The following is a 57,671-nucleotide window of genomic DNA, read 5'->3' as shown; positions in this document are numbered from 1 at the left end:
AAATTTATTTAGACTTTCCACTCTTCCCAAGGTCTTAAGCTCATCCTTTAACCAAAATTGTTGACCTCTCCTAAAGCTTTTAATACCATTAGAGATACCAGTTACTTCAAACCAGAGACCATCATTTATTCCACGAGTATCAATAGTTAAATAGTCCCCTTCTTCGATATTGACTTTAAGGTATCCTTTACTAAAATCCCCAATCACTTGACCATTCATAATGACTTTGACCTCAGGATAGGATACCTTATTCTGTAAAGAGATTACTATATAGTCTTCTTGCTCTACTGTAGTAAATACCGCTTGGGCCTTCTCTTTAAAATCTTCCCTTTGTCCAAAAGCCAAAATATCTTCAACCTTTGGTAGCTTAGCTATTAAGCTATCCTTAAAGTTAGGATTAGTTAAGACCATCTGTACCCCTACTACTATAATAAAACCGATAATTATCGTAGTCAATACCAATCTCTCTACAAAATTTTTGAAATTATCAAATCTCCTTGGCATAATTCTCCTCCTAAACATACTTTTATAGTATAATTATAGTATAATAATATGTTTAAGAAGATAAGATATAACTACTATATACTACTTCCTACTAAATATCCCATTGAAAAAGCACCTTGAAGGTTAAAACCACCAGTATAAGCATCTACATCGATGACCTCTCCTGCAAAATAGAGTCCCTGAATCAATTTAGATTCCATGGTGCTTGGATTGATCTGCTCAGTAGCTATCCCACCTTTGGTTACAATAGATAGGTTAAAACCCATAGTTCCTATCACAGTCACTTCTAAATTGCTTAACAGTTCAAGCAACTCTTGCCGCTCCTCTTTAGTAATCTGATTGACCTCTTTATCCTCTGGAATAGATGATAGGGAAATGATGACAGGTATTAGCTTACTTGGCAAGAGGTCTCCTAAACTATTCTTAAACTGCTTACGAGAATACTCTTCAAAATCTCTTTGTAACCTATTATCAAGCTGTTCATAGGATAGAGCAGGCTTAAGGTTAATGCTTAGCTTAATCTGAGCCTTACCCAAATAGTCAACTACATCACGGCTTAAAGTTAAGATAATAGGTCCACTGACTCCAAAATGGGTAAATAACATCTCCCCAAACTCTTCTTTCTTCCTCTTACCATCAATTATCAAAGTAGCACTAACATTTCTTAGATTCAACCCTTGTAATTCTTTAACCCACTCCTCCTTAGTCTTTAAAGGAACTAGAGATGGTTTAATCATACTTATATCATGTCCTAGTTCTTCTGCCATAGTATAACCATCACCAGATGAACCTGTTGTTGGATATGACTTCCCACCAACGGCAATTAGTACATTAGAGCTATAATATTCTTTTTCATCAGAATCTTTAACTCCCTTTACCTCTTTACCCTCAGCAATGACTTTATCTACAGAAGTCTTTAATTTGATTTCAACACCTGCATCTGTAATAAATCTTTTAAGAGCTTCCACAACATCTCTAGCAGAATCAGAAATAGGAAAGATCCTATCTCCCCTCTCTACTTTGGTTTTAACCCCTAATTTATTAAAGAAATCTTTTAATTGCCAATTGGAGAAGGTATATAGGGCACTATATAAAAACTTACCGTTATCTGGAAAGTTTTTGATAATCTCCTCTATCTCACAGTCATTGGTCAAATTACATCGACCCTTACCAGTAATCAATATCTTCTTACCTAGCTGTTCATTCTTCTCTAATAATAAGACCTTTTTACCACGATTAGCGGCTATGCCTGAAGCCATCATTCCTGCTGCACCACCACCTACTACAATTAAATCATACATTTATCTAGCCTCCTATTATATACTCATTCAACTTTAAGATGAAATTTAAATCTAAATCTGAGTTTGAAAACCATAAAATATTGTTTTTATAATTTACTTATACTTATGCTTAATCTTAAAGTATCACAATTTCCCGATTAAATTTCATTTTATAATTGGTTATCTATACCATACTTAATTACTCGCCCCTTGCTTTCTCAAATTTAATCTCTTCACCTTGAGCATCTATTCTTAGCAAATAACCGTCGATCTCGTGGCGATCTTGTATCCATCCTCCTAAGATAAAATCACCATCTTCAGTCTTAGCAATAGCATTAAATCCCCCATCCTGATAAGATGACCTAAAGGATTTTGCCCATTCTTCTTGGCCATTTTGATTGAATTTAACGGCATAAGCTACATGACGATAATCATTATCCTCTTCAATAAATATTAATTTATACCCCACAGCTATAAAGTAGCCACGCTCTGCTTCTTTAACATCAGTAAATAGATAATAGTCCTCTTTCTCTAGGTTCTGATAGACCTTAGTCCATAAAGTATCTCCTTTAGCATTTAGTTTAACTATATAAGCACCATAGGATTCACCTTCTTTGCCTTGCACCTCACCTACCAGGATCAGCTCTCCTGCTTGATTTTCTAGAACAGAGTTAAAACTACTATTATATCCATCTTTTTCAATAAGCTTAGACCACTGTTGATTGCCTCCCGAATCCAGCTTGATGATGTAGGCACTTCTACTATAGCTATATCTATTAGTACCATAATAACCTACTAAAATAATACCACCATCACTGCTCTCCATAATGGAGTTAATTCCATCATAATATTCTCCACCAAAACCCTTTATCCACTCTTGCTTGCCCTTCTTATCTAATTTGACTAGATAAGCTTGCTGATTAAAAGAGTCTTCTCCCTTAGCTATTTTGACCTTTCCCCCTATAAGTAAAGACTTATCATTTAATTCCTTAGCTACCTTAAAAGAAGCTCCATATTTACTTCCAAATCTTCTAGACCACTCTTTATTACCTTTCTTATCCACCTTAATTAGATAAGCATCTGTTTTATTATTGTTAGATGAAGAGCTTTCACCTACTAATACAACTCCACCATCTGCTACTTCTTCAATTCCATTGAATTTGATATTACCCTCTTCCTTAAAATTGCTAACCCACTTCTGAGTGCCATTTAAAGCCACCTTTAGAAGATAAGCAGTTTTGTTTTGATCATTAGAAGCCTTACTGCTATAACCAGCAGCTAAAACAGAAGAATCATTTAGTTGGGTTATAGCAGTAAAGTTCTCTATTCTACCATCCTCTCCATAATCTCTTCCACTGATATCATAGAGGAATCCTTCAGGAATAACCACAAAAAAGAAGGCGATCAATATTCCCACTACTGAAGCTATAACAAGCCACTTAAATTGATAAAGATAAAAATTCATATAACCCCCCCAAATAACAATCATTTTATACTAGTCAAAACTAATATAATTTAGAGATATTAAGGCACTTTAGTAATCAGTGACGAGTGACGGGTAACGAGTAAAAATTTCCTCTCGTTACTGTCTTAATATAGCCATAATACGATCTTAAATATATTAAAATACAACTAGCACAATCTATAATATAAATACAGTTTATAGCAGCAAAATTAATTTAAAAACCAAAAGAATAAATTAATAGTTAAAGAAAAAGTAGCTCCCCAGGGAGCTACTTTACACTTTATTAATAGCATCTTCAGCTGCTTTTTGTTCTGCTTCTTTTTTACTGCTTCCTGCACCCACACCTAAAACCCGCTCTTCAAGATTTACTTGAATAGTAAACCTCTTATTGTGGTCTGGTCCTTCTTCCTTAACAACTTCATATTCTGGTCTCAAATTAGAGTTCTTCTGAACCAACTCTTGTAATAAGGTCTTATAATCTTGAATATGCTCCCCCCGCTCTACTAACTTAATATCAGGGATTAATAATTCCAAAATAAAGCCCTTAATTATCTCTAATCCTTGATCTAAGTAAATACTACCAACTAAGGCTTCAAAGGCATCAGCTAAGATAGAGTCTCTGTCTCTACCACCAGTCATCTCTTCCCCTTTTCCCAAAAGTAGATATTTACCTAGATTAATTTCTTTGGCTTTTTCTGCTAATACTGGAGCACTGACAACAACAGATCTAATCTTAGCCAACTCTCCTTCGGGATGATTGGGATACTCAATAAACATATACTCACTGACAACCAAATCTTGAATCGAATCTCCCAAAAACTCCAAGCGTTCATTATCTTTTAATCCCAAATGTCTATTTTCATTAGCATAAGATTTATGGGTAACAGCTCTTTGTAATAACTCTAGATCATTAAAGAAGATACCAAGTTGCTGTTGTAATTCTTCTAAACCTTTATTATAACCTGTCATCTTGCCCACATCCTAAATTATTCATTATATTCTTTAAATACAACAGTAGCATTATGACCACCAAATCCTAAAGAATTAGATAAAGCTACCTTTACCTCACACTCTCTAGCTTTGTTTGGAACATAATCTAGGTCACATGTTGGATCTTCATTTTTATAATTGATTGTTGGAGGCACTATATTATTTTTGATAGCCAATATTGAAGCAATAGCTTCAACACCTCCAGCAGCTCCTAATAAATGCCCTGTCATTGATTTGGTAGAACTGATAGCTATCTTACTAGCATAATCACCAAATACTTGTTTAATTGCTGCAGTCTCTAATTCATCATTAGCCGGTGTAGAAGTTCCATGGGCATTGATATAATCCATCTGTTCAGGAGAGATTCCTGCTTTATCTATAGCCATTTTAATTGCCTTTGCTGCCCCAATACCTCCTGGCGCTGGAGCTGTAATATGATGAGCATCAGCAGATGCACCATAGCCTACCATTTCAGCATAGATTTTAGCCCCTCTTGCTTGAGCACTCTCTAAAGATTCTAAGATTAAGATACCAGAACCTTCTCCCATAACAAAACCATCACGTTTAGCATCAAATGGTCTACTAGCACCTTCTGGATCATCATTATTAGTACTCATTGCCTTCATAGAACAAAATCCAGCAAAAGCTAGTGGAGTAATACACGCTTCAGCTCCTCCAGCAATCATTGCATCAGCATCACCACGACGAATAGTTTCAAAAGCATCACCAAGGGAATTTGTAGCACTAGCACATGCTGTTACAACAGAAGTATTAGGTCCTTTAGCACCAGTATAAATTGAAACTTGCCCTGCTGCCATATTAGCAATCATCATAGGAATTAAAAATGGTGTTACTCGATTAGGTCCTTTGTCCAATAGTCTTTTATGTTGCTCTTCTAGAACCTCAATTCCACCAATCCCAGAACCGATAATAGTTCCTATCCTCTCAGCATTCTCTTCATTAATTTCCAATCCAGCATCCTTCATTGCCATCTGAGCTGCTACAACAGCAAATTGAGTATAACGATCCATCCTCTTAGCTTCTTTACGATCAAGACCATATTCTTGAGCTTTAAAACCTTTGATTTCACCAGCAATTTGTGTCTTATATTCTTCTGCATCAAAGTGGCTAATCTTTGTAATTCCAGATTTACCTTCAACTAAAGCATTCCAATACTCTTCCAAACCTATCCCTATAGGAGATAAAACTCCCATTCCAGTTACTACAACACGCTTACTCATCTTCCTCTTCCCCTCCCAGATACTTTCTAGCTTCACTTACTAAGTTATTTATTATCTCCTTTACAGGTAAGACCTTATCAATTAAATGTGCTCTCTCTCCTGCAAAGACCAATCCATGGGTCATATTACCTTCTTGAGCTTTGATTAAAGAGTCCATAATACAAAAACTATGGGAGCACTTCTTTAAGCAGATATAATCACAGCTCTTACCAGTATCAACTTCATTACTACTTAACCTATCAAAAAACTCATTCTTTAATGCTCTACCTGGTAGACCTACTGGACTATTAATTAGAACACTATCCTCTTTACTGGCATTTATGTAGGTCTGTTTAAAGCTATCATCTACCTCACACTCTGTACTTGCTACAAATCTTGAGCCCATCTGCACACCACTAGCACCTAGCTTTAACACTTCAGCAATATCCTTACCATCAATGATTCCACCTGCTGCAATTACAGGTATTTTAACCGCCTTAACAATCTTTTCAACTAAGGTCTTCATCGGCTGATCTGTACCTAAATGACCTCCTGCCTCTTTACCTTCCACAACGATAGCAGAAGCCCCTAGTTTCTCAGATATTTTAGCAAGTTTTACAGAAGAGACAATAGGAACTATCTCTACTCCAGTCTCTTTTCCTACTGTGAACAGATCTCGAGAGAAACCTGCTCCAGCTACAATAAGATCAATTCCTTCACTAACGGCTGCATCTACTAACTCTTTGAACTCTCTAACAGCAACCATAATATTAACACCTATAATCCCTTGGGATAATTCTCTAGCCTTACGAATCTCTTCTTTCAACTCTTCTACCTTAAGACCTGAACCAGCTATTAAACCAATCCCACCTTCATTTGCCACAGCAGCTGCTAAAGGAGCAGTGGATACCCTAACAGCCATTCCACCTTGTACAATCGGAACCTTAGCAATCAAATTTCCTATTCTTAAATCAGATAATTTCAAATCGATTCCCCCATCATTATTTATTTGAGCAATCAGTAATCAACATTAAATCTTCTTAGAGAAGAATTATATCTATATAAAAACATTTAAATCTAGGAATCGCAAAGTACTTATCTTTTAAAATTCAGTTAATTTCATAAAGTAAAACCAAGCAATTAGATATATTTATTATTGAACCTATAGCTATTAGAATCTTATAATAATTATGAAATTTCCTGACTTATCAATCTCAATCAATCCTTAATACTTTGGCTCTAGTTATTAAACTTAATTTTTAAAGTTATTTATTATTTATATGTTCATAATCTATTATTAATTGTATGATTTCAAATTAAAATAAAGTTATTTGATTAAAGCCCCGCTTATAGAGATAAACGGGGTCATTAAAAATTAAAATTATAATGCATTTTCAATATAATCTACAGCATCTTGAACTGTTTCAATATCTTCAGCATCTTCATCAGGAATTTCAATATCAAACTCCTCTTCAAAGGCCATAACAACCTCTACGATATCTAAAGAATCAGCTCCTAAATCATCGATAAAAGAAGCCTCTAAAGTTACTTCTTCAGGATCTACACCTAATTCTGCAACAACAATATTCTTTACTGTTTCAAATACGTTCATACTTTCACCTCCTCTCAATGAAAACTTAATTTAAATAACGCAATGTAGTTTTCATTACTAGGGCATCGAGCCCGTCGCAATTTCAACTTAATTTAAATAACGTAATGTAGTTTTCATTATTTGGCCATCGAGGCCGGCACAATTTCAACTTAATTTACAATGTACAATTATAATTGAAAAGCTAATTTGAAATTTTATTAAAAATTTAGATAACAACTTCTATTTTAACTGTACACTGCACACCGTTAACTGTCAACTAAAAACTACATTACCATTCCACCATCGACTCTAATTACTTCACCAGTGATATATCTTGCTTCATCACTAGCTAAAAAAGATACTAAGTTAGCGATATCCTTTACTTCACCAAACTCCTTCATTGGAATCGCAGCAATCATCTCTTCTACTACATTTTCAGGTAATTCATCGGTCATAGCAGTCTTAATAAAGCCTGGAGCAATAGCATTTACAGTTATCCCTCTTGTAGCTAGCTCTTTAGCTACAGATTTAGTAAATCCGATTAAACCAGCTTTAGATGCAGCATAATTTGTTTGACCTACATTACCCATCAACCCAACTACAGAAGACATGTTAATGATCCTACCACTTTTCTGTTTCATCATTGTTCTAGTTACAGCTTTAGTAGCATTAAAAGCACCTTTAAGATTGACATTTAATACTGCATCCCAATCACTTTCTTTCATTCTCATCAATAATGTATCACGAGTAATACCCGCATTATTAACCAAAATATCAAGACTACCAAGCTCTTTAGTAATAGTCTTCACCATTGCTTTAACTTGATCCATCTCTGTTACATCAGCTTCAAGGGCAATTGCTTTACCTCCCAAGGCTTCAATTTCATCTACAACCTCTTGAGCATTCTCAGCCTCTCCTGCAAAAGGGTAATTAACAACTATTTTAGCACCCTCCTTAGCCAATTTAAGGGCAATAGCCTTTCCAATTCCTCTAGAGCTACCTGTAACCACAGCAACTTTATCCTTTAACTTCATATTTTCACCCCTTTAATCCCTATTTCAATGATATTTTTCCAATACATCTATATTTTATAAGTTAAGATTATAATTTTTTCAATGTTTTTTCTAAAGACGCTAGATCTTCTACATTCAAAGCAGTTACCTTACGGTCAATCCTTCTCATAAACCCTTTTAATACTCTCCCAGGTCCAACTTCAATGAAAGTGTCTACACCATTTTCGATCATAGCTTTAATCGATTCTTCCCAACGTACCGAACCACTGATCTGTTCAATTAAGGCTTGAGCAAAATCTCCAGATTGAGTAGTAAATTCTGCATCGACATTGGTCACTACGGGAACTTGAGCATCATTAAAACTAATCCCTTCTAATTCCTTAGACAGCTCTTTAGCAGCAGACTCCATCAAACTAGAGTGGAATGGACCACTTACATTGAGGATAATAGCCTTTTTAGCTCCGGCCTCTTGAGCCAACTCAGCAGCTTTCTCTACCCCTTCTTTCTCTCCAGAGATAACAATCTGCCCTGGACAGTTATAGTTAGCAGGCTCCACTATACCAGCAGTTGAAGCCTTCTGACAGACCGCTTCTACCTCTTTACCATTTAAACCGATAATTGCAGCCATAGTTCCTTTACCAGAAGGGTCAGATGCTTCCATTAACTGACCACGCTTTCTGACCAATTTAACTGCATCAGTAAAGTCCAATACTCCAGCTGCTACTAAAGCCGAATACTCTCCTAAGCTATGTCCAGCAACTATATCAGGCTCTATCCCTTTCTCTTTTAATACCCTATAGACTGCAATACTAGCAGTTAAGATTGCTGGTTGAGTATTAGAGGTCTGTTGCAAATCCTCTGCTGGTCCCTCAAAACATAATTTAGAAACATCTATATCTAAAGCGTTATCTGCCTCTTTAAAGGTCTCTTTGGCTACTACAAATTCTTTAACTAAATCTGCACCCATCCCAACTTGCTGAGATCCTTGTCCAGGAAAGATAAAAGCAACTTTACCCATCTTAATTCCTCCCTCTTTAAGTTCAGTAAGTAGTAATTAAACTATTAATTTACAGTTATCCTTCATTACCTTCTTAGCACCTTCGATAATATCAACAATAATATCCTTTGCTGGTTCTACCTTTGATACCATTGCAGCCACTTGACCAGCCATAACAGTTCCTTCATCTACATCACCATCAATTACAGCCCTTTGCAATCGTCCAATTCCCAATTTTTCAATCTCTTCTTTAGGTACTCCTTCTTGCTCCATAGATTCAATTTGACGAGTTAATTTATTTTTAAGGTTTCTAACTGGATGACCAGTAGAACGAGCCGTAACTATCGCATCTCTATCCCTTGCTTTTAAAATAGCCTTTTTGTAATTCTCATGGACTGTACACTCTTTAGCACAGATAAAACGAGTACCAACCTGTGCCCCTACTGCACCTAATGAAAGTACAGCTGCTAAGCCATAACCATCAGCAACTCCTCCTGCTGCAATTACTGGCAGATCAACTGACCTAGCAATTTGAGGAATTAAAGGCATTGTAGTTAACTCACCAATATGCCCCCCCGCTTCACTTCCTTCTGCAATAATCGCATCAACACCTAAACGAGCCATTCTTTTAGCAAGTGCAACTGAAGGGACAACAGGAATTATCTTAGTTCCAGCATCTTTTAAAGCATCTATATACTTTCCTGGGTTTCCAGCCCCTGTAGTAACTACAGGAACCTTCTCTTCAATTACAACTTCTATTACTTCATCTACATAAGGTGACAATAACATTACATTAACTCCAAAAGGTTTATCTGTAACCTTCTTAACCTTTTTTATCTCTTCTCTTACAATCTCAGCAGGGGCATTACCTGCTCCTATAATACCTAAGCCTCCAGCTTGAGAGACTGCTGCTGCTAATTCTCCAGTAGCAATCCAAGCCATACCACCTTGAATAATTGGATGTTCTATATCTAATAACTTACATAGTTCTGTCTTAATCATTTTAAACTACCTCCCTTTAAACCCATTCAATAACTGTAGCCCCCCAAGTTAGTCCTGCTCCAAAGCCAACAAGGACAACTATATCACCACTCTTAATCTTCCCTTCTTTTACAGCTGCATCTAGAGCAAGAGGGATTGATGCTGCTGAGGTATTACCATATTGGTCTAGATTTACATAAATCTGATCTCTATCTAACTTCAACCTCTTAGCTGCTGCATCAATGATTCTAATATTGGCCTGATGAGGAATCAAAAAGTCAATATCATCTCTAGTTAATCCAGCTTTCTTCAATGCCTGCACAGCAGCCTTGCCTAAGATTCTAACAGCAAATTTAAAGACAGGGTTGCCTTCCATCTCTAAATAATGTAGCCCTTCATCGATAATCTGTTGAGAAAATGGTCTCTTAGATCCCCCCCCACGGACTATTAAAACTTCATTCTGCTCTCCATCAGCTCCAATAACATTTGATAAGATACCACCTGATTTAGTAGGAGTTAGAACTGCTGCCCCTGCCCCATCACCAAATAAGACACAAGTACCTCTATCCTCCCAATTAACGATCTTAGATAGTGTTTCAGCACCAATGACTAAAACATTATCATAAGTACCTGTTTCAATATATTGGGTAGCAACAGATAGACCATAAACAAATCCAGAACAAGCTGCTACCATATCAAAAGCTGGGATACCCTTAACTCCTAATTTATCCTGTAATACACAAGCAGTGGAAGGAAATGCTAAATAATCAGGAGTAGCGGTAGCTACTAAGATCAAGTCTAAATCCTCTGCTTCCAACCCTGCATCTGCTAGGGCATTTTTTGCTGCTTCATAAGCCAAGTCAGAGGTTGCTATATCATCTTCAGCAATTCTTCGCTCTTTTATTCCCGTCCTAGTTGTTATCCACTCATCACTAGTATCTACCATCGCTTCTAATTGATTATTTGTTAGGACCTTCTCAGGAGCAAAAGAACCTACTCCTGCAATTTTAGCTTTTCTAAGTTCTCGTATCATAATCACTTACCAGTCCTTCCTTCAATATTAGCTTTCTATATTGGCTTTAATTAAATTTATCAAATCTGCTTTTATTCCCTTTTCAGCATTCTTTATAGCATTCTTAATTGCCTTTGCATTAGAACTACCATGGCTAATTATTGTTATCCCATCTATACCCAATAGTGGGGCACCACCATATTCAGTATAATCCATCTTCTTAGCTACTCTTTTAAAGGCTGGCTTTAATAGTAATCCACCAATCTTTCCTAAGAAGGTTGCTGTAATTTCCCGCTTAATAATCTTAAATAAAGCGGAAGCTAAGCCCTCAGTAGTCTTTAAGACAACATTTCCAACAAACCCTTCACATAAGATAACATCGTATTCTCCTGTGAAGATATCACGCCCTTCAACATTACCTACGAAATTTATATTATCCATCTCTTTTAATAGTTTATGTGTTTCAATAGTTAATTCATTTCCCTTTTTCTCTTCTTCACCAATACTTAATAAACCGACTGTAGGATTTTGTTTGTCTAATAAGTTTTTAGCATAGATTTGACCCATTAGAGCATGTTGCACTAAATGCTCTGGCTTACTATCAACATTAGCCCCCATATCTAAAAGAAGAGTCTCCTCCTCTAATGTAGGGAAGACTGTAGCAATCGCTGGTCTTTTTATCCCTTTGATGCGCCCAGTTTTAAGCAAACTACTTGCCATAACTGCTCCTGTACTTCCTGCCGAAACAAAAGCATCACCTATACCCTCTTTGAGCATCTTAGAGCCCACAACAATTGAAGAATCCTTCTTCTGTCTTAATGCTTTAGCTGGTGATTCATTCATGCCAATAACTTCAGAAGCATGGCAAATTTCTATCTTATCTTTATCATATGTATATTTAGCAAGTTCTTTTTGAACTTCAGTTTCAATTCCCACTAAGATGAGTTTAGAGTCAATCTCTTGACTTGCTTCAACAGCCCCTTTTACAATCTCATCAGGAGCATGGTCTCCTCCCATAGCATCAATAATAATCTTCAACGGACTCAACCCTCCCTATTCATCAGGTCATCCTTAACAGAAAATATAATGAACTCTCCTTTAAAAACACTTTCCCCGTTAATCTTAGTTTCCACCTTTACATAAAATCTATTCCCTTTTATCTTCTCCACCTTAGCCTTTGCCACTAATCTTTCACCAACATAGACTGGTCGATTATATCTAACCTCTGCCGAACCTGTTAAAGCAGCATCGGCATCAATAATTGCTACAGCTAAAGAATTAGCTTGAGCAAATATATGATGGCCTCGGACTATCTTGCTCTTTTCTAACACTAGCTCCTCAGTGCTCTCTAAAATAGAGATACCACCATCATTGAGTTGAATATCGATTAACTCTCCAATAATCTCCTCACTCTGTACCGACTTAACTTTAGAGCTTGCCTGTCTAGCAACAGATTTAATCCTCTCTCTAACTTCAGGTATCCCCAATTCCAATCTATCTAAACGTATAGTTTGAATACTGACATTAAATAACTCTGCCAATTCCCGGTCGATTAAAAAAGGGTCTTCATCTAATCTTTCCTTTAAATTTTCTTGACGTTCAGCTTTAGTCAATCTCTTCATAGTTTTTACCACCTATTAAAAGCTCATTTTAAGACCTGCTACTAATTAATTTCTATAATTATTATATATAAATTTTTCTGCTATTGCAAGATTTTATTCGCCTCTTCTTTATCTTTTTTAACAAATCCTACATTTTGTATCAAAAGAATAAGAAGTCTACTATATCTAGTACTTTCATCCATCACTGGTTAACATCATTTATAATGAGATTTTAATATAATGTTATAGATAGATATTAGGACAGTAACAAGTTACGAGAGAAGATTTTTAATCATTAGCCGTCATTCATCACTGTCACAATATATCCATTAAGCTTCATCCTAAACATTTTAAGATGAAGCTAAACTTGATTAGCAGCTATAAAATCCTCTGCTTTATGTAAATATAATATCCATAATATTTTGATTATATAAAAAATATTACAATCTCTTGTTTGGTTATAAAAACAAAAAAGAGTAAAGCAGAAAAATTCTACTTTACTCTTATCTATGGTAATTATTTCACTTTTCTTCCATTGTAGTATCCACAATCAGGACATACACGGTGAGATAATTTTGGCTCATGGCATTGTGGACATTCCACAATGTTTGGAGCATTCAACTTCCAGTGCGTTCTTCTTTTTCTCTTACGAGTTTTTGAGGTTCTTCGCTTAGGTACTGCCACTACAAACACCCCCTTATATTACTGTATCCTATGTTATAAATCCTTTGACATCCCATGAAATAAACCTACATGGATTCCTCCTTTTTAGAAAGCAATCTATTCTACTTTATATTTGACATAAAACAGAAATTGGATTTTTATAACTTCTTTAAAGAGGCTTAAATTCCCGTATGCCCTACGGTATTGATATTATTAAAAATAGCACTTACATCCTGAACCTATAAATCCTATTGGACCTTTCTTGGCAAAACCTGCAAGACTATCAGGTTTGACGTGCTAAATTCTATAACTAAGTTATTACTCATCTTCCTTCAACAGCTTCTGTAATTTAGCCAATCTCGGATCAACCTTGTGCATAAAACAATCACAATCTTCTTGATTTAAATTCTTGCCACAGCTTGGGCATAAACCTTTACACTGTTCATCACAGACAGCTTGCATAGGAAAAGCCAACCTTAGCTCTTTGAGCAGGCCTTCTCCAACACTAATCTCATCATCTACCACCTCATCTTTAGAGAGTTCAAAATTAAAGTCAAACTCTAAGTTCATAGAAAACTCCTCTAAACAGCGACTACAAGGTAAAATAGCTCTTAATTTTACATGGGCCATAACTATATATTCTTCACTAGAATTAATTATAGTTACATCAAATTTAGCTGGATTTTCAAAAGATATCTCTCTACCTTGTATAAGCATATCTTCTAAAAAAACATCAAATTCTTGCTTTAAATTGGTCCCTAGATTCTCTTTAATACTTTCAACATTTACTTTTATATTCATTTAATCACCTCTAGGACAACATTAGTTATTATAATATAGGTCTTACCTTGTTGTCAAGATATTTTATTTTAATTAGCCACTAATTCCTTGGTATCACGAGCAATAACTAACTCTTCATTAGTTGGGATAATAAATATCTTCACTTTAGAGTCATCAGTACTGATCTCTATCGCCTTTCCTCTAACATTGTTCTTCTCAGCATCTAATTTGATTCCTAGATAATCTAAATCAGCACAAATATCCTCTCTTAATCCAATAGCATTCTCTCCAATTCCTGCTGTAAAGACCATAGCATCAACACCATTCATGGCTGCTACATAAGACCCAATATACTTCTTAACTCTATAAACAAACATATTATAAGCTAATTTCGCTTTATCATTATTCTCAGCACCTTCTATTATATCTCTCATATCACTACTGATGCCTGAAACTCCTAATAAACCACTCTCTTTATTCATTAAATGATCCATCTCTTGTGGAGATAAATCTTCTTTGTCCATTACAAAAGGTACAATAGCAGGATCAATATCTCCACAACGAGTTCCCATTACTAGTCCTTCTAGTGGAGTAAGCCCCATACTTGTATCATATGATTTACCATTCTTAACAGCAGTTACACTTGCTCCATTACCTAAGTGACAAGTAATAATCTTTAAATCTTCAACATCTTTACCTATCTCTTTTGCTACTTGATTTGCCACAAATTTATGGGAAGTACCATGGGCTCCATAACGTCTAATAGAGTGCTTTTCATATAATTCATATGGTAAAGCATACATATAAACCTCTTCTGGCATGCTTTGGTGGAAAGCAGAATCAAAAGTAACTACTTGAGTTGCATGAGGCATTAGCTTCTCACAAACTTCAACCCCCATCAAATTAGCTGGATTATGTAGTGGTGCTAATGAAGCCCATCTATCAATCTCTTTTTTAACCTCATCAGTAACAACTACCGATTTATCAAAAGAATCTCCACCTTGTACTACCCTATGACCAACTGCTTCAATCTCATCTACACTAGAAATAACACCTTTATCTCCATCAGTCAAAGAATTAACTACCAGCTCCATCCCAACTTCATGATCAGGAATATCTTGTACTATCTCAAATTCATTCCCATCACTATTCTCTTGCTCTAGCCGAGAACCTTCAATTCCAATTCTTTCAACTAATCCTTTAGCTAAAACACTTTCATCTTCCATATTAATTAATTGATATTTAATTGATGAACTACCACTATTAATTACTAAAATTTTCATGCTTATCTCCTCCTTAATTCTATTCAACAATCAGTAATTAAACTTAAGATACTATGTATTAATTAAAACTTAACAATTTTGTGCTTGTACTGCAGTAATCGCTACTACATTTACGATATCTTGAACATTACAGCCACGGGATAAATCATTAACTGGCTTTGCTATCCCTTGTAAAATAGGTCCAATAGCCTCTGCATGTGCTAACCTCTGTACTAATTTGTAACAGATGTTTCCTGCTTCCAAATCTGGGAAGATTAGTACATTAGCAGTTCCTGCAATCTCACTATCAGGATACTTCTTTTGAGCAACTACAGGTACAATCGCTGCATCAGATTGCATCTCTCCATCTATCTTTAACTCTGGTTGAGCTTCTTGAGCTATTTTAGTAGCCTCTTGTACTTTGTCTACAAATTCATGCTTAGCACTACCATTTGTAGAGAAAGATAACATTGCTACTTTTGGATCAATTCCTCCTAAATCCTTAGCTGTTTTTGCAGAAGAGATAGCAATTTCAGCCAATTGACTTGCATTTGGATCTGGATTTACAGCACAATCACCAAATACCATTAAACCATCTGTGCCAAAGTCTTTATCTTGTACAATCATAATAAAGGCTCCTGAGATAACTGAAATCCCTTCAGCAGTGCCAACTATCTTAATAGCTGCACGTAATACATTGCCTGTAGAGTTAGCAGCACCTGCTACCTTACCATCAGCATCCCCTTTTTTGACCATCATCGCTCCATAGTATAAAGGATCTTTTATCTGCTCTTGAGCCTCTTCTAAGGTAATTCCTTTGTGCTTTCTTAGCTCATAATAGGTCTGAGCATAATCCTCTAACCTATCCGATTCTAAAGGGTTAATAATTTCAGCACCTGTTAAATCTATACCATGCTCTAAAGCTACATCTTTAATCTCTTGTTCATCACCTAATAATACGATATCAGCAATCTCTTTTTCTAAAATAATAGGAACAGCCTTAACCATTCTTGGCTCAGTTCCCTCTGGAAGAACAATCTTCTTTCTATTACTTTTTGCCTTATCATGAATCTTTCCTATAAAACTCATCTCTTAAATCCCCCCCTATATACAACTAATAATATTGTTAGTTAACTCTTATTTACCTTATTATAATTACTATATCGACCATGTAAATCCCTTGTTTTTTGATAAAATATTTATAAGTTTAAATAATGGCAAAAGTCAATTTAATCACAATCTTGCTAATTATCTGATAATTATATGGTATAAATTTAAAATTCTATCTTTTATTCTCTTATAAAGAGATTAAATTTATACAGCAAATTGATATTTCCATTTAATATATCTATAATAGATAGTAAGCAAAGATAGATAAGGAGGAAATTTAAATGAAAGTTCTTGGGATTATTACAGAATATAACCCCTTCCATCAGGGGCATCAGTTACATATAGAACAATCATTAAAAAAGAGCCAAGCCGATGCTTGTATCTGCATTATGAGTGGAGCCTTCTTGCAACGAGGAGAACCTGCTATAGTCAACCAATGGGCTAGAACAGAGATGGCTCTAAACGCTGGAGTAGATTTGGTCATTCAGCTTCCTGTCTCCTATTCTGTAAGGAGTGCTGAATATTTTGCATTTGGAGCAATTAAATTACTTGAAGAAAGCAAAATTGTAGATTATCTCTGTTTTGGTAGTGAATTAGGTGAGATTGAACCTTTAAGTAAGATAGCAGCACTCATAGTCGATGAACCTAAACAAGTAAGCAGAAAGATTAAAACTGGACTTGCACAGGGAATCTCTTATCCCCAAGCTAGAAGTCAAGCCTTGATAGAATATATTAAAGCTAATCAAGAGGAATTCCAAGCTCCTACTGAGAAATATATTAAAATATTAAATAATCCTAATAATATTTTAGGAATTGAGTATATTAAAGCATTAATCCAATTAAAGAGCGCTATTATTCCTTTGACAATTAAAAGAGAAGGCAGTGGATATCACTCACAACAACTTAAAGAGTTCGCAAGTGCTTCGGCAATCAGAAATGATTTAGAAAACAGCTATAAAAATAACACAGAGTTGATTGATCAAAGATTAAAAAAAGCACTCCCACAAAAAAGCAGTGAGATATTGTATAGAGAGTTCAATCAAAAGAGAGGTCCCATCTTTTATGAAGACTTCTCTAATTCTATCTTAACTCTATTAAGAAGGACAAATACTTATGATTTAGAAAATTTCGAGGATATTATAGGAGGCTTAGAGAATAGAATTAAAGACGCTAGTATAGAGGCACGATCTTTAAAAGAATTGATAAATTTAATCAATACAAAGTGTTTTACACAGACTAGAATTCAAAGAATTCTAACCCAAATTCTATTGGATTTAGATCAAAGAACCCTAAAGAAATTTGATAGTAGTGGAGGTCCCCAATATCTAAGAGTACTAGGTTTTAATCATAAGGGAAGAGAATTATTAAAATTGATCAAGAATAAATCCTCATTACCACTTATCACAAAAGTAGCAAATCATTACAGAAGTAATCAAGAAGCAAAGAGCTCTTTACAAGAGATGTTGAGTTTTGATATTAAAGCAAATAATATCTATGCTTTAGCTTATCCTGATCAGAATTTTAGAAGAGGAAATATGGATTTTCGTAAACAACCTATCATAATAAAATAATAAATAAACAGTTAATAATCGCAGGCTTATGGGAGGGCGAACAGATGAAAGAGATTAAAGATATAATTATAGAATTGGCTGAGAATTTTAAAATCAAAAGTAAAGATTCTAATACAGATAATAAATATTATGATGATAAACTTAAAACATATAGATTCTTATACCATACCTTTGAGGTCTGGCATAAATACTTTAGCCAAATGGAAGTAGCTAAAAGAAGTGAAGATTATTTAATAGCCATTTCAGAGGAAAAAATTAAGAGTAATGAGATAGAAAGAGAAGTAGCAGAGGAGATTATCGATCTTGTGAAAGCAAAAAATAATTCTAACAAGACTTATGTAGTCTTTGATTTGGAAACTACAGGATTAAAGCCTTGCAGCTGGGGGAGAATCATCGAAATTGCTGCAGTTAAAGTCAAAGTAGACACTGAAAACAATAGTTTTGAAATCTATGATGAATTTCACGCACTGATAAATCCTGCTATGAAAATCCCTAAGAAGATAAGTAAAATCACAGGCATCACCACAGAAATGGTAGAAGATAAAGAGTCAATCTATGAGGTATTACCCCAATTTGTAGAGTTTATAGAAGATGGCAGCTACTTATCTGGTCATAATATTAAAGGCTTTGATATCCCTTTTTTAGATGCAGCTGTAGAAAAATTCAAGTTCAATCGCCCTGACTATAAGAATAAAGTTGAACAGATAGTAGACACTTTATATTTATCTAGAAAAAAACTGCCAAGTTTAGAGAATCATAAATTAAAAACAATAGCAGATTATTTTTCTATACCTATAGAGAACCATCATCGAGCAATCGATGATGCTAGGGCTAATGCTCAGGTCTTGATTGAACTATTGAAATTATAGAGAAATTAGGCAGTTGGGTAGTTAGGAATTTAGATTGACCTTAACTTTTAATCCCTAACCATCTAACACCTAAGCGCTACTATAAATCTAAGTGTTCTTCTTTAAGATAAGCAATTATCTCCTTTATGTTCTCTACTACTACAAGCTTTATCCCTGATACCTTCATCTCTTGAGCCTTATCAGCATTACCTTTAGGAACAAAAAATATCTTAGCCCCTTCCTTCTTAGCCGCCGCTATCTTTTGTTGAATGCCATCAATCTTACCGATACGACCATCTAAATCAATTGTTCCAGTTCCAGCAATCTTTAATCCATGGGTAATATCTTCTGGTACTAAGCGATTATATATCTCTAAAGTAAACATCCCTCCTGCCGAAGGACCACCAATCTTGCCTGCATTAATCTCTATATCAATAGGTAGCTTATACTCTCTATTATAAGGGGTGATTAAGACACCAATTGATGGATTCTCTGATTCTTCCTGCAAAGGTAGTGTTTTTAAGTTATAAGTTTTCTTAGTATCACCCCTTTTAACGGTCACCTCAACCCCTTGCCCCATCTCTCTATTTCGGATCTTATCTACAGTCTCAGTCACCAGATGAACTGGCTTATCATCAACTGCAACTATAATATCACCTTCTTGTAACTTTCCATAAGCATCCCCTTCTTCTAAGACCTTAACAACCTTAACCCCTTCTCCAGTTATCTTAGGATCATAACCTGCTTGCTTTAAGGCTACTGCTTTGGCCTTAAGTTGACTCTCTTTCATCATCTCTAGCATAACCTCAGCATATTCTTTCATATCTATACCTTCAGGTTTAGGTCTTAACTCGATCAATTGAGGGTTGAATAATTTTATATATAAATAATCAAATAATCTAGCCTCTCGCATGGAGACGGCAGTTAACATTATCTCACCTTTTATAGGATAAGACTTAGCTTTAACCTCTACCATTGGTTCTAAGTTCTTAGCAATTCCAGGTGAGATTCTATAATAATCTGTAGGCCAAAAAACTAAAAAACCTACTATCAATACAGTAATTATTCCTAGCAGTAAATGTCTATCTTCTCTATTGAGACGCCTCATCTACACTCCACTCCTCTATTAACTTTTTAATCTTTGGTATAGATTCTTTAGTAGCTTGATATCCTAATTCTATACACTCTCCTGCCTTATCTAAACCAGTAGTAGGGATATGACCAACCTCAGGAATAACCAATATATCAGCACCAGTATTCTTATGTTCAGCAATCTCTTGCTGCATAATATCGATAGAATTAATAATTACATCAAAGATATTATTGATCTTAGTTCCATGAATTATATTGTGACTAACCTCTATACCTACCACAATATCAGCTCCCATTTCTCTTACAGGAGTTACGGGAACTCTATTTAAAACAGCTCCATCAACCAATACCCTACCATTTAATTCATAAGGCACATAGACTCCTGGTATAGACATACTAGCTCGAATAGCATCAGCTACTAAGCCTTGCTTAATCACTACCTCCTCCCCCTTCTCTATATCTGCCGCTACTGCAACAAAGGGAAGGTTTAATTGCTCAAAGGTCTTTCCATGAGTCAGTAACTCAAAAAGCTCCTTAACCTTCTTTCCAGCAATCAATCCCTTTCTTGGTATAGTGATATCTGTTAAATGCTCCCATTTTAAATGGATAGCTAATCGCTCTAGTCTATTTAATGATAATCCAGCAGCATAAAAGGCACCAATTACACTTCCCATACTAGTGCCACCTAAATAATCAATCTCTATATTTTCTTCTTCAAAAGCTTTTAAAACCCCTAAATGAGCTAATCCTCTTGCTGATCCAGCACCTAAAGCTACACCAAGAGTAGGTTTCATCCTTTTATCACCCCAATGTATTTAATTAACTACAAATATTTATTCTTAGCATTATTTTGTATATTATTCAATAAAAATATAAAATTACCTCTTATATTTTGAAGATTAAGCTAATCAATCTTTAGCTTTACAATCATCTTTATAGAGCAATATATATTAAATCCCTTTCAAGTAATGATTAGCTACTACAGTAATCCTGCTCTGCTAAAATATTATGTATTGATTTTTCTAGAAATGCCTAGATCTATAAATTAGACTGTATAAATTGAAACAAGAGTAACTATGGTTTAAACCATAGTTACTCTATAAAAAGCCATAAAATAAAAAATCCTAGAGGATATCCTCTAGGATTTTATGTATTTATTACTCTTCGATTGCCTCTACTGGACAAGATCCTGCACAAGCACCACAATCGATACAAGCATCAGCATCGATTTCAAATTGAGTATCACCTTCAAAAATAGCTTCTACTGGGCAAGTGCTTTCGCATACACCACAAGAAATACAAGCATCAGTAATTGTATAAGCCATTCTATTCACCTCCACATAAGTTTATGTAATTACTAAATCTAAGATATTAATTATTAATTCAAAAAATGACTAACTTATAGAAAATTAATCAAACTTGATTATATAAGTAATTCTCTTACGATAATAGGATAGCATATGTAATATTGCTTGTCAATAAAGGAGAACAAACATGAATGATAATCATTCTCTGTTGATTATGTGCTAAATATTTTTACTAAAATTATGTAAATTTATTTTATAAGCAAATTCGGCCCTTCCACAACTTTTATGAAAATCTATTTTTGAACTTATAAATAACCTTTTATCCACAGGTTCTAAACTGTGGTATTATCATAATTTGAAAATCTGTAACTAACTAGCAACTCAAATTTAACCAATTACTACTTTTAATCACAAAGTTTGTTGTTGAACTTATTGGTTCAACTTATATAAGTTAGGGGTTTAAAATTCCATTTTAACACCGGAATATACTTTTGTTTCATCATCAGTCATGGAAATACCCACTACAGGAATAATATAAAGGTAATTTGCCATGCCTGCTTCATCAACATCTAAGTCATCATCATTAAAGTAATCCACAAAGATACTACCATAAATATCTCCAATAAATACATTTGGATTCCATAAGCCATCTCTTACTTCAAATAATTTATGGATATATTCAGCATTGAGCTGATATCCATTATCTATATCATCAAAGGAGAATCCTCTTATATTATCGTCTTTTTCAAAATCTTTAAATTTACTTCCTTTAAGAACTATACTGCTATTATCCATTAAGTAGCTATAACTTACTTCACTATTAACTCCATTATTATTTACATTATTCTGCAAGTAAAATGATAGATTATTTTTAGCCGTAGCTAAATTAAAAGCCACTCCTGGTATAACATTTTCACTAAAGTTAGTATTGTAATCTAACATAATATCTGTTCTTAACTCTGTTCCTTTAGAATAGACTGGTAAAAGAAGATTCAAGCAGGTCTCCCTATCCTCATCCTCATCATCATCCTGCTTTATACTACTTATCGAAATTGGTACTAGTAACATCTGTGTATTAAAATAGAAATCCAATCCTCCATATTCAGAATAATCTATAGAATAAGAATTTAAGCCTAAAGCATCCTCCCCAGCTAGTAAAGATGGGAATAACCTCTTAGTTGGTTTAAATAAATGACTTAAACTCTTACTAAAACCTTTCCCCTCTTTTGCTTGAATATCCAAATCAGAAAGATCTAATTTTATATTATCCTCAATAACTTTTTCTTCAGCCAAGGAAACTTCTTCATAATTCAATGGAACTTCATATATGTTTGTTCCTTCTGCATCAACTGAAACAAAATAAAATTTATCCTTGTATGAAAGACCTTTAATACCTTTACACTCCAATATACCATCAGTTATTTTAGCCAACTTCTTAGTCTCCAAATTATATTCATAATTTGTTAGTAAACCATCATAATTACTAATGAAATAAATCTTATCAGCTATAACATTTATATTAGTTTCTGGATATTGGGTGTCTATAATTTCTTCTAAGGATACGTCATTAATATCTAAAAATTTAATCCCATTAGATCCCAAAACTTCTTTAGAAACTACAATAAGTCTATCCTGATAACTTTCAATTTCTCCTATAAATTCTTCTGTAATTCCTAACTTCTTCTCATCACCATTTGCGTATTTCCAAATTTCCGAACCGAATTTTTCATTATTTTGCCTTGCATAGATTATAGTTCCATTCTCCAAAACTGAATAATCATTGAACTCATCTTCTAATATTTCTTCCTTTCTTGCTGTCTTTAAGTCATAACTATACAAAATAGCTGTTTCTCCTACCCCAATAGCATAATACAACTTGTTATTCACCACCTTAATCGAAGCCACATTGGGCATTAAAGAAGTTAATAAAATACTTTCCCCTTTATTTTCTAAATCATATTCGATCAAATTATAAACAGATCTATTATTAAGAACCGCTGGTTTGGTGGTTTTTTCTTTAAAATAATATAATTTATTATCTGCAAAAGTTAACCCCTTAATCGAGCCCGATTTACTACTTGCAATCACCTTACCTGGAATCTGCCAACCTTTATTCTTTTCTTTCTCATAACTTTTCCATTCTTCAAATAAATCCGGAAACCTCTTTCCATATATCTTCTTAGCTGCTTTGTCAATCCCTATAGCTGGAAAAACATCTCCTAAAGCTAATATAGGGGTCCAATAATAGGAACCATACTCATTAAAAAATTCAGTAAACTTATCTTCACCATAAGTTTCTGCTAAATATCTAAAGAAGACCCCACCATAAAGATAAAATTGGCCCTTTGGAAAATAGTCCAGCCTATAATTAGCTTCTAATAAAGATGGTAATTTGTCAGCTGCTGCTTTACTGGATATAAGAGTATCAAAATAACCCGCATTTAACCTTCCTTCATAAGGACTAGTTTGTGATTCATTATAGACCGTTATTCCTTCAAGCACCCAAATTGGGCTATGACGATTTGGTGAAAAGAAGTTACCAAAAATTTTAGTCAAAACAGATGCTGTTCCTTTAGTATTAGTCATTTGAGATATATGAGTATATTCATGAACACTCACCATCCTTAACCAACTATCATATGATAGAAGTGGACCCATTTGTGGATTATTTGTAACAATACTGATTTTGACAGGTAGAGGGTCTGCCTCACCATCTACTTCTAACCCCATATCTTGGAGTACAATACATGTTTTAAAATTCTTATCGTTTCCTGTAACTGAATCAATTTTGGAATGATATTTCTCTAGATAATATAAGGTCTGCTCAGCTTGATACTCGTATCCTTCTTGATAAAATACAATAAAGTCATCGGTTTCATAAGTTTTCCAATCAAAAATTGATGCTGCAAATGCTGTCATCGATATATTGATCAAAACTAAGATTAATAATAAAAATAAAAAAATTTTTTCCATTAATATCTCCTCCTTATATGGATATATTTAAAATATCTATTTCTTATAGTATAGAGAAACCGATAAAGATTTCATATTATGTCTCTAGACTTTAAATTTTCATAATTATTTAAGAACTCAAAGCCAAAAGAATTATTAGATGCAGATTTACGCAGACAAAAGCGGACTAAAACATAAAATTATTAAATGTTTTAAATCAGAAGTTAATCAGATTTTAGTCTGCGTCAAAACAGATTTAGACTTTAATTCATTGATAGGTGAATTTAAATTCTTTTTCGTGTTCTATATAGATTTAATTAAAGTTTTTCATTAATCTTTTATCAATGTATATAGTGTTAATCACTCCAAAAATAATTCTTCGTGCGAAACTCTTTGAGATAAAAAATAACCCTTCGCAGAATTTTAATTTTTATTCTCCCACTTATATATATGGCATTAAAGATTTAACATTTCAATTAGCTACGGGTTTTAACTCGTAGCTTCTGTACAACTCATAATATCGCCACAGGTTAAAACACTGTGGCTAATGATTCTTTTTCGCTGTATATATAGGATGCCGCTGCAAAAAAGATTTTTTATATTTTTTATGAAAATAATTATTTGAATCTACACATTTTGTTTTTTTACAGGTATTTGGATTTCTACTAGATAATTATCTGGATTAGATTCATTCCATGCTCCTTTAATAGATACTTGACGTACTTCTCCATAAGGTTCACATTCACTATCTTCAATCCAATTTGCAAGAAAGAAAAAGGCTTTATCAATGTTTTCATAACGCCCTTTATATAAAAGTGTTGCCACACATGGCACAGGCTCAACTTCTCTAAAAACAAATTTTCCTTCGTTTTCTTGTAACTCTGCCACAGGCATCGCAACCTCAATATCTACATTACTTTCTTTATACTCGCCGTCATGGTATATTGCAAAAGGATTACCATTAGGTTGTAATTTACTATTTTGAGCAAAATTACCTAGCATAGCCCATAAGTCAACTTCTTTATTATAATTCTTCACCTTCTCTCTTATCGATACTACTTTACAACTTGGTATTTCCTTGAATTCAACTTTATAATCCATTATAATCATCTCCTCTCCTAATGTGGAAATAATCTTATTAATATCAGATATAGTTTTCCTTTGATTATTGATATCTTCTTCAATTTCAATTTTTTTGCTTTCTAATTCCTTTAAAATATCTTCATTATCTTTCATTTTAACTAATCTAGATATTTCTGCTATGTTAAATCCAACATCTCTAAATGTAATTATTTTGATAAGTTCTGGCATTTGTTTTGCTGAATAGTAGCGATATCCTGTCAATTCGTCAATTTTTGCAGGCTTAAATAATCCGACTTTGTCATAATACCTTAACATTCTGGTAGATACTTTTGTAAACTTTGAGAATTCTCCTATTTTAAACAAACTTTCTCCTCCCTTCTGTAAAACAAATCTGATTATACTATTATTATAAACCTTATCATTATGATAAGGTCAAGACTAATTTATATATAATTTCCCAGTTTCTAAGTATAATTTAGATCAAAGTTATCAGTAGATAAAATTGTTAATAGATCAGCTTATAAAACTTATAGTATTCCAAAGGTCTATATTGACAATTAAAAAGACCAGTAACACTAAATTTTAATTATTTGATAATTTATATTATCCCAACAATCTTTCTAATCGAATATTTTAAATTTAAGTATTTCTTAAATAAAGAACGAGTATATTAATTAATATACTCGTTCTTTATTTATACCTATTTAATCTCTATCTTACTTGCCTCAATCACTACTTTAAGTTCTAAGTCACCATTATTATACTCCCACTGATCACTTTCAACTCCATCTACCACCACTATACTTGGTTCTAAATCTAGATTCCTAAACTTAATTAAGTAACTACTATACTCTAATTGATAATCATCTGCTAGGCTATCTATGTTAACCTCTAATCTATCAGTGTAATAGAGATAACTAAACTCTCTTATATTATATCCCCCTTGCTGATAAGCAAAGCTGCTCCCATCGTCTTCATAGAGGCGATAACTACCTTCTTTAACATCACCACTTAAATATATATTTAACTCAAGTTCCTCTATCTTCTCTTCCCCTACATAATTCATCACTGGGGATAAAGGTAGAATAGCACCTGCTTTAATAAAGATCGGTATCGTATCTAAAGGTGCCTTAGCTATAATATGCTTTTGACCTTGATAGCTCTGCCCAGTCCAGAAATCCTGCCATTCTCCCTTAGGTAGATAGACCATCCGTTCACTTCTATCTGGTTGATATACTGGAGCTACTAGGACACTATCACCGACCATAAATTGGTCTGAAAGATTATAGGTCTTCTCATCTTCAGGATACTCTAAAACTAAAGGTCTCATTACAGGCAATCCACTTTGGTGAGCTTGATAGAAGAGGTTATAAAGATGGGTTAAGAACCTATAACGTAACTTAATATACTTTCTAATTATCTCTTCATACTCCTCACCAAAAGACCAAGGCTCTTGGTTGATATTATTAATAGCACAATGGTTTCTCAAAAAAGGCATAAATAGACCTAACTGTATCCAACGGGTCAACAGCTCCCCATCACTGTTATCGGCAAATCCCCCTACATCAGTTCCACAGAAGGTGATTCCAGAAAGCCCCATATTCATCAACATTGGTATTGCCAACTCTAAATGAATCCAAAAGCTCCTATTATCCCCTGTCCAGACAGCTGAATAACGTTGAATTCCTGAAAAGCCTGCTCTTGTTAAGACAAAGGGACGTTCCTCAAAATTATATCTCTTTAAGCCTTCATAGGTAGCCTGCCCCTCTAGTAACCCATATAGATTATGAAAACGGCGATGGGTTCCCATATCCCCATCATTGTCATGGACTACTTCAAGATCCATAGTACTGGTCTTACTGAAGATACCTGGCTCATTCATATCATTCCAAATCCCCTTAACACCTTGGTCTAACAATAGATGGTGCTGATCTCCCCACCATCTTCTAACCTCTGCCTTTGTAAAGTCTGGAAAGGCACACTCACCAGGCCAGACCTTAGCAATATAATATTCTCCGTCTAGGTATTTGCAGAAGTAATCATGCTTGATACCCTCTTGATATAGCTTATAACTGGGGTCCTTCTTTACCCCAGGATCAATAATCGTTACCACTTTAAAGCCATCCTTACTCAAATCACTTAGCATCTGCTTAGGTTGAGGAAACTCCTTCTCATCCCAAGTAAAGACCTTGTATTCATCCATATAATGAATATCAAGATGGATTACATCACAGGGAATCTCCTTCTCTCTAAACTTCTGGGCTATTTCTCTAACCTCTGCTTCAGGATGATAACTATAACGGGATTGATGATAGCCTAAAGACCATTTTGGTGGTAGTGGCATCCTGCCTGTTAGATCGGTATAGGATTTAATTATCTCTTTGATATTAGAACCATTGATAAAGTAATAGTCTAATTTCCCACCTTCAGACCAGAAGGAATAATACTCCTTAGAGTTTAGACCTAAATCAAAGTAAGTCTGATAGCTATTATCAAAGTAAATCCCATAGCTTCTTCCTTGATTAAATCCAATTAAAAAAGGAATCGATTGATATAATGGATCAGTACTTGGCACATGGGGATTGAAGGTATCGGTATTCCACATAGTATACTTTCGTCCCCGTTTATCTAAATAGCCTGTCTTCTCTCCAAGCCCATAGAACCTCTCTTGCTCCTCTAACTTCTTCCATGCTCTAACCTGATCTCCACTCCAACCAAGAGCATGATCATTATAATCTTGATGTATTAGCTTATCCTCTAAGTCATAAAAACTTAAAGAGAAATTCTTCTTATTGATTAAGATCTTTAAGGACTCTGTTTTAACCTCTAATAGTTCTGTTCTATCTAAGATACTAAAATTATTATAATTCAAAGTATGGTCAACTACTGCTGGGGTACTACTAAAATCAACTTGATTATCACCTTTAGCCATCACTACCCTAAGGATATCACTAGTCAAAAACTCTAAGGCTATACTCCCCTCTGTTAGCCTTAAAAATAATACGTTCCCTTCCTTTTGATACTCTACAAGCTCACTAAAGATAAAATAACTATTATCTCCAGTTAAACTACCACTATCTATAATCTCTGAGCTATTCATCATATCAACTCCTATCTTTAATAATAAATCAGCTTTAGCAATACTCTGCCATCATAACCTTTTAACTGAATCCCTTTTAATTAGTTTTATGGGGAGAGTCAAGGTCTGCTTATCCACTCTATCTCCAGCAATTAAATCAATCAATAACTCTGTAGCTCTCCTTCCCTTTAAGAAAACTGATTGACTTACTGTACTAAGGGAAGGATGGAGAAATTCAGTATAAGGAAAGTTATCAAAACTAACAATTGAAATATCCTCTGGTATCTTGTACTTAAGCTCATTTAATTTCTTATAAATTCCCATACTCATAATATCAGCAGTTGAAAAAATTGCTGTTAACTGCTGATTCTGCTTTAATAACTTTTCAATACCATAATAACCACCTTCCATCGAAACACCTACATTACATATATTCTCCTCTTTGATAGGAAGATTTCTTTCAAGCAATGCTTTTTTATATCCTTTAAAGCGTTCCATATCAACACCATCTTCTATTAACTCACCACTAATTAAGCCAATCTCCTTATGCCCTAAATCCAAGAGGTGCTTGGTAGCAATATAACCTCCATACTCATCATCAATGCCTACCTTATAAAACTCTTCCTGCTTAGTATAGCTATCAATCAAGACTATTGGAATCTTAATTTCACTCAAATTATCTATCAGCTTAGGAAGTGCTCCAATAATAATCAAACCATCTAAATCTCTCTGTAAAATTACATTTTTAACTTTATCAGCAGTAATAGTAGAACCGATAAGTAATATACTGTAGCCTTCCTTTGTACTTAGTGTTTCTATACTATTGAGTATATTACCATAAAAGGGGTTATCAAAGTTGAAGTTATCGTGACTACTCTCACTTAATCTATCAGCATTACCCCAATTAGGTATTAATACACCGATTAGATTACTCTTTTGCCCAACCAAATTACGAGCAGAGAGATTAGGTTGATAGCCTAACTTTTTAACAGCCTTTAACACCTTCTCTTGGGTTTCATCAGTTACATTTCCTTTATTATTAATTACATAAGATACCGTTGCAATAGAGACCTTAGCCTCTTTAGCAACATCTTTGATTGTCACACCCACAGTAACTTCCTCCTTAACCTAAGATTAAAATAATATTATATTCCAAAAATCCATGATAAACATTATCAATTATCTTGTTAGAATAATGTCTTTAGCATATACAACTCATTAAAACTTACACCTTCCTACCTTCCATTCGAATTCAATCTTAATTTTCAATGTAACACTTATAACATTTATAACATAATATATAATATTTAAACAAATTCAATATATGGAGGTGCTTAAAATTCCTACTGAAAGAGATGAAAATAATAGTCAAATTATTCAACCAGTCTATGAGTATATTATCAAACCCGGAGATACTTTATTTTACATTTCTCAAAGAAATAACATACCTCTTGGAACATTAATTGCTGCCAATCCTCAAATAAAGAATCCAGACCTTATCTATCCTGGTGAGAAAATTTATATTCCTAAACCCAAAGAAATTCATAAGGGAAAAACTACTCATTATAAACACGAAGAATGGCATTGTTATGAAGTTCCTCCGCAAGGATACTATATAGCAGCAGTCAATATCTCTGATTATAATAAAGGACTAATGTGTGGTGCTTATCTAGAAGTCACTAACTGGCTAAATACTATAAAAGTATTAGTTGTTGATAGTATGGGTAAAGATAAAGACTATATTGATTTAGAAGAAAAGGCTTTTCAAAAGATAACTAGACTCTCAAGGGGTATTATCGGTACCACATGGAGAATAATCCCCTTAGAATTCACCGACCCTAATGATAATAAAATAAAATATCATTTTGGTTCAGATAGTACTGAATATTATATAAGTTTGCAATTAAGAAACCACCTCTATCCAGTTAAAAAACTAGAGTACTTTGATAAGAAAACAGAAAAATATATAGAACTGAAAAGAAGAACAGATGGTATCTTTACTAAAGTTAACCCAAGACAAAAATCCTTCAATTTTAGAATAACTAGTATCTACAATCAAGTAATTATAGATAAAGATATTAAATTAACTCCTGGAAAAACTGTGGTTGGAAATACTCAATTCAAGAATTTACACTACCCGGAATCATTAAATTAAACCCTTCAATCAGATTAATTCTTTTCTTCTGTTTTTTAACACTCAAATTACAACTACTACCCCCATCTGCCCCTTATGAACTTAGAAATAAAAAGTTCCAGTAGAAAATTTCATTTTAAACTTAAGGGGCTAAATATCTAAGTCAATCTATAAGCTCGTGCTTCATAAGGTTTAAGCTCAACCTTATCAATACTCTCATCTTCATCTACCTCATAATTACTTATCAATAGTTCTTTATTGTCAAAGCTAATATCCTCTGGTAGGATAAATTCTGCCTCTGCTTTAAAGAAGTTAACGATAACCAATATCTGCTCATCAGCTAAGTTTCTAGTATAAACAAAGATTGAATCATCATCTTCTAGCAATAATTGATAATCACCATAAACAATGACATCATTCTCTTTTCTTAATCGGATTAACTTCTGATAATAGTAAAAGATAGAATCATGGTTATTTAATGCTTCTTGTACATTTACTTCTGTATAATTTGGATTGACCTTTAACCAAGGTGTCCCTACTGTAAAACCTGCATTCTCACTATCATCCCACTGTATCGGAGTTCTAGCATTATCCCGCCCATTCTGCCAAATTGCCTCCATCATCTGTTGATGAGTATACCCCCTTTTAAGGTTATCACGATAGAAGTTTAAGATTTCAATATCATTATAATCATCAATTGATTCATATTTGACATTGGTCATTCCAATCTCTTCACCTTGATAGATATATGGGGTTCCTTGCATAAAGTGTAATAGTGTAGCCAACATCTTGGCTGACTCCACTCGATACTCTTGATCATTACCCCAACGGGAAACAATCCGTGGCAAGTCATGATTATTCCAGAACAATGAATTCCAACCTTGACCTTTTAATTCAGTCTGCCACTTACTTAGAACCTTCTTTAATTTCTTAAAATCTAGTGGCTTAGGACTCCATTTCCCTTCCTCATCATCCCAATCAAGGGTCATATGTTCAAATTGAAAGATCATGGATAGCTCATTACGCTCAGGGTCAGAGTATAGTTTAGCAATTTCTGGTGTTGCACCCCAAGTCTCACCAACTGTCAAGACATCATAATTACCAAAGGTTGCTTGGTTCATCTCTTGTAATAAAGGATGTAGCCTTGGTCCATTGCTAGTAATCTTCTGATCAACCTCTTTGCCAATAAGATCAATCACATCCATTCTAAAGCCACCAATCCCCTTCTCTAGCCAGAAGTTCATCATCTGATGTATCTCTTTTTGAACCTGAGGATTCTCCCAATTCAAATCAGGCTGACGCTTACTGAACAGATGGAAATAATACTGTTCAGTTTCTTCATCATACTCCCAAGCCGGTCCACTGAAGATGGAAGGTATATTATTGGGAACTCCTCCATCTTTAGGATCACGCCAGATATAATAATCACGATAGGGATTATCCTTAGACTTACTTGCCTCAATAAACCAAGGGTGCTCATCAGAGGTGTGGTTAACGACTAAGTCCATAATAATTTTGATACCACGCTCTTTGGCTTGAGCTATCAATTCATCCATATCCTCCATAGTCCCAAACTCAGCAGCAATATCTCGATAATCAGAGATATCATAACCATTATCATCCATTGGTGATTTATAGACTGGCGATAACCAAATCACATCAACTCCTAACTTCTCTAAATAGTCTAATTTTTCAATAATTCCCCGTAAATCTCCAACACCATTTCCTGTCGTATCCTTAAAGCTCCGTGGATAGATTTGATATACTACTGCTTCATGCCACCACTTTCTTTCCATCTTTATCCCTCCTAAATAAGTTAATTAGATCTTATAAATACTTAAATTTAAAGTAAAGCTTAATGAGTATAGTGCGACACTTTTCACTTTGGTAGTTAGGGGTTAGGTGGTTAGGTAGTTGGATTTTCCTAACCACTACCCACCTACCTCCTAAATGTTGCTTTTTCACTATATACCCTAGATTTAAGTTTAATTATAAACAATAGAGATTATAGAAAATAAACTAGTTTAAACGTTTAAACTACTGCTAAAAATAAACTACTCTTAACTAGAGCAGCTTTTAGATTTACTAATATTCTTATGTCAGATTATAACATTAGGTAATTCTATTGTAAAGAAGATTTTTAAAATTTCAATGCAGATATGGGATTTCTAATATTAAAATCTTCCCACATCCACACTGATATTTAGACCTCTTTAATAATCTCTATTTACAACTATATCAGCTAAATCTGTTAATATCTGATGATATGGATTACCTTCTAACCCCTTAATCCTATCTTTAGCCTTATTGATATAATCTTTAGCTATTTTCATAGTATAGTCTAAAGCACTATTATTAGTTATAATCTCTTTAATCTCTTGACTATTATCTACTGGATCATCTAATAGCTCTGCTAGCTTCTTGCCTGAGCTACTCTCATAAAGTGTATATAAGATTGGTAAGGTATAGACACCTTGAGTAAAATCATTTCCTTCTGGCTTACCAATACTACTACTACTTTTGCTAAAGTCAAAAAGATCATCGACCAATTGGAAGGCCATCCCTATATAACGTCCATAATGGGCAAGATCTCTAATTTGTGCTTTAGATAAGCCTGCACTACCTGCCCCTAAAGCACAGCTTCCCTCAAATAACAAAGCAGTCTTACTCTTAATCCTTTTAAAATAACCCTTATAGGTTACATCTAAATTATATCTATCTTGATGCTGTTGAATCTCACCTTCACAGATCTGCCTAATCACCTTAGATACCTGCTTTAGCTGTTGCTGTGTAGCCTCTCCAGCTAAGATATCAAAGGTCAAAGTAAAGAGATAATCACCAGCAAAGACAGCTACATCCTTACCATATTTTGCTTGTACTGTTTGGGAACCACGCCGTAAGTTGGCATCATCTATAATATCATCATGGATTAGGGTTGCCATATGGAGAACCTCTAAAGCAGCAGCCAATGACCATACCTCTTTTTTCTTATATTCACCAAACTTGGCTGTTATCATCAGTAAAGCAGGTCTAACTCTCTTCCCACCTGATTTAGCCAAATCACAAATAGCCTCTTGAATCAAAGGCTGCCTACTGACTAAAGAACTCTGTAAATAATCTTCAAATTCTATTATCTCTTCTTTAATAAGGGGAAATCTATCCCAAAACACCCTCTATCACCTACTTTAAATAATTTATATATCAATTTGCCAAGGTATATTTATTCTTTTTAGTAAGTTTGAACTTATCCTTTAAATTAGCTGTAACATAGATTTGATTCTCTTCAGTAATCAAAATTGCCTCTATACCATCCAATTGATTAACCAGCTCTAGACCATGCTTTATTCCTAGAATATAGACTGCTGTAGATAGGGCATCAGCATCAAAGGAGCTTTCAGCTATAATTGTAGCACTGATAACTCCATTTTTAGCTGGATAACCAGTCTTTGGATTTAAGATATGATGATATCTAACACCATCCTCAATGAAATAACGCTCATAATTACCTGATGTTACTACCGTTTTATCTTTCAAACTGACAACACCAACTACTTCACCACGGCTTTTGGCCTTAGGATCTTGAATTCCTACCTTCCAATTAGAACCATCAGGTTTAGTTCCTAGAACAGATACATTGCCACCAAGACTGACATAAGCACTCTTGACCCCCTGACTCTTTAGAAATTCAATCACCTTATCAGCTGCATACCCTTTAGCAATTCCACCTACATCCAAAATCATGCCCTCTGTTGTTAGGCTAATACTTTTATTATCAGGATTTAACTGTATCTGCCGATAATCTACTAGTTTCAATTTAGCTGCTAATTCTTCCTTAGAAGGAACCCTCTGCTTCTCACTACCTATCCCCCATAATTTAACGACTGGACCGATGCTAGGGTCAAAAGACCCTTGGCTTAGTTTAGCATAATTTAAAGCCTTATCGATCACTAGATAGGTATCATCACTTGCCTGAAAACCTTTTTGACCAGCTAAGTTATTAACTTGGTTAATCTCGCTACCTTCAATGTTTAAACTCATCTTCTGCTCTAAGTGGTCTATTAAAGTAAAAGCTTCTTTAACTGTACCCTCTAAATTCTTGCCATAAGCCTTTAGTTGAACTATCGTTCCCATCTTATAATCACTTTTTAAAGTAAAATCTTCACTATTATTGGCGGAGCATCCTAATAAAGTTATGCTTATCAATAGGATCAAATAAAAAAATTTAAAGTATCTTTCTTTATTTAATTTCACTTTTATCACCACATATCCTTTTTAAAATTTTATCAATAAAACCTAGAAATTAGTGATTCTAACCAAAAACTCGACCTTGTTCTTGTTAAGCGTTATTTATCCAAAATTTAACTAGTAGAAAAAGCTAGTTTACCACTACATCTAAATCTAATAATATCATTAAATCAATTCTATCCTCAACCCCTTTTATCCTGCAAAAGATCATAATCTTTTATAAAACTATAAAGGAATTAGAAAATTATCAGCGAAATATATTAAATAGAGAATTAATCTATTCTCTTAAAATTTATATTTTTTCAAAGGAGGGAAGAGATGAGTAAAAAGATTGTTATTCTAGGAGCTGGTTATGCTGGGATTAAGGCTGCTAAAACCCTTAATAAGAAGTTTAAAAAGGACAACTCTGTTGAAATTACTCTAATCGATCAACATCAACATCATATCTTATTAACTGAACTACATGAGGTTGCTGGTAATAGAATCGATAGTAATGGAGTAAAAGTCTCCTTAGCTGAGGTCTTTGATAATACTAAAGTCAACCTAGTCCAAGATAAAGTTACTGGTATTGATACTGATAAACAACAGTTATTATCTGAAAATTCTATATATAACTATGATTATTTGGTCTTAGCAGTAGGTAGTGAGCCAACATACTTTAACATACCTGGAATGGAAGAACATGCTTTTGATCTCTGGTCTTTAGAGGATGCTAAAGAAATCAATGGACAGATTCGTACTATGTTCAGTTTGGCCTCTCAAGAGAAGGATATCAACAAGCGTAAAGAGCTATTAACCTTTACTGTTGGTGGTGGTGGCTTCACTGGAATAGAGGTAGTTGGAGAGATTGCTCAATGGACAGATGATTTATGTAAATTATATAATATTCCAAAAGAAGAAGTCAGCATTAAAGTTATTGAAGCTATGGATAAGATTCTTCCTGTATTAAGCAAAAAAAGAATTGCTAAAGCAGAGAGATATCTTAGAAAAGAACTTGGAGTAGAGCTTCTTTTAAATTCTACTATCTGCAAAGTAGAAGAAGATGGTGTAATTATTAACAGTTGTCAGTTAGAAGGAAATCATATTGTTGATACACCTCAACAAGAAGATACAAAGATCAGAACTCAAACTCTAATCTGGACTGGTGGAGTTAAGGCTAAAGAGTTTGTAAAAAAATTAGGATTAAACTTAAATCATCGTGATAGAATCGAAGTAAATAACTATCTACAGACATCTATAGAAAATATCTATGCCATTGGAGATAATACTTACTTTGAAACTGACGATAACTGGGTTATGCCCCAATTGGTTGAGGCTGCTGTACAGGCAGGCAAATCTGTTGCTAATAATATCTATGCAGAGATTAGTGGCAAAGAGTTAAAGGAATTTAAACCACAATTACATGGAGTAATGGTCTCTATAGGGGCTAATTATGCCGTAGCAGAGCTTAAACCTACTCCAAAAATAACTCTGCCAATATCAGGATTTTTGGCAATGATGACCAAGCATCTGATCAATATGCATTATCTATTTGAAGTTAATGGTTTGAGTTTGATTTGGGAATATATTGAACATCAATTTGCTGATGTTAAAGGAGGTATTGGAATGCTAGTAAGACACTTATCTAAAAAGTCAGGTACTTATTGGTTGGCTATCTTAAGAATCTTTCTAGGATTGAGGTTCTTAATCGAAGGTATTCATAAAGTACAAGAGGGTTGGTTGACTGGATCTGAAGGGCAACTGGTTTCTGGAGCCTCTTCAGTCTTATGGAGTGATGGTACACCCCAAATCTATATTGATTTAATGAAGACCTTTGTTGCCCCAAATCAAGTACTATTCCAAAAAGTACTTGTGCTTACTGAACTAGGTGTAGGTCTTAGTTTAATCTTTGGCTGCTTAACAGTCTTAGGAGGACTTGCAGCAATGGGAATGAGTGCTAACTTTATCATCGGTGCTTTAGGATCAGAGGCAGGAATCTGGGAGCCAGTCTGGTTATTCTTAATCTCTTTAACCATGCTTTCTGGTGCTGGTAAAGCCTTTGGGCTGGATTATTATTTAATCCCTTGGCTATTTAATCTATCTAAAAAGAAAGTAAATTATGATAAAGACATTGCAGTTTAGCCTTTGCTCTTTAATTTTTCTAGGCTAATTCCAACTATTTTTGGTGGTTTACTAGGATGAGTAGTAGTAATTCTGTAGACAAGGATTAATCTGATAAATTATTAGCTCATTAATTATTTACAAATCTATCAATAATTATTAAAGCTTATAAGATAATATGTATTTGCAAATACATATTATCTTACTATATCTTAATTATTGGACAAGATGACTAGTTATTTACATAGAATCTTGTTTGATAATAACTATTATTTTTTAGGAGGAAGATAAATATGAGGAAATTTTTTAGTTTAAGTCTAATATTCTTATTATCACTGGTAGTATTAGCAGGGTGTGGTGGAAATCAAACTGCTACAACTGAACAAGAGCCTAAAGAAGAGATTGATACTGTAACAACAGCATCGATAGTAAGTGATGAGGCTGCTTTTGTAAAAGCTATCAGCAAAGATGGAACTTGGATTATTGCTACTTTAAATAACTTATCTTTTGATAAAGAGTTAGTTGTAGAAGGTACTTTCCATAATAAAGGTAAGGCTAGTAATGATGTATACCGTAAATTAGCCCCTTATACTCAAGATGAGAACCACAATATCACTGAAAGTTTTACTATCACTGCTCCAAAGATGATTATTAAAAGTCCTAACACTCGATTCCAAGGTGGTATCTTTGTTGGTGACATTTATGTTGAGGCTAATGGCTTTAATGTAAATAAAGCTACAGTTAAAGGTAATATCTACTTTGCTAAAGAGGAGTATAAAGACAGCTTTTCAGTATCTAAAGGCGAAGTAACTGGTGTTAGTGAAGTGAAAGGTGAAGCAGATGTAGTAACAGCAGCTTCAATTGTAAGTGATGGAGAAGTATTCAAAAAAGCTATAGGTAAAGATGGTAAGTGGATTATTGCTACTTTAAATGACTTAACCTTTGATGAAGAGTTAGTTGTAGAAGGTACCTTCCATGATAAAGGTAAGTCTAGCAATAAAGTATATCGTAAATTAGCTCCTTATGCTCAAGATGAAAGTCACAATATCACTGAAAAATATACTATCACTGCTCCAAAGATGATTATTAAAAGTCCTAACACTCGATTCCAAGGTGGTATCTTTATTGGTGACATTTATGTAGAGGCTAATGGCTTTAATGTAAATAAAGCTACAGTTAAAGGTAATATCTACTTTGCTAAAGAAGAATATAAAGATAGCTTTACAGTATCTAAAGGTGAAGTAACTGGTGTTACTGAAGTAAAATAATATAACTATAGAGTATCCAAAGATAAAACCATAACAAAGACCCCAGGTATATACCTGGGGTCTTTTATATTTACACCCTATCAATAACTATCTCATCTAAGGATAGTCGTGGTCTTGGTGCTGGGTTATCTGCTGCATAGCCTATCGGCAATAATGCCACTGCTTCTATATTATCATCTAAATTTAATAATTCTGATAATTTCTGCTGATTAAACATCATCACCCAGCAACTACCTATGCCCAGCTCTGTTGCTTGTAAAGTCATATTCTCGATAGCAATAGACAAGTTTAAATGTAAGTACCTTTTAGCATCTTCTTCACTCATTTTACGTCCTTTATATCCAGAACTACCAACCTTTTCTAAAGCAGTTCCCTTAAAAGCACCTGCCTTACTCAATTCCTGAAGCCTATCTGGTACCTTCTCTAAAGAATTGTTATCAACACAACAGACTATTGTAACAGGTGCACCTCCTACAAAATCTAAAGTACACCCCTTTAATTCTTCTCTCATCTTATCAGACTCTACTACAATAAACCTCCAGGGCTGTACATTAGTCCCTGATGGTGCCAATCTCGCGGCTTCTAAAATCAACTCTACATCCTCTTCTTTTAACTTATCTGATTTAAAATTTCTAATACTTCTTCTCTGCCTAATTGCTTCTTTAATATCCACTTCTTATCACCCCTATTTAGTCCTAGTAATTACTCATTATGTATCTCTTTCAATTCACTATTATTTTTAACTTATTAAAGCTTTATTATCAAATTAGCTAAACCACCTCCACCTTAGTCTAGATATGTAATATTTTTTATTACATTTGTGACAAAAATATTATCCTACTACTTTTAAAAATGTATTGATAGTAGGATAATTCTAATGTAATTATAATTGTTACAGTTACTTTTGTCAAGACCGGTTTTCTTTACATCTCTTTTTCAATATGTTAAAGATATCCTGAATAGTATACTCTTCTAAAAACTCCCCTACCCTCTCTTCAGCCTTGTAAAATATAACATCTAATACATCCTCAATATTTGCCCCAATCTCACAATTACAGCTATGGCACTTAGGCTTTAGTGTGTTCTTAGATGTTAATCTATAGATATCCTTTAAAGAGATTTTATCTGCAGATATTTTTAAGATAAAACCACCTTTAGCACCCTCTTTAGATTCAATATATCCATTCTTTCTTAATAGACTCAATATCTTTCTAACTCTTACTGGATGAACCTTCATACTCTCTGCCATAGACTTACTAGTTTCCATCCTTTCAGGACTATAAATTAATAAGACTAAACTATGCACAGCAAGAGCAAAATCACTATTCATCATAATCATATAACCCCTTTTAGATTTCTTATTTTCTCCATTGCCTAGTATAAAACTTACAAATAAATATGTCAAGGGATTTAAAGGATTCTTGATATATTATCTTAAGAATCTAATCTATTTGATTAAATTTCATAAAACCTCAAAAAAATTTATACAGTTCAAAAATAACAGAAGGTAAGCAGTTGCTTACCTTCTACTTTATTTTAAAGATCAATGATGATATTTATAGGGTTTTTTTGATCGTGGCTTATCAATGATCTCCTTAAATACTATCCCTCTAAGAATACTCTCTTCAACAGAATCTAAATCAATCACTTGAAATCCTTTGCTATCTTTAATTTCATCTTGCTTCTTCTTATTCTTTTTATCTTTAATCTTCTTCTTTTTAACAGAATCTCTTTCTTTCTTTTTACTTATCTTGCTATGATATTCTTTTTCTATCTCTTCTTGAATCTTATCTTTTTGCTGGCTAATAGAACTATTATTGATCTCTAAAGGAGTCTCTATTTTTTTATTATCAACACTAGTTTTTGGAGAGATTTTCTCCTGAGATTTACCCTTCTGCTGATTCTGATTAGCTTCCTCTGTGGAAGTCTTGATTAATCTACCAATTCCTGCAATTATTATCCACACTAGAAAGGGCATAATATCTTCTATAAAATCCATTTATATCAGCCCCTACTCTTTATCTTTTTTCAAAGGCTTCTCAGGTTTATTTCCAGAACCTAAGCTAGAGATATTCTCTCTCATCTGAGTATCTGCTTTAAGATTCTGTAAATTCATATAGTCCATTACTCCTATCTTGCCAGTTCGTAAGGCCTCTGCCATAGCTTTAGGAACTTCTGCTTCTGCCTCAACTACCTTAGCTCTCATCTCTTGTACTCTAGCTCTCATTTCTTGCTCTTCTGCTACAGCCATAGCTCTTCTCTCTTCAGCCTTGGCTTGAGCAATCTCTTTATCTGCTTCTGCCTGATCAGTCTGTAATTGAGCACCAATATTCTTTCCTACATCAACATCGGCAATATCAATCGATAGAATCTGGAATGCTGTACCAGAATCTAGCCCCTTTCCTAATACAGTCTTAGAAATAGAGTCTGGATTCTCCAAGACTTTAGTATGGGCTTCAGCAGAACCAACAGTAGTTACAATACCTTCTCCAACCCTTGCTAATATAGTCTCTTCTCCTGCTCCACCAACTAAGCGATCAATATCAGCTCTAACTGTAACTCTTGCAGTTGCCATCACCTGAATTCCATCCATAGCTACTGCAGTTACAACTGGTGTTTGAATTACCTTAGGGTTAACACTCATTTGTACTGCTTCTAATACATCCCTACCAGCTAAATCAATAGCTGTAGCTTGTTTAAAACTTAAATCAATCTCAGCTCTTTGGGCAGCAATTAGAGCATCTACTACTCTATCAACATTACCTCCTGCCAAATAATGTGTCTCTAGCTGTTCTGTTGTTACATCTAATCCAGCCTTATGAGACTTGATCATTGGACTAATGATATGGGTTGGTATAACTCGACGTAATCTCATTCCAACAAGATTTAATAGACTAATTTTAACACCTGCTGCAATAGCGGAAATCCACAATCCTACTGGGATAAAATAAAAGAATACAGAGAGGAACAAAATACCAAATACAATAATAAAAATCGCTAAGCCTCCAGTCAACTTTATCACTCCTTGTCATTTTTTACTTCTTACTCCTTACTCTTCACTGCCCTAACAACTACTCTACTTCCTTCAACCTTAATTATCTCTACCTCTTCACCTTTAGCGATAAATCCACCTTCACTGACCACATCAAATCTATCACCATCAACCTCCACAATTCCTGCTGGTCTTAAAGTTGTTAGAGTATATCCAGCTTTACCCAAGATAGCAATATCTTTTGGAGCAGCTATATAGCCCAAATCTTTAGTCTGGCTCTCCTCTAAGGAAATTCTATGCCATAACTTGCTTGTTCCAAAGACTCTCACAATAATTACTGTTCCAATTACCGATAGAATAAATACGGTAGCTAAGACCATTAAAGCAATATCTGGTGTTGGGAATAAGAAATAAAGGCTAGCAAAGATAGCCAGCAGTCCACCAATGCCTGTTACTCCAAATCCAGGTACTACAAATATCTCTAAGACCATCAAGATTATACCTACTAAAAATAATATGACTAATCCCCAGCTTGCTACACCATTGATAATATATCCACTAAAGAAGATTCCTAAACTGACTAGGCCTATTGTACCACCTACTCCAAAACCAGGTGCTAAAGCTTCAAAAACTAAAGCTATAAATCCTATAGTTAATAATAAGATGCTAACATTGGGGTTGGTAACAACTCTTGCCAACTTTTCAGCAGTAGTAGCTTCAACCTTTACTACCTTGGCTTCTGATAGATCTAATTTCTTTAATAGACCCTTAAAATCATCAACTAGCAAATCAGCCATCCCATGCTCTAATGCCTCCTGAGCAGTCAAGGTTAATAGTTTATCCTTGGCTATAATACCTTCAACCTTTATATCCTTATCAACCATAGCTGCTGCTAAATCAGAATTCTTAGCTCTTCTTTCTGCTGTTGCTTTAAACTCTTTACGCAAAGCTGAAATATATTTTTCTTCATTGGGTCTAGTCTCAGCAGCTCCCATACTACTACCAGGAAGCATCACCAGCTTCTCACCTGAAAGTGCAATCAAAGCACCTGCTGACCAAGCTCTATTTGCTACATATGTAACTGTAGGAATCTTAGTAGCAAAGATTGCATCTTTAACCTTAATTCCTGAGTCTACTAATCCACCATAGGTATCAATCTTAAAGATAATAACATCTGCTCCCGCCGCTTCTGCTTCTGCTATCCCTTTTTTTACTAGTTTTAACATTCCAGGATTTACAGTCCCCTGAATTGGTATCTGATATACCAAATCTGAAGGTCTAGCCTCAGCTTTAAGAAGTAATAGAGAACTTAGAAATATCATTACAGAAAATAAAATAGTCATTCTCTTTTTCATCTACTCACCCCCTTTCTAGAATTATTATTAATCTATTAGATTTATTTATTACATAATTATCTAAAAAGATAAAATCACCTTTAAATTAGATCATAAATAATTAATATTATTAAAATTTTATACTAATATAGAATTAATAGAGTATAGATATATTAAAAACTTAACTTTACTAATTTGCTCAATAATAAAAATCATCCCCAAATATTTGAAGATGATAATTTTATAAATAAGACTTATCTGTTTCATCAACTTTACTCTGCTAACTTTAAAATATAATCATAGGCTACTAAAGCAGCTTTAGAACCTTCACCTGCTGCTATAATAATCTGCTTAAAGGGAACAGAGGTTACATCTCCAGCTGCAAAAACCCCTTCAACACTGGCTTTACATTCACAATCGATTACTATCTCGTTATAGGGATTTAATTCTAGCTTATTATCGATAAACTCTGTATTTGGCACAAGACCAATCTCCACAAATACTCCATTGATCTCCATCTCTCTTTGCTGATTATTCTTCTTGTCTCTGATTACAACACTATTAACCAGTTGCTCACCTTTAATCTCTACTAACTCATGTTCAGTTAAGATATTCACATTGTTGAATTTATCCAACTTATCAATTAAGATTTGATCTGCTGTCAATCTATCTTGGTCTTGAATTAGAGTTACTTGCTCAGCCAATTTAGCCAAGTCAATACTCGCCTCTACTCCTGAGTTACCACCTCCTACAACTATTACCTTTTTCCCTCTATACAAAGGGGCATCACAGGTAGCACAATAAGAGACTCCTCTACCAGTTAACTCTTCTTCTCCAGCTATACCCAAAGTTCTTGAAACCTTTCCTGTGGCAATAATCAGAGCACGAGCTTGATAAGTCTTCCCTGCAGCTGTACTTACCTTCTTAATCTTATCATTAATATCTATAGCTGTTACTTTTGAGCCCTGTTCAAATCCTATCTCAAACTGTTCTACCTGAGCTCTAAATTTCTCAACTAGCTGTGCCCCTTCAATATATCTATAACCGATATAATTCTCTATATCTATAGTGTATAACAGTTGTCCACCTATATCTTCAGTAATTAAACCTGTCTCAATTCCCTTTCTCATACAATAAATTGCTGCAGAAAGTCCAGCTGGGCCTCCTCCTATAATCAATATCTCATAAACCTTTTCACTATCTAGGGCAATAGCCTTATTCTTACTATGTAGCTGATCAGACTGCTTTAAATTTAATTTAGATTCCATCTATTTATCTGCCTCCTAATGATCTAATACAAGATTTATTCTATGATTAAATACTCTAAGCTACTACTATTTTTCTCGATTCTTCTGTATTTTATTTATTAACAGAGATTTTAGTAAGCATAAAGCCTTGTAGTAGTATAAGAACTTACACAATATAGAGAAAAAGCGACATTTAGGCGGCAGGTGGGTAGGGATTAGGAAAATCCAACTGCCTAACCATTCAGCCACCTATCTACCGAACACCTAAAAATATCGCAATATCTCCATAAAAAATACTATTAACATCTAAATTCAACTAGCACAATAGGACAATATAGATATGCAATTTATATTTGCTTGAAAGTACTATCAAATAAAAAAGCAACAGTACTATTCAAATAATACTGTTGCCCTTTGATTCAATAGATATTATTCAATTTTAGGAGGTAATTCATGGCAAGTTCTTTAGTACTGATTCTTATTATCATTATAATACTAGATATATCTTTTGTCAATAATTTAAATATAGTTTATTGTCTGTTAAAAACAAACTCGCTTATATTTACAAATTAATAACATTATTATAATATTTATAAATTTTTTAATAAATATCATTGATAACCAGTATCACTTATGTTATAATTGTTAATTGTTGTATAAATAAAACTCTTCCATTAATTAAATTTATAATTCTAATATTTTATTTAGGAAGTTATGAAAGTTTTAGCTATAGTTGTCAGTCATCTAATAACCACTAAAATTAAGAATAAAAAGGAGAGATTTGCTAATGAAATCAACAGGTATTGTTAGAAAAATTGATGATTTAGGAAGAATTGTTATCCCAATCGAACTAAGAAGAACTCTAGGAATTGATGTTAAAGACCCTCTAGAAATTTATGTGGATAGCAATATGATTATCTTCAGAAAGTATGAGCCAGCCTGCACTTTCTGTGGTAATGCTGGAGATACTATAGATTTTAAAGGAAAGATTGTTTGTACTGAATGCCTAGATGAAATATCTAATGAAGGTAAAGGTGCTTAATTCTATAAGATGATAAAAAGTAAAAGTAGTAGGGAATTCCCTACTACTTTTTGATATTCAATCAAAATTAATCTAATTTTGCTAATTTATAAGCAAAGTAGTTATCTATTGTACTATCATAGGATCTAATCCTCTGCTGATAATAGTTATATCTTCCTAACACCTTAAATAGATAATTATTATATAATTGATCTAAATCTTTAGAACTAGCCTTAGCAAATCCCTGATTATAAGATACAATAATTTTATCAATATCCCCATTGTACTTATTGTAAGCCAAACCTAAATAATAAACAGCAAATCTAATTCCTAGACCAGTTGGATCTAAAACATCCCACTTATTATAATTAATATTAATTCTTTTAGCAATCCATTTAGCTGTATCGATTCTCATGCTAGCAATTCCAATACTAGCCCCTGAGTCATAATCCTCCCTTGAAACAAAATTAGTCTCTGTCTCCAAAATGGCCGTTACTAACAAGGGATCTATATTTACTTGCAACTCCCTAGAATAATAATCTGACCAATAGATAATATCTTTAGCATACTCTCTAACCCTAACTTTAGACAAAGTAATATTCCCATTATGAGCTATATTGTGGATATACTTAATTCGATAACTGATATAATTCTCTAAAGACTGATAATTATAAGCATAAAGGTTTGCATTGAAACCCAAAACCATGATTAACACCAACAAGATACTTAACCTAACCTTCACTTTTAATACCTCCTATACTTATAAACTGATCTACCTTATATGTAATTAACCAATAAAATCCAACTTTCTAATCACTATTAAATACTTATAGAAATCAAGCAAATAATATTACATATAATTTATTTTATGTAAAAAATAACTATTAATAGATTTTATATTATCATATTATTCTATCTACTGTCAATTGTGAATAATCTTTATTTATATAGAAAGATTCAGCTAGTAAATAGTGATAACTTGACTTTTCATTCTTCCCTCTTGACCCTCCTCGGTGCAAGCACACGAAGATTCCTACTTCATAGAAGCGATACTTCGCCATCTCCATAGGCTTAAATTCCTGTCAGTCCGTGGGTATTATTATAATTATATTTAAGCTAGACTAGAAAAATAATCTAATTATAGTATATTAATATATTTAATCTATTATTCACTACCACCAATACTGATACAAACCTACTTGTAAGTTGCTTATTTCTTCAAGATTGAGATTAAATTTACTAGCTAATTTATAAGATTATCTACTTTATTATTTTGATTTATTAAAGTAAGTCTTAAAATCCCTCGATTCTTTAATTTTAATTTTTGCAGGTAAATTACTAATCTATGTAGAACTAATTATTCAAAGCGATTTAATATAAAATGCAGAAACTTTTTATTAATATCTAACATAAGAACTATAACCCTTTAATTAGACCAAGAAAGGAGACTATAATGATATCCTTTAAAAAGAGATTATTTATTATAGCCACAATTATATTAACCCTATCCTTAGCCTTTGTATATAATCATAACATTTCAAATCAGAATAAATCAATTGAAGAAGAGACTATTCTTATTCTAAATTCCCATAACACTTCCCCTCTCTCTTTCTTGAATGAATATAAAAATTTAATCGTTTTCATTATTATCTTAATCTTATTGGTATTATTCTTAATAATAAACAATATTAGAATAAATAATGTTAAAAATAAACTCTATAAAGAAAAAGAATTTAAAGAAAATATAATCAATACAGCCAATACTCTAATCTTTACCTTAAATGGAGAGGGTAAAATTATCAATTTTAATCAATATGCTGAAAGAGAGACTGGTTTTAAGGCTGAAGATGTTTTAAATAAGAGTATTTACGAAATACTCATTCCCTCTAATCTAATAAAAAAAGCCAAAGAAGTATTTAATCCTATCTTTACTGAAGAGAAGATTCGCAATAGAGAATTATCTATACTATGTAAGGATAATAAACAGAAACTTATCTCTTGGAGTATCTCACAGATTGTAAACTTTAATCAAGAGGTTGATGGTATCTTAGCTATAGGGATAGATATTACTAAGCATAAGCAGGCTGAAGAGGCTTTAAAATATCAATCACTTCACGATTCATTGACTGGATTAGCAAACCGAGAGAGAGGGCTTTAGCAAACAGTTGCAGATTGAAATTGAAATTGCCAAGCATAACAATGAAAAGCTTGCAGTATTCTTTTTAGATATAGATAGATTTAAATTAATTAATGATATTCATGGTCATCAAACAGGGGATCTAATATTATTAGAATTGACTAAGCGTTTAAAGAATATTTTAAATAACAGAGAGATGATTGCTAGAATGGGTGGTGATGACTTCATTGGAATTTTACCACAAATCCAGAATCATAAACATGATATTCCAGAAATCACCCAACGCTTAACCAAAATCTTTGATAAACCTTTTATTATAAAGGATAATAGGTTCATTCTAACTGCTAGTATAGGAATCTCCTTTTATCCTGATGATAGTATCCATGAAGAAACCCTACTTAGAAATGCTGATACAGCAATGTATAAAGCTAAGGAAGAAGCAGGAACTTCCTTTCAATTATACAACAATAATATGAATTTACAAGTCAATAAAAAGCTATATATGGAACAGAATCTAAGAAGAGCTATCCAAAATAAAGAACTTAGAGTCTACTATCAACCAATTGTAGATATTAAGACAGGAAAGATAAAAAAAGCAGAAGCTTTAGTAAGATGGGAACATCCTACTGAAGGTTTAATATCTCCTGGAAAGTTTATTCCTTTAGCTGAGGAGACTGGTTTAATCGTTCCTTTAGGAGAGTATGTACTAAAAGAGGCCTGCCTTCAAGCTCAAGCATGGATAGATCAAGACTATCAACCAATAGAGATTTCAGTTAACCTATCTGCTCAACAATTTCATAAGTCAAATTTAACAGAGACTGTTAAAGATATCTTAGCAGAAACAGGGTTAGACCCTAAACTATTGGGGCTAGAGATTACCGAAAGCTTGGCTATGGAGAATATAGAGTTGACTTGCTCTATTTTAGAAGATTTTAAAAAAATGAATGTCAAGATATTATTAGATGATTTTGGAACTGGTTATTCATCTTTAAGTTACCTTACTAAGTTTGCTGTAGATATCATTAAAATCGATCGTTCCTTTATCAGTAACTTCCACAATAATAGTAAACGGAGTGCTATTGTATCTGCTATTATAGCTATGGCTAATAAATTGACGATGAAGACTGTGGCTGAAGGTGTCGAGAATTGGGAAGAGATTAAATTTCTAAATGATTATAAGTGTGATGAAGCCCAAGGCTATCTCTTCAGTAAGCCTGTACCTGCCAAGGACTTTGAGGATTTATTGAAACAGAAGATAGAATTTAAAGCACAAGCCTAATAAACTAATAAGAGCCATAAATATGGCTCTTATTAGTTTATTATCTGATCCTCAAATAGAAAGCTAAGTGATTTTTCATCTCTACTGAATCTAAACGGTTTTCTGAAGAAATCAGATAATGACCTCCCTCTAAAGTGGCTTTAAAGTCTTTAAAGCCTGCATCTCTTAAATATCCTTCTAGATCAGATATACGATTATTTTCAGTTAAGAGCACCTTATCTCCTACAAACTCATCATTGACATAAACATGATACCTGTCATGGTACAACTTCTGCCCATTATCTAGCATCTCTCCATTTTGATAATAGTTAGTAGAGAAAAGTCCACCAAAACTCCAATGGTTATTAAATAGTACCATCTTTCACAGCCCCTTTCTGAGCTTAATTTACTCACTTAACTTTAATTTAAGTATATCCTTATTTTCTTTATTCAATAAGTTGACTAAAGAAAAAGAAAAGAGTAACTCTTGTGAAGAAGAGTTACTCTTTTTAAATAAAATTAAGTTATCTCTATCCTTTTTGAGCAATAACTCCATAATGATTCTCACTTAGCTCTATCTCTTTTAGCAGTTTGATATTATGGACAGTTAATAATTTAGATAACTCCTCTAAGCCTATTCGATGCTTCAGAGGTGGTCCACTTTCAGTCTCAACCTTCTTCCACTCAATAATCGCCAATTTCCCTCCACTTTTTAACTTCTGCAAATAGTTCTCTAAAAATTTATCTTTATCCTCTATCTCATGAATCACATAGGAGATTAAAATAAAATCAAGGCTATTATCTTTTAATTTAGCACCATATTCATCAGCTTTGATCAGCTCAATATTTTTAAGCTGATTAGCTTCAATCTTATCTTGTAAGTAATCTAACATCTCCAAGGAAGTATCGATAGCATAAACTTCTCCCTTTTCACCTACTATCTCACTGGCGACAATAGTAAAATAACCTGTTCCACAACCAATATCAGCTACCTTGTCACCCTCTAATAACATCAGTCTCTCCAAAGTCTCTTTAGGAGGCATTGCCTTTCTTCTCTCTGGATTATCTAATTTATGCTTATTTTTAGGATTAAACTTGTGTACCATCAAATCTACCCCTTTACTATATAGTCATTATAAATCTTAAATTATACAATTAATATTCTAGAAGTTTATTAAAATACCTTCTCCAGAATCATTCTCATCTCCTCTGCTGTCGGCTCTTTAGGATTATTTCTCATATCTTCATGATCACAGGCTGCTTGTCCCAACTCTAATAACAAATCCTCTGCTACTCCAAAATCTCTAAGTTTAGCCTTTACACCCAATCTCTGATTTAGCTCTTTTAAATCTTCCACTAAAGCAGTTATTGCCTCTTGCTCAGTCAACTCATTAACCTTAATCCCAAAAGCTTCTGCTATATCTAAATAAGCCTCTTGAAAATCCTTAGCATTATATTCAACAACATAAGGTAATACCATAGCAATCCCTAATCCATGGGGAAGCTTATACCTTCCGCCTAAAACCATCGCTAAGGCGTGTGCTGCACCTACCCCTGCTTGAGAGATGACCATTCCACTTAAGGTAGCTCCTAAAGCAAGTTTAGTTCTTGCCTGAAGATTACCTTCATCATTAACAGCATCATAAATAGCAGCTCTAATCAATTCAATAGACTCTAAGGATAATAAGTCTGAAATAATATTCCCTTCTGGTGATAGATAGGCCTCCATAGCTTGGCATAATGCATCTATTGCAGTATAGACTGTCATCTCTTTAGGAAGGGTAAAGGTCAATTCAGGGTCTACTATGGCTACTTGGGGAAAGAGATAAGGTGAGAATAATACCCTCTTACTCTCTTCTTCTTTATCACTAATCACTGCCACAGGGGTTACTTCACTTCCTGTTCCCGAGGTTGTAGGAATAGTGACTATTGGAAGTACATCAGAAGTAATCCCTTCAGCCCCTATCTTAGCACCAACTAAATAATCTCTGATCTTAGCAGGATGGGTTCTAGCTACAGCAATTGCCTTAGCAGCATCTATACTACTGCCTCCACCCACTCCAATAATAAACTCACTGTCATTATCTTCAGCAAATTTAGCACCTCTTTCTACCAATTCTGCTGAAGGATCTTCCTCTACCTCAGCAAACACATCATAATCTATTTCTGCTTCATCTAAATATTCCTCTAGCATTGCCAATATGCCAACCTTCTCTATATTGGAATCTGTTACCACTAAAGCCTTATTCCCATATTCACCAATTAATTGCCCTATCTCCCCTAACTTACCAGGACCAAAAGCCACCTTAGTAGGTGAATAGTATTCAAAATCAAACATAACTCATCACTCCAGTTTCTAAATTTTATTTTATTAATAGTATTGCATTATTTACTATTTCTAATCTTAAAATTTAGCATATATCTAGAGTAACTAATAAATAACCCTAAAAGAAATAAAAAATTCTATCTACTGAGATAGTAGATAGAACCTTAGAAATGCTATTTAATCTTTAAAAGGAGTAAATAATAACTTCTCTTGATTCCAAAGATAAACTTCTTGACTATCTGAAGAACTAAGCTCTTGACCCTTACTCTGCTCTAAATCTTCTACCTTTAGTTCTTGCTTCCTTCCTCTAGCTATAATCTTTTCTTTAGAAGCAAAGGATAGATCTACTTCTTCAACCTTAATTAGCCACCCTTGCTCTAAAGGCTCAGCTACTTTTAAATAGGTCACTCTTTCCCAAACTTTTTTTATAGCTAAGTCTTTATCTATAAAATAAATAGATTTAGTCTTGCTTTCAAAAAAGGCACCAAAACGCTCATCTAGATATTCTTCTACTACTATTGCTTTATACTCAAGGTCAGGAAGTTCAATAAAGTTAAGACTAGTGATAGGCAGCAGATCCTCTATAAGCAATTTAAGATGATATCCAGAGTTTGATTTGATAAAAATTGCTAATAGCCCATTATCTTTAGGAAGAGATAGAGCAACTATCAGTTCTTCTTCCTCATTTCCATAAATATTAGCAAACTTTATATCACTTCTAAGCATAGAATCATCTAACCAATTATCTAGTCTTAAACTCTTTAATATACTCTGACTTAACTCTCTTTTTACCTGTCTATCATCTCCGTCAACTTCACCTTTTAGGATCAATATAGCATCCTCTTTTACTATCAAGCCTTTATCAGATACAGACTCTAAAATTTCTTCTGCAAATACTGGTTTTAAATTGCCTAGCAAAGCCACTAAAATCAAGACAGTAACTAAAACCAGTGATTGTTTGTTAACTATCACCTCCTTATATATAGTCTGTAGTTAAAGTAATAAATTCATACTTCAATTTTAAAGAGATGATAATAAATAAAATCAGAAATACTTGTGTTTAGCTAAATTATAGATTAAAATTATATAATAATTATTTTTCTTATTATTTTTTTGATTCTTTATAGGTAATATAATAAAATTATTATATTAATTTACTCAGTTAAAGCATTGCAATTCGCAATGATATTTAATAAAAAGAGCTATGTCAAACAAAATCATCATAGGAGATTAAAGATGAATAACTATACTATTAGATATAATCCTTTAAAAAATAGAATATATATTACTTTTAGCAAAGCATTAGACCTTAAAGAGGCTAAAAAATATGCTCAGGAGATCAATCAGCTTATTAACAAAGCTAAACCAAATTTTACAACTTATCTTGATATCTCTTGTGACCCTATCCACTCTAAAAAAGTAAATGATCTCTTTGATAACCTTAGAAAAAATATTATAGATAAAGAGGTTAAAGGAGTAGCTACTATAATGTCCAAATCCAAAGTAGCTGAACTTCAAATTAGAAGAACACTACAAATCTTTAAGCACCATCGTATATTCTCAAATGGAATTGAAGCTGAAGGCTACCTTGATTCATTATAATTTGGAAATCTTTTCCATAAACTTTATAAATATATAAATTACTTATTCTTCCTTAGTAATCTTATCTCTTGATAAAAGACTTCTGACTAGATTTCTAAAGTAAGATACTCCTCTTCTCTTTAAATATATATATCCCATTATTGAGGAAAATAATGCACCTAAAGAATCTACTATCAAATCCCACATGGTATCCACTAACCCTGATTTCTGCATATTCAAACCAAAAACCCAATCCATAGTAAACTCAAAAATCTCCCATAATACACCTACACTGACTGCAAAGGTAAAGGAGAATATAGCTATAAAGAGAGAACTTAAAGCTAAATTAACTTTAGTATCTTTATTTAATATATAGATTAAGGCAAATCCAATAAAGCCTAATATTACCCCTGATAAGGTATGGAGCATAATATCCCACCACCAAAATTTTAAATAATACTCATTCAATTCACCTAAATATAATGAAGCAAAGATAAAAGCTAAAATTATTAATTGAAAACTGGGAGGGATGTAGATATAATTTTTATCCTTTAAAAAGATCGGCAAATAGGTCAAAGCCAATGTCAATAGTGATGTAAAGAGATTTAACCAATTATCGGTCAATACATTTCCAATAATTGCTCCTAATAAGAGTAACCTAAATAGATTAGCAAGAATAATATATATTCGATGCCTATTATTTAACACTTTTACTTCCTCCTTTCTTTATAATAGAGGTTGAATTAATTTTATAAAAAATCAATATAATCAAAATAAAATGAATTATATAAGTTATTGATAAGAGAAAATAAGAAGATTATTTTGGCTATAATATCTATAATATTTGTTAATAGTGATTAATGTTACTTTAAACTAAAGATTAAGAGTGTATAGGATAAGTTTCTTTAAAATAATAAGATAGTCCTTGGAAAATATTCTCCAAGGACTATCTTATTAAACAATTCTTATGCTGTTGCTTGATTATTAAGCTTGCTTCTATCTAAAAATTTAACATTCTTAGCTACAATTCCCGTCTTATAACGCATCTCTCCACTCTCTTGGTCCTTCCAACTATCAATCTGTATTCTTCCTTCAATTGCTACCAATCTACCCTTCTCTAAATTATCTGCACATTGCTCAGCCAGCTTTCGCCAAACCTCTACATAAATAAAGTCTGTCTTCTGCTCCCCATCTTTGCTCTTATATTCCCTCTCAACAGCAACTACCAGGGTTGCTTTTTTGATCCCACTTGAAAAAACCTTCAACTCAGGATTACAAGCCAATCTACCGATTAAATTAACTTGGTTCAACATTCAAACTCACTCCTCTTCTTTTATTTCCACTTATAATAACCACAATTTACATATTTATGCATTATTATTTTGTTTTTTTAAGTATGGAGTTTTAGAATGAAGCTTAATGGGGATATTGTATCAATTCTCCTATTAACATAAAATTTTATTGTAAATTTAAAATCTCCTTGGCATAATCTAGTCCCCCAGCCAAATCTGAGAACTTCCCATCTAGCTGTGCTCGATAAATTTCCTTCAATAAAACCCCTATTCTTTTACCAGGCTCTACTCCTAAATCTATCAAATGTCTACCCATTATTATTGGCTTAACTTCATCTTTTACCTTATCATAAATCTCTAAAATCTTATCTATATAGCTTAAATCAACTTCAATTCCTCTTCCTAAAGCATCTGCTTGGTGCAGCTTCAATAATTGGGGAATATTAACTTGAGTTACTAACTTTCTAACAGCTTTCTTAGATAAGTGCTCTCTTAGATTTAAAGGACGCATATGATACTTAACTAACTTTTTAACCTCTTCTATTAATTGCTTATTATCGGTAATCTTAGTAAGAAAACCTTCAACCCTCTCTGCACCTGCTTGTTCATGACCATAGAAATGAATCCTATCTTTTGAGCGTTTAACCTTAATATAAGCCTTACCTACATCATGGTAAAGTATTGCTAACATCAGAGCAACATTTCTCTCTGCTATTGGCAATACATCTAAAGCTAGCATAATATGTTCAAAGGCATCACCTTCAGGATGATACTTCTCCCCCTGCTCAACTTCTGCTAATTGATCTATCTCAGGAAATAACTCAGCCAAGACTCCAATTTTCTTCATCCATCTAAAAGCAAGAGAAGGCTTTTCAGCCTTTAAGAGTATCTTCTCTAGCTCAATAAAGACTCTCTCTTTTGCTAGTTCAGCTAACTGTGGAATTAACTCTTTACATAACTTCTCAGTCTCTTGAGCAACTTCAAAGTCAAATCTGGCCTTAAATTGTGCTACTCTTAATACTCTTAGAGGATCTTGCTGGAAGGTAGCCCTATTAACATAGGCGATCATTCCTCTCTTCAAATCCTCTCTTCCACCATAGATATCTATAATCTGCTCCTCTAAAGGGTCATATAACATCGAATTAATAGTTAAATCCCTTCTTAATGTAGCATCTTCTATACTCATTGTAGGCTTTACTATCAACCTTTTTTTCTGTCTATTCTCTATAATTTGTTGGGGAAAAGAGAATTCATACTCCCCTAATAAATAGATAGGATATGATTTTCCTACCAATCTAAACTCCCCATAATCCTCTAATATCCCTTCTAACTCTTGAGGACTGATTTGATAGATCTCTACATCAATATCCTTACTCTCTATCCCTAAAAGCTTATCTCTAACATAACCACCAACAATATAAGCTTTACCACCGATAGCTCTGATATCTTTAAAAATTGATCTTAGCATAATTATTACCCCTTTTCCAATCTATGTAGCTATAATTATATTGACTTATTCAATTAAATATTGATATCAAAGAACGATAATGCGACACTTTAGTAATCAGTGACGAGTGACGGGTAACGGATAAAATCTCCACTCGTTACTGTCTTAATATACCCATATTATTCAACTTACTTCTAATTCACTCCTGCTCTCTAGGTTGAGTAGGATCACACTTTGGAATGTTCAATTCAGTAACTTGGGCTAGTTTAGTCAAGTAATAGCATTCTTCTCGATACATATGATCAGTCAATAAAACAGTCACATTACCTAGTAGCTCTTCATCATACTCCATTCTCTTTAGCCTTTGTAAAAACTCTTGGAATAATTCCATCTCTGCTTTGACCTGACGATTAAAACGGCTTAATGCTGGAAAAGTATCTAGACCAGTCCTTAAATAACCAGAAAACTCTATTGCCTTCAGATGAAGATCTCTGAAGTTTTTAGTAAAAGATCCACTCTTCTCCTGTAGGCTCTGCTCTACGAAATCCAATGCTGCTTGAATAGAAGCTGAATGTCCGTAAGCATCCTGCAACCATAATAGATGACTTTCTATAGGATGCTTAACTGGAGCTGCTTCTCCTCTGATTAAATATTCCAATATAGAAAGATACCTCTCTAATTCATTGACCATGTGATTGATAAAAGTTGGAGTCATATTAATTGAAACATCACTTATTAAATCACTTTCTAAAATATCTAACTTAAATCCTCTAAGCTCTATTGCTTGCTGATAAGCAGTTTCATTCAACCGCTTGACTTCAGCCATTGATAATGATTCTCTGGCCTTATTAAGTAATGAATCAAAACTATCAATAAAATTCTTTGCTATCTCTATGGTATTATACTCCTTTGGACTTAAAGAATTATAAATAAACCTAGAGTGGTCTCCTAAAATCTGTAACCAAAAACGATGTTCAAACAAGGCATTATACAGGTACTCCCTTTGCAAAACTATCCCCTCCTTTTTAAATAATTATATGTTAAATAAAAGGAAAGATGTTTAGCTTGCTTGATTAGTTCACTTTAAGTTTTATTCTTGCATTATTTAAATTTAATCAAAAATAGAAAACACCTCTTAAGGCAGAAAACCCACAGTAACTTTTTACTGTATCTACTTTAAGAGGTGCTAGGATATAATCATCCACTTTAAATCTATATATTATAACAAATATTTATTGTTTTTCTATTAAGCAACATTAATTTAAGCACTTCTTACAGGCATGATTACACAGATATAATCTCCTGATTGACTTTTAACTACACCTGGAGCTAAAGGACCTGATAGCTCTAAAGTAACCTCTTCATTGTCAACAGCCTTTAAAGCATCGATTAAATAATTAGCGTTGAAGGCTATCTCGGTCTCATCACCACTTAAAGAGATTCCTACTCTTTCAAAAGCCTGTCCTACTTCTGGAGCATTTGCAGTAATTACCAGCTCATCTTGAGCAAAGTTAAGCTTGATGATATTGGCATCTTGCCTTGCTAGTAAAGCAGCCCGCTTGATTGCTCTTAATAAGTTCTCTTTGTCAGCCTTTGCTTGAATACTACTCTTATTAGGAATCACATATTTATAGTTTGGGAATTGACCTTCAATCAAACGAGATATCATTATAATCCCTGAAAAGCTGAATAAGATTTGATTGTCAGTAATAATAATCTCTAACTCTTCCTCAGAATGATCAAGTAGCCTACTTAATTCCTTAATAGTCTTAGCAGGAATAATAGACTCAAGCTTCACTTCTTGGTCTTCAAGAGGGCTATGACAATAAGATAATCTATAAGTATCTGTAGCTACTAACTTAATCTCTCCTTCTTCTAATAATAGCAGTCCTCCATTTAAGAAAGGCTTACTCTCATCCTGAGAGATAGCAAACTCGACTTGGTTGATTATATCTTTAAATTTACTTTGAGCAATACTAAAGCTATACCCAGACTCTATCTCTGGCAATGTTGGAAATTCATCAGCTGCAAAACCATTAATATTGAATTTAGAATGACCACATTTGATAAAAGCCGTATTATTAGACTGATTAACCTCCATTCTGACCATATCATTTGGTAGCTCTTTGATAATATTACCAAAATAATTGGCTGGTAAGACAATTTCTCCACTTTCTATGATATTTGCATCTACAAAAGACTCAATCCCTATCTCTAAATCAGTCCCAATTAACTTTAGCTGATCTCCCTCTGTCTTTAATAAGATCCCCGACAGAATCGGTAAGGTTGTCTTAGTAGATACCCCTTTTCTAACTGTATTTATACATTGATGAAATTCTTTTTGATTTACTTCTATCTTCATAAGTACCTCCTAATAAAATTTATAATATTTTATATTAAGTAAGCCATCTAATTTAGTTAAGTATGAATAACGATATCTTGATTCTTATAATATTGTAACTTTAGTATATCCTAAATCCCCTATCATATCTTATCATCTTTAGTACCTATTTTTCAATTATTTAATAGAATAAAATGATATTTTATATACCCATAATGATTATATTAACATAATTTTTAAGCTTCATCAATGAACTTTGTGATTATTAATTTTAAAGTTGTGGTTTTAGCTGATTTTTAAGCTTTTAACAGGAAGTTATTATAACAAAATCTAATTTAAAATATAATAAAAAGATGTGATAAATTAATTTATCACATCTTTTTATTATATCAATCTATCCTTAAACTATAATATCATCAAAAACTCATAAAATATATATTTTATAATATTACCCTTGTGCTTTTTCCCAATCTGCTAAGAAGCTTTCGATTCCTTTATCAGTTAATGGATGATTTGACATCTTTTCAATTACTCCATAAGGAATTGT

52 protein-coding genes and 1 pseudogene (1 of these 53 running past the window's edge) are annotated in these 57,671 nt (G+C 33.5%); 9 read left to right on the top strand and 44 right to left on the bottom strand.

Annotation, left to right across the window (positions count from 1 at the left end):
* From BX659_RS11515 to pta, 17 genes are all read right to left on the bottom strand, one after another.
* Nucleotides 1-504, bottom strand: the 5' portion of a protein-coding gene (locus BX659_RS11515) for a hypothetical protein (RefSeq protein WP_097018432.1). 3 nt of this gene lie to the left of the window's left edge; the window shows 504 of its 507 coding nt (coding positions 1-504); it begins with the start codon at nucleotides 502-504; its stop codon lies off the left edge, out of view.
* 74 nt (nucleotides 505-578) lie between these two features.
* The gene (locus tag BX659_RS11510) at nucleotides 579-1,805 is read right to left on the bottom strand and encodes a BaiN/RdsA family NAD(P)/FAD-dependent oxidoreductase (protein WP_097018431.1); all 1,227 of its coding nucleotides are present in this window, start codon (nucleotides 1,803-1,805) and stop codon (nucleotides 579-581) included.
* A 178-nt stretch (nucleotides 1,806-1,983) separates the two neighbouring features.
* Complete coding sequence (locus tag BX659_RS11505; protein ID WP_097018430.1) at nucleotides 1,984-3,249, bottom strand: hypothetical protein; 1,266 nt, start codon at nucleotides 3,247-3,249, stop codon at nucleotides 1,984-1,986.
* Between the two features lie 273 nt (nucleotides 3,250-3,522).
* The gene (gene rnc / locus BX659_RS11500; RefSeq protein ID WP_097018429.1) at nucleotides 3,523-4,218 is read right to left on the bottom strand and encodes a ribonuclease III; all 696 of its coding nucleotides are present in this window, start codon (nucleotides 4,216-4,218) and stop codon (nucleotides 3,523-3,525) included.
* Nucleotides 4,219-4,235: 17 nt separating this feature from the next.
* A complete protein-coding gene (gene fabF, locus BX659_RS11495) occupies nucleotides 4,236-5,480 on the bottom strand; it encodes a beta-ketoacyl-ACP synthase II (RefSeq protein WP_097018428.1) in 1,245 nt (414 codons plus the stop codon).
* Nucleotides 5,473-6,444 carry an NAD(P)H-dependent flavin oxidoreductase gene (locus BX659_RS11490; RefSeq protein ID WP_097018427.1) on the bottom strand — a complete coding sequence of 324 codons (972 nt, stop codon included), beginning with the start codon at nucleotides 6,442-6,444 and terminating at the stop codon, nucleotides 5,473-5,475. Before BX659_RS11490 ends, fabF begins: the two co-directional genes overlap by 8 nt.
* A gap of 396 nt (nucleotides 6,445-6,840) precedes the next feature.
* Entirely contained in the window at nucleotides 6,841-7,071 is a 231-nt protein-coding gene (locus BX659_RS11485) for an acyl carrier protein (protein WP_097018426.1), read from the bottom strand.
* A 263-nt stretch (nucleotides 7,072-7,334) separates the two neighbouring features.
* The gene (gene fabG, locus BX659_RS11480; protein WP_097018425.1) at nucleotides 7,335-8,084 is read right to left on the bottom strand and encodes a 3-oxoacyl-[acyl-carrier-protein] reductase; all 750 of its coding nucleotides are present in this window, start codon (nucleotides 8,082-8,084) and stop codon (nucleotides 7,335-7,337) included.
* Between the two features lie 67 nt (nucleotides 8,085-8,151).
* Nucleotides 8,152-9,081 (bottom strand): ACP S-malonyltransferase, encoded by a 930-nt coding sequence (fabD, locus tag BX659_RS11475; protein WP_097018424.1) that lies wholly within the window; start codon nucleotides 9,079-9,081, stop codon nucleotides 8,152-8,154.
* A gap of 36 nt (nucleotides 9,082-9,117) precedes the next feature.
* Nucleotides 9,118-10,062: an enoyl-[acyl-carrier-protein] reductase FabK gene (gene fabK, locus BX659_RS11470; protein ID WP_097018423.1), complete on the bottom strand. Its 945-nt coding sequence runs from the start codon at nucleotides 10,060-10,062 to the stop codon at nucleotides 9,118-9,120.
* 16 nt (nucleotides 10,063-10,078) lie between these two features.
* Complete coding sequence (locus BX659_RS11465; RefSeq protein ID WP_097018462.1) at nucleotides 10,079-11,074, bottom strand: beta-ketoacyl-ACP synthase III; 996 nt, start codon at nucleotides 11,072-11,074, stop codon at nucleotides 10,079-10,081.
* Nucleotides 11,075-11,101: 27 nt separating this feature from the next.
* Entirely contained in the window at nucleotides 11,102-12,091 is a 990-nt protein-coding gene (plsX, locus tag BX659_RS11460; RefSeq protein ID WP_097018422.1) for a phosphate acyltransferase PlsX, read from the bottom strand.
* A gap of 5 nt (nucleotides 12,092-12,096) precedes the next feature.
* Nucleotides 12,097-12,675, bottom strand: a complete 579-nt coding sequence (gene fapR, locus BX659_RS11455) for a transcription factor FapR (protein ID WP_097018421.1) — start codon at nucleotides 12,673-12,675, stop codon at nucleotides 12,097-12,099.
* Nucleotides 12,676-13,170: 495 nt separating this feature from the next.
* Nucleotides 13,171-13,338, bottom strand: a complete 168-nt coding sequence (rpmF, locus tag BX659_RS11450) for a 50S ribosomal protein L32 (protein ID WP_097018420.1) — start codon at nucleotides 13,336-13,338, stop codon at nucleotides 13,171-13,173.
* Nucleotides 13,339-13,635: 297 nt separating this feature from the next.
* Nucleotides 13,636-14,118: a YceD family protein gene (locus BX659_RS11445; RefSeq protein ID WP_097018419.1), complete on the bottom strand. Its 483-nt coding sequence runs from the start codon at nucleotides 14,116-14,118 to the stop codon at nucleotides 13,636-13,638.
* Between the two features lie 68 nt (nucleotides 14,119-14,186).
* Nucleotides 14,187-15,380, bottom strand: a complete 1,194-nt coding sequence (locus tag BX659_RS11440; protein WP_097018418.1) for an acetate/propionate family kinase — start codon at nucleotides 15,378-15,380, stop codon at nucleotides 14,187-14,189.
* Nucleotides 15,381-15,449: 69 nt separating this feature from the next.
* The gene (gene pta / locus BX659_RS11435; protein WP_097018417.1) at nucleotides 15,450-16,448 is read right to left on the bottom strand and encodes a phosphate acetyltransferase; all 999 of its coding nucleotides are present in this window, start codon (nucleotides 16,446-16,448) and stop codon (nucleotides 15,450-15,452) included.
* Nucleotides 16,449-16,750: 302 nt separating this feature from the next.
* Between pta and BX659_RS11430 the strand changes: the two genes are divergently transcribed.
* Both BX659_RS11430 and BX659_RS11425 read left to right on the top strand, forming a co-directional pair.
* Nucleotides 16,751-18,040, top strand: a complete 1,290-nt coding sequence (locus BX659_RS11430) for a nucleotidyltransferase (protein ID WP_097018416.1) — start codon at nucleotides 16,751-16,753, stop codon at nucleotides 18,038-18,040.
* 44 nt (nucleotides 18,041-18,084) lie between these two features.
* A complete protein-coding gene (locus tag BX659_RS11425) occupies nucleotides 18,085-18,909 on the top strand; it encodes a 3'-5' exonuclease (protein WP_097018415.1) in 825 nt (274 codons plus the stop codon).
* A gap of 79 nt (nucleotides 18,910-18,988) precedes the next feature.
* On the opposite strand, the gene BX659_RS11420 is transcribed toward BX659_RS11425, so the two are convergent.
* The 7 genes from BX659_RS11420 to BX659_RS11390 all read right to left on the bottom strand — a co-directional run bounded on the left by BX659_RS11420 (nucleotide 18,989) and on the right by BX659_RS11390 (nucleotide 29,511).
* Nucleotides 18,989-19,996 (bottom strand): YlbL family protein, encoded by a 1,008-nt coding sequence (locus BX659_RS11420; protein ID WP_097018414.1) that lies wholly within the window; start codon nucleotides 19,994-19,996, stop codon nucleotides 18,989-18,991.
* The gene (locus BX659_RS11415) at nucleotides 19,980-20,774 is read right to left on the bottom strand and encodes a patatin-like phospholipase family protein (RefSeq protein ID WP_097018413.1); all 795 of its coding nucleotides are present in this window, start codon (nucleotides 20,772-20,774) and stop codon (nucleotides 19,980-19,982) included. Before BX659_RS11415 ends, BX659_RS11420 begins: the two co-directional genes overlap by 17 nt.
* Nucleotides 20,775-21,137: 363 nt before the next feature.
* Nucleotides 21,138-21,305 carry a DUF362 domain-containing protein gene (locus tag BX659_RS11410; RefSeq protein ID WP_097018412.1) on the bottom strand — a complete coding sequence of 56 codons (168 nt, stop codon included), beginning with the start codon at nucleotides 21,303-21,305 and terminating at the stop codon, nucleotides 21,138-21,140.
* A gap of 441 nt (nucleotides 21,306-21,746) precedes the next feature.
* Nucleotides 21,747-24,260 carry a hypothetical protein gene (locus BX659_RS11405; protein WP_106231840.1) on the bottom strand — a complete coding sequence of 838 codons (2,514 nt, stop codon included), beginning with the start codon at nucleotides 24,258-24,260 and terminating at the stop codon, nucleotides 21,747-21,749.
* 606 nt (nucleotides 24,261-24,866) lie between these two features.
* Nucleotides 24,867-25,685, bottom strand: a complete 819-nt coding sequence (locus tag BX659_RS11400; protein ID WP_097018410.1) for a MerR family transcriptional regulator — start codon at nucleotides 25,683-25,685, stop codon at nucleotides 24,867-24,869.
* Nucleotides 25,686-26,022: 337 nt separating this feature from the next.
* On the bottom strand, nucleotides 26,023-28,422 hold the full coding sequence (locus BX659_RS11395; RefSeq protein WP_097018409.1) for a glycoside hydrolase family 31 protein: 2,400 nt from the start codon (nucleotides 28,420-28,422) through the stop codon (nucleotides 26,023-26,025).
* 51 nt (nucleotides 28,423-28,473) lie between these two features.
* Nucleotides 28,474-29,511: a LacI family DNA-binding transcriptional regulator gene (locus BX659_RS11390; protein WP_097018408.1), complete on the bottom strand. Its 1,038-nt coding sequence runs from the start codon at nucleotides 29,509-29,511 to the stop codon at nucleotides 28,474-28,476.
* Between the two features lie 214 nt (nucleotides 29,512-29,725).
* Between BX659_RS11390 and BX659_RS11385 the strand changes: the two genes are divergently transcribed.
* Nucleotides 29,726-30,556 (top strand): expansin EXLX1 family cellulose-binding protein, encoded by an 831-nt coding sequence (locus BX659_RS11385; RefSeq protein ID WP_097018407.1) that lies wholly within the window; start codon nucleotides 29,726-29,728, stop codon nucleotides 30,554-30,556.
* 137 nt (nucleotides 30,557-30,693) lie between these two features.
* Here the strand turns inward: BX659_RS11385 and BX659_RS11380 are convergent, their stop codons facing one another.
* The 3 genes from BX659_RS11380 to BX659_RS11370 form a co-directional block, all read right to left on the bottom strand.
* On the bottom strand, nucleotides 30,694-32,331 hold the full coding sequence (locus tag BX659_RS11380; protein WP_097018406.1) for a glycoside hydrolase family 13 protein: 1,638 nt from the start codon (nucleotides 32,329-32,331) through the stop codon (nucleotides 30,694-30,696).
* A gap of 417 nt (nucleotides 32,332-32,748) precedes the next feature.
* Nucleotides 32,749-33,705 carry a polyprenyl synthetase family protein gene (locus BX659_RS11375; protein WP_097018405.1) on the bottom strand — a complete coding sequence of 319 codons (957 nt, stop codon included), beginning with the start codon at nucleotides 33,703-33,705 and terminating at the stop codon, nucleotides 32,749-32,751.
* Between the two features lie 31 nt (nucleotides 33,706-33,736).
* Nucleotides 33,737-34,666, bottom strand: a complete 930-nt coding sequence (locus tag BX659_RS11370; RefSeq protein ID WP_258176137.1) for an FAD:protein FMN transferase — start codon at nucleotides 34,664-34,666, stop codon at nucleotides 33,737-33,739.
* Between the two features lie 432 nt (nucleotides 34,667-35,098).
* Here BX659_RS11370 and BX659_RS11365 point away from each other — a divergent pair, with 432 nt between their 5' ends.
* Nucleotides 35,099-36,901: an FAD-dependent oxidoreductase gene (locus BX659_RS11365; RefSeq protein WP_097018404.1), complete on the top strand. Its 1,803-nt coding sequence runs from the start codon at nucleotides 35,099-35,101 to the stop codon at nucleotides 36,899-36,901.
* A 272-nt stretch (nucleotides 36,902-37,173) separates the two neighbouring features.
* Nucleotides 37,174-38,148, top strand: coding sequence for a hypothetical protein (locus BX659_RS19300; RefSeq protein ID WP_216358807.1), 975 nt, complete (start codon nucleotides 37,174-37,176; stop codon nucleotides 38,146-38,148).
* A gap of 70 nt (nucleotides 38,149-38,218) precedes the next feature.
* Here the strand turns inward: BX659_RS19300 and BX659_RS11355 are convergent, their stop codons facing one another.
* The 6 genes from BX659_RS11355 to BX659_RS11330 all read right to left on the bottom strand — a co-directional run bounded on the left by BX659_RS11355 (nucleotide 38,219) and on the right by BX659_RS11330 (nucleotide 43,742).
* A complete protein-coding gene (locus BX659_RS11355) occupies nucleotides 38,219-38,821 on the bottom strand; it encodes a nitroreductase family protein (protein ID WP_097018403.1) in 603 nt (200 codons plus the stop codon).
* 234 nt (nucleotides 38,822-39,055) lie between these two features.
* A complete protein-coding gene (locus tag BX659_RS11350; RefSeq protein ID WP_172431923.1) occupies nucleotides 39,056-39,481 on the bottom strand; it encodes an Rrf2 family transcriptional regulator in 426 nt (141 codons plus the stop codon).
* Nucleotides 39,482-39,691: 210 nt separating this feature from the next.
* The gene (locus BX659_RS11345; protein WP_097018402.1) at nucleotides 39,692-40,147 is read right to left on the bottom strand and encodes a hypothetical protein; all 456 of its coding nucleotides are present in this window, start codon (nucleotides 40,145-40,147) and stop codon (nucleotides 39,692-39,694) included.
* A gap of 12 nt (nucleotides 40,148-40,159) precedes the next feature.
* A complete protein-coding gene (floA, locus tag BX659_RS11340) occupies nucleotides 40,160-41,161 on the bottom strand; it encodes a flotillin-like protein FloA (protein ID WP_097018401.1) in 1,002 nt (333 codons plus the stop codon).
* Between the two features lie 29 nt (nucleotides 41,162-41,190).
* On the bottom strand, nucleotides 41,191-42,495 hold the full coding sequence (locus BX659_RS11335; protein WP_097018400.1) for an NfeD family protein: 1,305 nt from the start codon (nucleotides 42,493-42,495) through the stop codon (nucleotides 41,191-41,193).
* Between the two features lie 251 nt (nucleotides 42,496-42,746).
* A complete protein-coding gene (locus BX659_RS11330; protein ID WP_097018399.1) occupies nucleotides 42,747-43,742 on the bottom strand; it encodes an FAD-dependent oxidoreductase in 996 nt (331 codons plus the stop codon).
* Nucleotides 43,743-44,508: 766 nt separating this feature from the next.
* Here BX659_RS11330 and BX659_RS11325 point away from each other — a divergent pair.
* On the top strand, nucleotides 44,509-44,763 hold the full coding sequence (locus tag BX659_RS11325; RefSeq protein WP_097018398.1) for an AbrB/MazE/SpoVT family DNA-binding domain-containing protein: 255 nt from the start codon (nucleotides 44,509-44,511) through the stop codon (nucleotides 44,761-44,763).
* A 67-nt stretch (nucleotides 44,764-44,830) separates the two neighbouring features.
* Here BX659_RS11325 and BX659_RS11320 read toward each other — a convergent pair whose 3' ends face one another.
* A complete protein-coding gene (locus BX659_RS11320) occupies nucleotides 44,831-45,484 on the bottom strand; it encodes a transglycosylase SLT domain-containing protein (RefSeq protein WP_253250755.1) in 654 nt (217 codons plus the stop codon).
* Nucleotides 45,485-46,195: 711 nt separating this feature from the next.
* Between BX659_RS11320 and BX659_RS11315 the strand changes: the two genes are divergently transcribed.
* Both BX659_RS11315 and BX659_RS11310 read left to right on the top strand, forming a co-directional pair.
* Nucleotides 46,196-46,900 (top strand): PAS domain-containing protein, encoded by a 705-nt coding sequence (locus BX659_RS11315; protein ID WP_106231838.1) that lies wholly within the window; start codon nucleotides 46,196-46,198, stop codon nucleotides 46,898-46,900.
* Between the two features lie 7 nt (nucleotides 46,901-46,907).
* Nucleotides 46,908-48,158: a putative bifunctional diguanylate cyclase/phosphodiesterase gene (locus BX659_RS11310; RefSeq protein ID WP_106231837.1), complete on the top strand. Its 1,251-nt coding sequence runs from the start codon at nucleotides 46,908-46,910 to the stop codon at nucleotides 48,156-48,158.
* Nucleotides 48,159-48,198: 40 nt separating this feature from the next.
* Here the strand turns inward: BX659_RS11310 and BX659_RS11305 are convergent, their stop codons facing one another.
* The 4 genes from BX659_RS11305 to BX659_RS11290 all read right to left on the bottom strand — a co-directional run bounded on the left by BX659_RS11305 (nucleotide 48,199) and on the right by BX659_RS11290 (nucleotide 51,396).
* A complete protein-coding gene (locus BX659_RS11305) occupies nucleotides 48,199-48,516 on the bottom strand; it encodes a hypothetical protein (RefSeq protein WP_106231835.1) in 318 nt (105 codons plus the stop codon).
* Between the two features lie 151 nt (nucleotides 48,517-48,667).
* Entirely contained in the window at nucleotides 48,668-49,243 is a 576-nt protein-coding gene (locus BX659_RS11300) for a class I SAM-dependent methyltransferase (RefSeq protein WP_106231834.1), read from the bottom strand.
* Nucleotides 49,244-49,311: 68 nt separating this feature from the next.
* Nucleotides 49,312-50,475 carry an iron-containing alcohol dehydrogenase family protein gene (locus BX659_RS11295; protein ID WP_106231832.1) on the bottom strand — a complete coding sequence of 388 codons (1,164 nt, stop codon included), beginning with the start codon at nucleotides 50,473-50,475 and terminating at the stop codon, nucleotides 49,312-49,314.
* A gap of 165 nt (nucleotides 50,476-50,640) precedes the next feature.
* Nucleotides 50,641-51,396 (bottom strand): hypothetical protein, encoded by a 756-nt coding sequence (locus BX659_RS11290; RefSeq protein WP_181186436.1) that lies wholly within the window; start codon nucleotides 51,394-51,396, stop codon nucleotides 50,641-50,643.
* Between the two features lie 303 nt (nucleotides 51,397-51,699).
* On the opposite strand from BX659_RS11290, the gene BX659_RS11285 reads away from it, so the two are divergent.
* Entirely contained in the window at nucleotides 51,700-52,065 is a 366-nt protein-coding gene (locus BX659_RS11285) for a hypothetical protein (RefSeq protein ID WP_097018394.1), read from the top strand.
* Between the two features lie 42 nt (nucleotides 52,066-52,107).
* Here the strand turns inward: BX659_RS11285 and BX659_RS11280 are convergent, their stop codons facing one another.
* From BX659_RS11280 to BX659_RS19690, 6 genes and pseudogenes are all read right to left on the bottom strand, one after another.
* Nucleotides 52,108-52,752: a hypothetical protein gene (locus BX659_RS11280; protein ID WP_097018393.1), complete on the bottom strand. Its 645-nt coding sequence runs from the start codon at nucleotides 52,750-52,752 to the stop codon at nucleotides 52,108-52,110.
* Between the two features lie 257 nt (nucleotides 52,753-53,009).
* Entirely contained in the window at nucleotides 53,010-53,357 is a 348-nt protein-coding gene (locus BX659_RS11275) for a single-stranded DNA-binding protein (RefSeq protein WP_097018392.1), read from the bottom strand.
* A gap of 145 nt (nucleotides 53,358-53,502) precedes the next feature.
* A complete protein-coding gene (locus tag BX659_RS11270; RefSeq protein WP_097018391.1) occupies nucleotides 53,503-54,804 on the bottom strand; it encodes a CCA tRNA nucleotidyltransferase in 1,302 nt (433 codons plus the stop codon).
* A gap of 178 nt (nucleotides 54,805-54,982) precedes the next feature.
* The gene (locus tag BX659_RS11265) at nucleotides 54,983-55,792 is read right to left on the bottom strand and encodes a DUF2935 domain-containing protein (RefSeq protein ID WP_097018390.1); all 810 of its coding nucleotides are present in this window, start codon (nucleotides 55,790-55,792) and stop codon (nucleotides 54,983-54,985) included.
* A 252-nt stretch (nucleotides 55,793-56,044) separates the two neighbouring features.
* A complete protein-coding gene (gene dnaN / locus BX659_RS11260; protein ID WP_097018389.1) occupies nucleotides 56,045-57,145 on the bottom strand; it encodes a DNA polymerase III subunit beta in 1,101 nt (366 codons plus the stop codon).
* 427 nt (nucleotides 57,146-57,572) lie between these two features.
* A pseudogene (locus BX659_RS19690) lies at nucleotides 57,573-57,671 on the bottom strand (fructose-6-phosphate aldolase); the annotation flags it as partial.

It is taken from the genome of Orenia metallireducens, from assembly GCF_003001995.1.
Taxonomy (GTDB): Bacteria; Bacillota; Halanaerobiia; order Halobacteroidales; family Halobacteroidaceae; genus Orenia; species Orenia metallireducens_B.
Note: the sequence above shows the minus strand (reverse complement) of the source record. Positions and strands in the feature narration are given on the sequence as shown.

Excerpts from the sequence above, each read along its gene's own strand:
- BX659_RS11510 (WP_097018431.1), bottom strand. The coding sequence starts at position 1,805 with ATGTATGATTTAATTGTAGTAGGTGGTGGTGCAGCAGGAATGATGGCT.
- BX659_RS11505 (WP_097018430.1), bottom strand. The coding sequence starts at position 3,249 with ATGAATTTTTATCTTTATCAATTTAAGTGGCTTGTTATAGCTTCAGTA.
- rnc (WP_097018429.1), bottom strand. The coding sequence starts at position 4,218 with ATGACAGGTTATAATAAAGGTTTAGAAGAATTACAACAGCAACTTGGT.
- fabF (WP_097018428.1), bottom strand. The coding sequence starts at position 5,480 with ATGAGTAAGCGTGTTGTAGTAACTGGAATGGGAGTTTTATCTCCTATA.
- BX659_RS11485 (WP_097018426.1), bottom strand. The coding sequence starts at position 7,071 with ATGAACGTATTTGAAACAGTAAAGAATATTGTTGTTGCAGAATTAGGT.
- fabG (WP_097018425.1), bottom strand. The coding sequence starts at position 8,084 with ATGAAGTTAAAGGATAAAGTTGCTGTGGTTACAGGTAGCTCTAGAGGA.
- fabD (WP_097018424.1), bottom strand. The coding sequence starts at position 9,081 with ATGGGTAAAGTTGCTTTTATCTTTCCTGGACAAGGATCTCAGCAAGTT.
- fabK (WP_097018423.1), bottom strand. The coding sequence starts at position 10,062 with ATGATTAAGACAGAACTATGTAAGTTATTAGATATAGAACATCCAATT.
- BX659_RS11465 (WP_097018462.1), bottom strand. The coding sequence starts at position 11,074 with ATGATACGAGAACTTAGAAAAGCTAAAATTGCAGGAGTAGGTTCTTTT.
- fapR (WP_097018421.1), bottom strand. The coding sequence starts at position 12,675 with ATGAAGAGATTGACTAAAGCTGAACGTCAAGAAAATTTAAAGGAAAGA.
- BX659_RS11445 (WP_097018419.1), bottom strand. The coding sequence starts at position 14,118 with ATGAATATAAAAGTAAATGTTGAAAGTATTAAAGAGAATCTAGGGACC.
- BX659_RS11440 (WP_097018418.1), bottom strand. The coding sequence starts at position 15,380 with ATGAAAATTTTAGTAATTAATAGTGGTAGTTCATCAATTAAATATCAA.
- pta (WP_097018417.1), bottom strand. The coding sequence starts at position 16,448 with ATGAGTTTTATAGGAAAGATTCATGATAAGGCAAAAAGTAATAGAAAG.
- BX659_RS11430 (WP_097018416.1), top strand. The coding sequence starts at position 16,751 with ATGAAAGTTCTTGGGATTATTACAGAATATAACCCCTTCCATCAGGGG.
- BX659_RS11425 (WP_097018415.1), top strand. The coding sequence starts at position 18,085 with ATGAAAGAGATTAAAGATATAATTATAGAATTGGCTGAGAATTTTAAA.
- BX659_RS11420 (WP_097018414.1), bottom strand. The coding sequence starts at position 19,996 with ATGAGGCGTCTCAATAGAGAAGATAGACATTTACTGCTAGGAATAATT.
- BX659_RS11415 (WP_097018413.1), bottom strand. The coding sequence starts at position 20,774 with ATGAAACCTACTCTTGGTGTAGCTTTAGGTGCTGGATCAGCAAGAGGA.
- BX659_RS11410 (WP_097018412.1), bottom strand. The coding sequence starts at position 21,305 with ATGGCTTATACAATTACTGATGCTTGTATTTCTTGTGGTGTATGCGAA.
- BX659_RS11405 (WP_106231840.1), bottom strand. The coding sequence starts at position 24,260 with ATGGAAAAAATTTTTTTATTTTTATTATTAATCTTAGTTTTGATCAAT.
- BX659_RS11395 (WP_097018409.1), bottom strand. The coding sequence starts at position 28,422 with ATGAATAGCTCAGAGATTATAGATAGTGGTAGTTTAACTGGAGATAAT.
- BX659_RS11385 (WP_097018407.1), top strand. The coding sequence starts at position 29,726 with ATGGAGGTGCTTAAAATTCCTACTGAAAGAGATGAAAATAATAGTCAA.
- BX659_RS11380 (WP_097018406.1), bottom strand. The coding sequence starts at position 32,331 with ATGGAAAGAAAGTGGTGGCATGAAGCAGTAGTATATCAAATCTATCCA.
- BX659_RS11370 (WP_258176137.1), bottom strand. The coding sequence starts at position 34,666 with ATGGGAACGATAGTTCAACTAAAGGCTTATGGCAAGAATTTAGAGGGT.
- BX659_RS11365 (WP_097018404.1), top strand. The coding sequence starts at position 35,099 with ATGAGTAAAAAGATTGTTATTCTAGGAGCTGGTTATGCTGGGATTAAG.
- BX659_RS19300 (WP_216358807.1), top strand. The coding sequence starts at position 37,174 with ATGAGGAAATTTTTTAGTTTAAGTCTAATATTCTTATTATCACTGGTA.
- BX659_RS11350 (WP_172431923.1), bottom strand. The coding sequence starts at position 39,481 with ATGATGAATAGTGATTTTGCTCTTGCTGTGCATAGTTTAGTCTTATTA.
- BX659_RS11345 (WP_097018402.1), bottom strand. The coding sequence starts at position 40,147 with ATGGATTTTATAGAAGATATTATGCCCTTTCTAGTGTGGATAATAATT.
- BX659_RS11335 (WP_097018400.1), bottom strand. The coding sequence starts at position 42,495 with ATGAAAAAGAGAATGACTATTTTATTTTCTGTAATGATATTTCTAAGT.
- BX659_RS11330 (WP_097018399.1), bottom strand. The coding sequence starts at position 43,742 with ATGGAATCTAAATTAAATTTAAAGCAGTCTGATCAGCTACATAGTAAG.
- BX659_RS11325 (WP_097018398.1), top strand. The coding sequence starts at position 44,509 with ATGAAATCAACAGGTATTGTTAGAAAAATTGATGATTTAGGAAGAATT.
- BX659_RS11315 (WP_106231838.1), top strand. The coding sequence starts at position 46,196 with ATGATATCCTTTAAAAAGAGATTATTTATTATAGCCACAATTATATTA.
- BX659_RS11305 (WP_106231835.1), bottom strand. The coding sequence starts at position 48,516 with ATGGTACTATTTAATAACCATTGGAGTTTTGGTGGACTTTTCTCTACT.
- BX659_RS11300 (WP_106231834.1), bottom strand. The coding sequence starts at position 49,243 with ATGGTACACAAGTTTAATCCTAAAAATAAGCATAAATTAGATAATCCA.
- BX659_RS11295 (WP_106231832.1), bottom strand. The coding sequence starts at position 50,475 with ATGTTTGATTTTGAATACTATTCACCTACTAAGGTGGCTTTTGGTCCT.
- BX659_RS11285 (WP_097018394.1), top strand. The coding sequence starts at position 51,700 with ATGAATAACTATACTATTAGATATAATCCTTTAAAAAATAGAATATAT.
- BX659_RS11275 (WP_097018392.1), bottom strand. The coding sequence starts at position 53,357 with ATGTTGAACCAAGTTAATTTAATCGGTAGATTGGCTTGTAATCCTGAG.
- BX659_RS11270 (WP_097018391.1), bottom strand. The coding sequence starts at position 54,804 with ATGCTAAGATCAATTTTTAAAGATATCAGAGCTATCGGTGGTAAAGCT.
- dnaN (WP_097018389.1), bottom strand. The coding sequence starts at position 57,145 with ATGAAGATAGAAGTAAATCAAAAAGAATTTCATCAATGTATAAATACA.